Source organism: Rhizobium sp. SG741, from assembly GCF_012275435.1.
In the GTDB taxonomy this organism is placed as follows: domain Bacteria; phylum Pseudomonadota; class Alphaproteobacteria; order Rhizobiales; family Rhizobiaceae; genus Rhizobium; species Rhizobium lusitanum.
The window spans coordinates 229411-284621 of sequence record NZ_JAAZQP010000005.1 but is presented as its reverse complement, the minus strand read 5'-3'; the positions used below and the strand labels follow the sequence as shown (position 1 = coordinate 284621).

Sequence of the window (55211 nt, the reverse complement as noted above, 5' to 3'; positions counted from 1 at the left end):
TTCGCGATCTCCGTGATCGGCGTGCTGATCTTCGCAGGCCTCACCGCCTACGATACGCAGCGGATCAAGGAAATGTACTACACCGCCGACGATGCGACCGTGGCCGGCCGCAAGGCCATCATGGGCGCCCTGTCGCTCTACCTGGACTTCATCAACCTGTTCATGTTCCTGCTGCAGTTCATGGGCAACCGCCGCTAATTGCACGGTTTGAACAACTCATCGGAAAGGCGGCTTCGGCCGCCTTTTTTATTTGCCTGGCTGCCGGCTCTGCGATTTGATATCGACGTTCAAAATCCCAGATCAGGCAATAGAAGCACATGTCCGTCAGCCTTCGCAGCGCAACTCCAGACGACCTCCCGCAAATCACCGCCATCTACCGCGATTCCGTCCTGAACGGCACGGCGAGCTACGAGATCACGCCGCCGAGCGATGAGGAGATGGCAGACCGCTTTCAGGCAATCCGGGAGAAGGGCTATCCCTACATCGTCGCCGAAGACGAGGGCGGCGCATTCCTCGGCTATGCCTATGCCTCGGCGTTCCGCACGCGGCCGGCCTATCGCTGGATGGTGGAGGATTCGATCTATCTTGCCCCGGAAGCCCGCGGGCGGGGCGTCGGGAGGCTGCTGCTGGACGCCTTGGTGGAGAGCTGCCAGACGCTCGGCTTCCGCCAGATGATCGCCGTCATCGGCGGAGCACATCCGGCCTCCGTCGCCGTGCATCGCGCCGCAGGCTTCACCGAGGTAGGGTTGCTGAAAGGCACCGGCTACAAGCACGGCCGATGGCTGGATACCATGCTGATGCAAAAGGCGTTGGGCGATGGTGCGGATACCGATCCGGATCCGTCGGTTTATCCTGGGACGTTGTTCGGCGGGTAGCATTACCCGTATGCCGAGCCTCTGATACCCCCTCGGTCACTTCGGGACAGAGGGGGGCCGCACTATCCTCATACCCACCGTCAATTCAGGGAAACTACTTCTCCACCAGCTTCAGCTGCTTGTCGAAAACCTTCAGCACCTGGCTCAGGTCATGCCCGCGTTTCAGGATCATGCCGCTGGTGCTGACCACCGAGAAGGCGCCCTGCTTGGCGGCCAGCTTCGGGTTCTTTTCGATACGGAAGAGCGGCATCTCGCCGGAGCGTTTGAAGACGGAGAAAACCGCCTTGTCCTTGAGATGATCGATTGCGTAGTCCCGCCACTCGCCTTCGCCGACCATGCGGCCGTAGATCCACAAAATGGCGTCGAGCTCCCGGCGATGAAAGGTCACCGGTATCGGATCCCTGCTCTGTTTGTATTCCCTGAGATCAACAACGACGGAGGTGGTGGTATCGACGGAGCGGCTTTCGCTATGTCGCAAATCCGGCTGATCAGTCATCAATCCCCCAAGGGCTATCTCATGACAGGAGAATGACAGTTTGCCTCAGCCGCTTCAAATTGCAAGACACCTGGCCGCTCACAATTTCTTTTCGGCGCGAGAAAGCATCTTGGCAGCGCCGCATTTCAGTCAAAACGACGCCCAATTTACAAGAATTATAGTCAGCCGTTTGGCGCCGCCGCGCCAAACGGCCCGGCCGGGGCGCATCGATTAAACCCCAGCCCCGAATGCGTCCTCGCCGGGCACCTCCCCTTTTTGGCGGCAGCCAAAATAGGGGCCTTTTCGGCGCTAGCCGAAACGGAGAGCTTTCAGGCTGATGTGGGAAAAGCCACTCAGCCGTCCGAGCCGATCGTCAAGACAGTTGCCCCGATGATGGCGGCCGGATCACCCGAAGGCGTCGAAGCCTGCAGGAGAACGGCAAGCCCTTTCCTACCGGCTTTATCAAGCACATTGGCGGGCAAGACGATGTTCATGGCCTTGCCATCCCACATGCCCACGGTTTCGACATCGGAGACCGCATGCATATAGGCAATCTGCTGGCCGTTGTTTTCGCCGCCCTTCGGAGCCACCATCTGTTCCTTGTCGAAATAGACGACGACCACATTGGCCTTGCCCTGGCCAGCACCGATCTTGATCTCGAGCTCGTCGCCCTTCATGGCGGCATTCACCGGCACGATCAGCCCTTCGCCTCCACGCTGGAAGTCATCAAGCTTGACATTGATTGCGCCGAGGTCGGCACCATTCATATGATCCCGGCCATTGACGACGGCCTGGGGGGTATAGACCCCGCTCCGGCCCAGCGCGCGGGCATAGGCATATTGGCGCGCCGTATTGTCCTTGGACGCCATGGTGTCGCTCCAGCCGAGATAGTTCCAGTAGTCGACATGATAGGCGAGCGCCACAACGTCGCCCTGGCGGATCAGCTTGCGGAACGCCGCATCGGCGGGCGGACAGGAGGCGCAGCCCTGCGCGGTGAAAAGCTCGACCACGCCCTTGATCTTCGCAGCCTCCTGCGCATGCAGCGAACTTGCCAGCGCGATGCCTGCCAGAAGTGGAACCGAAAATCGAAGGCGCATTCCCTTGTACCTCTTTCTCAAATTCGAGAGTGTCTGCCCGTGCAGACCTCGAAACCGCTCACGCTCCCTGGGGCAGCCAAGTCCGTATCAAGCCCGAAAAATCTGAAACAAGAGATAATAGTTTAGCGCGATGACGCAAAGTCACGATGGGGTGAGGCAAAGGCCCGACAACGCGCGTCTCGTACACATCAGCGTGAAAAAAGACGCCGCCGGGAAACTTCCCCGGCGGCATGCAATCATGGCTTCAAAGCCTATCAGGCCTATCAGGCAGCGAGATCGCGCAGAACGGTCTGCAAGATGCCGCCATTGTTGACGTAGATGATCTCATCCAGCGTATCGATACGGCAGATGATCGGGATATCGCGAACCGTGCCGTCGCCATAGGTGATCTTGGCGATCTTGCGCTCGCGCGGCTTGATATGTTCCAGGCCCTCGATCGAGACGATCTCGTCGCCCTTAAAGCCAAGGGTTGCCCAGGTGGTGCCCTCCTCGAAGACGAAGGGGATGACGCCCATGCCCACCAGGTTCGAGCGGTGGATGCGCTCGAAGGACTGGGCGATCACGGCGCGCACGCCGAGCAGGTTGGTGCCCTTGGCAGCCCAGTCGCGCGACGAGCCGTTGCCGTATTCGACGCCGGCGAAGATGACGAGCGGAACGCCCTCGGCTTTGTACTGCATGGCCGCATCGTAGATCGAGGTCTCTTCCTTGGACGGATAGTGGATGGTGTAGCCACCCTCCTTGCCGTTCGGGCCGAGCATGTGGTTGCGGATGCGGATATTGGCGAAGGTGCCGCGCATCATCACTTCATGATTGCCGCGGCGCGTGCCGTACTGGTTGAAGTCGGCAACGCCGACGCCATGGTCGATGAGGTAGGAACCGGCCGGCGAGGCAGCCTTGATCGAACCGGCCGGGGAAATATGGTCGGTGGTGATCTTGTCGCCGAACAGGCCGAGAACGCGGGCGCCCTTGATGTCGGAAATGCCGGCGCCGGTCTTGCCCATGCCGACGAAGTAAGGCGGGTTCTGCACATAGGTCGAGTTGTCGTCCCAGGCATAGGTCTGGCCCGGAGGAACCTGCACGGCCTGCCAGTTGGCATCGCCCTTGAAGACGTCGGCGTACTTGGATTCATACAGTTCGCGGGTGACGTATTTCAGGATGAATTCCTGGATCTCGTGCGAGGTCGGCCAGATGTCCTTGAGATAGACCGGCTTGCCGTTCTGGTCTTCGCCGAGCGGCTCCTTGGTCAGATCGAGCTGCACCGAGCCGGCGAGCGCATAGGCGACGACGAGCGGCGGCGAGGCCAGGTAATTTGCCTGGACATCAGGCGAAATGCGGCCTTCGAAGTTGCGATTGCCGGAGAGGACGCCTGATACGATCAGGCCCTTGTCGTTGATCGTCTTCGAGATCGGCGCCGGCAGCGGGCCGGAATTGCCGATGCAGGTGGTGCAGCCGAAGCCGACCAGATTGAAGCCGAGCTTGTCAAGATCGGCCTGCAGGCCGGACTTGGCGAGATATTCGCCGACGACCTGGCTTCCCGGTGCCAGCGAGGTCTTGACCCACGGCTTGGTCTTCAGGCCCTTGGCGACGGCGTTGCGGGCGAGAAGGCCGGCAGCGATCAGCACCGACGGGTTCGAGGTGTTGGTGCAGGACGTGATGGCGGCGATCGCAACGTCACCATGGCCGAGATCGAAGTCCGTGCCTTCCACCGCATAGCGGTTCGAAAGCTGGCCGGGCTTCTTGTATTCGGTGTCCAGCGAGGTAGCGAAGCCGGAGGCGATGTTTTCCAGCGCGATACGGCCTTCCGGGCGCTTCGGGCCGGCCATCGACGGCACGACGTCGCCGAGATCGAGCTCCAGCGTATCGGTGAAGACGAGGTCGGCGCCGTCATTGTCACGCCACATGCCCTGCGCCTTGGAATAGGCTTCGACGAGCGCGATGCGGTCCTTGGCGCGGCCGGACATGTTGAGATAGTTCAGCGTTTCCTTGTCGACCGGGAAGAAGCCGCAGGTCGCGCCGTATTCCGGACCCATGTTGCCGATGGTGGCGCGGTCGGCGAGCGGCAGCGCGTCGAGGCCGGGGCCGAAGAATTCGACGAACTTGGAAACAACGCCCTTCTTGCGCAGCATCTGCACGACGGTCAGCACGAGGTCGGTCGCGGTGACGCCTTCCTTGAGCTTGCCGGTCAGCTTGAAGCCGATGACTTCTGGCAGCAGCATGGAGACGGGCTGGCCGAGCATGGCGGCTTCAGCCTCAATGCCGCCGACGCCCCAGCCGAGAACGCCGAGACCGTTGATCATGGTCGTGTGCGAATCGGTGCCGACGCAGGTGTCGGGATAAGCGATCGTTTCGCCGTCTTCTTCCTTCGTCCAGACGGTCTGGCCGAGATATTCGAGGTTGACCTGATGACAGATGCCGGTGCCGGGGGGAACGACGCGGAAGTTCTTGAACGCCTGCTGGCCCCACTTCAGGAAGCGGTAACGCTCGCCGTTGCGCTGATATTCAAGCTCGACGTTGCGGGCGAAAGCCTGCGGCGTGCCGAATTCATCGACGATAACAGAGTGGTCGATAACGAGGTCGACCGGAACAAGCGGGTTGATCTTTTCCGGATCGCCACCGAGGGAGACCATGGCGTCGCGCATGGCGGCGAGGTCGACAACGGCCGGGACGCCGGTGAAGTCCTGCATCAGCACACGCGCCGGGCGATAGGCGATTTCATTCTCGACTGTGCCCTTGTTGGTCAGCCATTCGGCGACGGCAAGGATATGTTCCTTGGTGACCGACTGCCCGTCTTCAAAACGCAGCAGGTTTTCCAAAAGCACCTTCATGGAATAAGGCAGCTTGGAAACATCGGGCAAACCATTCGCTTCAGCCTTGGGCAGGCTGAAATAGATGTAGTCTTTCCCGTTCACGGTCAGCGTGGAACGACAATTGAAACTGTCAAGAGATTTAGACACGAGATACCCCGTTTCTGATAGCCAACACAGTCGTGCGAACGCCTATGCACTTTATGCACATCAGGATGCGGGTACGGCCATTTCCGCTGTCCGCACGTAAGGCAGAAAACCTTATGTTCGGCGCAAGGATGAAATTCACGCCGACCGCTGGCGTGGTTGCAGGTCTTATAGATAATTTCGTAAAGACTTGCCAGAGTGACAAGATGCAAATTTGGACAATTTTTTGCGCGTTGCGGCAACGAAAATAGGGAAAGCCTGAGCGAATGCATCTAAGGGCTGAAAATCTGGCGGCGAGGCGGGGCGAAGACCTGATTTTCTCGAACGTTTCCTTTGGCTTGGAGGGTGGCGACGCCCTCGTTCTGACCGGCCGCAACGGCTCCGGAAAGTCCACGCTTTTGCGCGTGGTCGCCGGTCTTCTAAGGCAGGAGAAGGGCCGCGTCACATTCACTGGTGCCGACGGCGATTCGGACCGCCTACCCGCCGAGGCCAGCCACTATCTCGGCCATCGCAATGCAATGAAATACGAGCTCACGGTAGCCGAAAACCTGACCTTCTGGAAAGCCTTCCTCGGCGATATGCCAGGCGGCGCCGGCCTCGGCATCGAGGCGGCGGCGGACGCTGTTGGACTTGCCGATATCACCCATCTCCCCTTCGGCTATCTCTCAGCCGGCCAACAACGGCGAATCGCTTTCGCCAAACTCCTGGTCGCCCATCGCCAGATCTGGATCCTCGACGAGCCGACAGCCGCGCTCGACACTTCGGCGGACCAGCTCTTCACCGATCTGATCTCGGCACATCAGAAGAAGGGCGGCATCGTCCTTGCGGCGACGCATCAGCCGCTGGGATTAAATAATGTGCGGGAAATGCGGATGACCGGATTTGCCGGGGTGAGTGAAGGGGTTTGGGGATGACGAGAACGACGATTTTCCTCTTGTCCCCTTGGGAAGACCATGCCCGAAGAGCAGATGAGGGGGGCGAGGAGCGAAGCACAGAGCATCTTGAGCGGAAGCGAAAGATCAGACTTTTATGGAGAAGAAACCCCCTCATCCGGCCCTTCGAGCAACCTTCTTCCCGAGGGGAGAAGGGGATTGGTGCCACATCATGACCGCCCTCTTCCTCCGCGATCTCAAACTCTCGGTGCGCGCCGGCGGCGGAGCCTTGATCGGCATACTCTTCTTCCTCACCGTCGTCGCCGTCATTCCCTTCGGAGTCGGGCCCGACCTGAAACTGTTGTCGCGAATCGGCCCGGCCATCGTCTGGATCGGCGCGCTGCTTGCCTGCCTGCTCGGGCTCGACCGTCTGTTTCAGGCCGAACGGGACGACGGCTCGCTCGATCTGCTCGTCATGCAGGAGACGCCGCTGGTCCTCACGGTTCTCATCAAATGCGCCGCGCATTGGATAGCAACAGGCCTTCCGCTGGTCATTGCCTCGCCGCTGCTCGGTCTCTTTATGAATATGAGTGAAACAGCGATCGCCGCCACGGCCCTGACCTTGCTCGTCGGCTCGCCGGCGATCACCTTCATCGGCGCGGTAGGCGCAGCTGTTGCCGTGGCGCTGCCGCGCGGCGGCCTGTTGGTGTCGATCCTGGTGCTGCCGCTGGCCATCCCCGTGCTGATCTTCGGCGTCAGCGCGACCTATGCTGCCGTCGAGGGGCCGCAACCCTTCCTGCCGCCTTTCCTGATCCTGATCGCCCTCACCCTGTTCTTCGCCGTGCTCGGCCCGGCGGCTGCCGCCCTTGCCTTGCGGAACACGACGGATTGATCGCGATGAGATACTGTTTCGCCCATCTGAGACAATGCTGTCGATTGCCGGAAAAGCCATATCGGGTTAAACAAGCCGCATGAGCGATATCAGCCCTGCGATCAGCCGATTTTCCGACCTCGCCAACCCCACGCGGTTCCTGGCCTTTTCGGCGCGTCTCATTCCCTGGCTGGCAGCGATCTCGGCCATACTCTTTGCGATCGGCCTTTACCTCTCCTTCTCGACCGAGGGCGATTACCAGCAGGGCGACACCGTCCGCATCATGTATATTCACGTTCCGGCCGCCTGGCTTTCGATGATGTGCTACACGATCATGAGTATGTCGGCGATCGGCACGCTGGTCTGGCGTCATCCGCTCGCTGACGTCGCCGGCAAGACCGCCGCCCCGCTCGGCGCCGCCTTCACCCTGATCGCGCTCGTCACCGGCTCGCTATGGGGCAAGCCGATGTGGGGCACCTATTGGGTCTGGGATGCGCGGCTGACCTCGGTCTTCATCCTGTTCCTGATGTATCTCGGCCTGATCGCACTGAACCGCGCCATGGACGATCCGTCCAAAGCCGCGCGCGTCGCCGCCGTGCTGACTCTGGTGGGCTTCATCAACATTCCGATCATCAAGTTCTCGGTCGACTGGTGGAACACATTGCACCAGTCGGAAAGCATCATGCGTCTGGATGGCCCGGCGATCGACACCGCATTCCTCTGGCCGCTCTTCATCATGGCGCTGGCCTTCACCCTGCTGTTCTTCACCCTGCATCTGATGGCGATCCGCAACGAGATCTGGCGCCGCCGCATTGCCGCGCAGCGCCGTATCGCCGCTCGCATGGCAAGTCGGGAGGAATAGCATGACCCATCCCTTCTACGTCTTCGGCTCCTATGGCTTTGCTGCCGTCATGATTCTCGCCATCATCGCCTGGACATGGATCGACGGACGCCTGCGTCGTCGCGAGCTGGCCGCACTCGAAGCATCAGGCATCCGCCGCCGTTCGCAGCGCGCGCCCGAAGGCGATGCGAAATGACCACCGATGCCGGCAATAAGGATCAGCCGAAATCGGGCGGCGGCACCGGGCGCTATCTGCTGGCGCTGATCCCGCTCATCGTCTTTGCCTGCATCGCACTTGCCGTCGGCAAGGTCATGTACGACCAGGAGGTTCATGGCACTGACATCTCCGCCATCCCCTCGGCGCTGATCGGCACGAAAGCGCCAAAGCTCGCTCTGCCGCCGCTCGAAGGCTCCAACCTGCCGGCGCTGACCGATGAGGCCATCAAGGGCAAGCTGACGCTTGTCAATGTCTTCGCCTCATGGTGCGTTCCGTGCCGGGACGAGCATCCGGTACTGAAGGAGCTCGCGAAAGACGGCCGGCTGAACATCGTCGCGATCAACTACAAAGACACGAGTGAGAACGCCCTGCGCTTCCTCGGTGAACTCGGCAATCCCTACAACGCCATCGGCATCGACCCCAACGGCTCCGCCGCCATAGACTGGGGCGTCTACGGCATCCCGGAATCCTACCTCGTCGCCCCCGACGGCACGATCCTTTACAAACAGGTCGGCCCGTTTACGCCGACGAGTTTGAAGGAAGGGCTCTATCCGGCCATAACGAAGGCGCAGGGGAAGCCGGTATCCTGAACTCCTTCTTCCCTCGGGGGTCCGAAGGACGGGTTGAGACCTGCGGCTCAACCCCGGTCAGGTGCCCGAAGGGCGGATGAGGGGGCCGAAAAGCAAAACAACAATGGCCTCAAGCGACAAGCGAACGGCAATTTCCCGGTAACGCCCCTCACCCGGCGCCCCTTCGATAAACTCAGGATTGCCACCCTCTCCCCGTAGGGGCGAGGGGGAACAAGCTAAATCCCGCCCTGCCAGGTCTTGATCGCTTCGACCGGCCAGACGAGCATCAGCACATTGAGCGTGAGATTGTCGCGGATCAGGTAACCCGTCAGGAGCTCGAAGAAGATGGCGATGGCGATCGTGACGATCACCGGCGCACGCCAGGCAAACAGGAAGCCAACCACCATGAACACCGCGTCCATCGCCGAATTCAGAATGCTGTCGCCAACATAATCGAGCGAGATCGTCGCGGCGCGGTAGCGGTTGATGATGATGGGCGAGTTCTCCAGCAGTTCCCAGCCGGATTCGATCAGCATGGCGACGAACAGGCGCATCGACAGCGGCTTACCGCGCATGATCAGATGCGTCAGCCCGAAAAACAGAAAGCCGTGAATGATGTGAGACGGCGTGTACCAATCGGCGATATGCTGCGAATTGCCGCTGGATTTCACGACGGGCTCGAAAAGCTTCACGTAACCGCAGGTGCAGATCGGCACGCGGCCCATCATATATTCCGCGACGATCTGCACGAGCAGGACAAGGGCGCAGGCGATGAACCAGAAGCTTTGCTGCCGGTAGCGGTTTTGCGCGTCGACTGCTTCGGTCATTTTCCGCTTTCCGCCGGCTGCTCGATCGTATGCTTCATGATCAGCGGCATTTGCGACAGCGTGAAGAGGATGGTGATCGGCATCGTTCCCCAGACCTTGAAGTTCACCCAGAGATTATCCGCGGCCTTGACGTCGGGCAGGTAATACCAGTTCGACAGGCGCCAGACGACTTCGTTGAGCACGGCAAGAACCAGGAAGAAGAGACCCCAGCGAAGCGTGAGCTTGCGCCAGCCTTCGCTATCCAGTTGAAAGGCGGCGTTGAAAACGTAGCCGAGCAACGATTTGCCGAAAGCGAGCCCGCCAAGCAGGACAACACCGAACAGAGCGTTGACGATGGTGGGCTTCATCTTGATGAAGGTTTCATTCTGCAGGTAGATGCCGAGCGCACCGAAGACGAGGACGACGATGCCTGACACGAAGGGCATCAGCGGCAGATGGCCGAGCACGACCTTCGAGACGACGAGCGAGATCACCGTTGCCGCCATGAACAGGCCGGTGGCGACGAAGAGCGGTCCGCCCAGCGCGGACAGCGCCGGGAACTGCTGCGCCAACCAGTCGCCGCGCAGATTGCCGAAGAAGAACACCAGCAAAGGCCCAAGTTCCAGAACCAGCTTCAACAGCGGATGATGCTTGTCGGCGGCACTTGGGGTGAGTTCGTTATCGCTGGTCGTCATTGCGGCACTTTCGCTATCGTCGAATTTGTTCTTATCGTTCATTGGCTGCTTCCGGCACCTGTCCCTGCGATGGCGTTGGCGAAATCCTCGGCCTCGAACGGCTCGAGATCGTCTACACCCTCGCCGACGCCGATGAAATAGACCGGCAGCTTGTGCTTGGCCGAGATCGCCACAAGGATGCCGCCGCGCGCCGTGCCGTCAAGCTTCGTCATGATCAGGCCGTTGACGCCGGCAACGTTGCGGAAGATCTCCACCTGGTTCAGCGCGTTTTGGCCGGTGGTGGCATCCAGCGTCTGCAGCACGGTATGCGGCGCGTCCGGATCGAGCTTGCCGAGGACGCGAACGATCTTTTCGAGTTCGGCCATCAGCTCCGCCTTGTTCTGCAGGCGGCCGGCGGTATCGATGATCAGCACGTCGCTCTTGTTGGCCTTGGCCTGCTGGAAAGCATCGAAGGCTAGACCGGCCGCATCCGCGCCGATCTTGGTGCCGATGAATTCCGACTTGGTGCGCTCGGCCCAGATCTTCAGCTGCTCGATGGCAGCCGCGCGGAACGTGTCGCCGGCGGCAACCATGACCTTGAGCCCGGCGCCGGATAGCTTGGCCGCCAGCTTGCCGATGGTCGTCGTCTTGCCGGTGCCATTGACGCCGACCACGAGGATGACGTGCGGCTTGTGGCTGAGATCGAGCTGCAGCGGCTTGGCGACCGGCTTCAGCACCTTGGCGATTTCCTGCGCCATGATGCGGCCGACATCCTCGCTTGTCACGTCCTTGCCATAGCGCTCGGAGGCCAGCGTATCGGTCACCCGCATCGCCGTCTCGACGCCGAGATCGGCCTGGATCAGCAGATCCTCCAGATCCTGCAGCGTCTGGTCGTCGAGCTTGCGCTTGGTAAAGAGCGCGGCGATCTGGCCTGTCAGTTGCGACGATGTGCGAGCAAGGCCGGCGCGCAGGCGCTGGAACCAGGAGAGCTTCTGCTTGAGGGCTTCGGGAGCGGGCTCGGGGATGCTGGAGGCCGTGGCGAAGCCTTTGGGGAGGATGGGGGCTGCGGCTGGGATTTCGGTAGTTTCCGGCGACTGTTCCGAGTCCGTCTGAGCTTCGGTGCTTTCCGACGAGAGCTCCGAGCTAGCCGAAACTTCCTCACCCCCCTCTGTCTTTTCGGACATCTCCCCCACAGGGGTGGAGATCGGTTCTGGAGTGGTATCCTCCGCCACAGCATCAGCCTCAGCGTTTTTGGCTTGCTCCGGCTCGACAATTTCACTCTTACCAGCCTGCTCCGGAGCAACCGGCTCATGCGAAACAACCGCCTCTGCAGCCTTTTCAGCCAACTGTTCGTGCTCGACCGGCGCGGCATCCTCCAACCGATCTCCCCCCGCGTGGGGGAGATGTCCCGGCGGGACAGAGGGGGGCGAGGTAGGTTCGGCCAACTCGGAAGCCGGCGAAACATCCGCAACAGGCGCTTCTTGCTCCGGAGCGGGCACGTCCGGTGCAATAACCTCCGCAGGCGCCTGTTCTTCCGCCGGCTTCTCACGGCCGAAGGTGAAGACTTTTTTAATGAAACCAAGCGCCATGAAGTATCCGTTGAAGCATTAGGCCGCGTTAGCGGCCAGAAGTTGCATGTCGAGGTGCTTGCCATTGTGGCCGGTGATTGCGACCTGCACAAGGTCGCGCGGGCGAAGGCCGGGGGCGGCGACAAGCGTGAAATTTTCGGTATGGGCCAGCCCGTTATTCTCCACAAGCAGCCATTGCCGTGTTCCGACCATGCTGTCGAGATGGGTCTGGTGCAGTCTTTGTCCAGCCTCGCGCAGGCGGGCGGCGCGTTCCTTGATCAGCACGCGGTCGAGCTGCGGCATGCGGGCGGCGGGCGTGCCGGGGCGCAGGCTGTAAGGGAAAACATGCAGATGCGCGATCGCGGCCTGTTCGGCAAGGCCAACGGCATTGTCGAACATCTCTTCCGTCTCTGTGGGAAAACCGGCGATCATGTCGGCGCCGAAGCTCGTCTCGGGTCGCAGGCGGCGCACGTCCTCGATGAACCGCAAGGCGTCGGCGCGCGAGTGCCGCCGCTTCATCCGCTTCAAGATCATATCGTCGCCATGCTGCAGCGACAGATGCAGATGCGGCATGAAGCGCGGTTCGTCGGCGATAAGATCCATCAGGTGCCTGTCGGCCTCAATACTGTCGATCGAGGAGAGGCGCAGGCGGCGGATATCCGGGATCTGCTTCAGCAATGTCTTGGCAAGCAGGCCGAGCGTTGGCGTTCCGGGCAAATCAGCGCCGTAACTCGTGGCATCGACGCCGGTCAGCACGATCTCGCGATAACCGCTTTCAACCAAGTTACGGGCCTGATCGACGACCGCGCCCATCGGCACAGAGCGCGAATTGCCGCGGCCATAGGGGATGATGCAGAAGGTGCAGCGATGATCACAGCCGTTCTGCACCTGGATGAAGGCGCGCACATGGCCGTCGATATGGCGGATCATCTGCGGGGCGGTCGCCCGCACGCTCATGATATCGTTGACGCGGAGCTTCTCTTCTGCCGAAACGCCGAAATCCGGCAGCGCGCGATAGGAGGCGCTCTTCAGCTTCTCCTCGTTGCCGAGCACGGCATCCACTTCGGCCATTTCGGCAAAGATCTGCTTTTCCGTCTGCGCGGCACAGCCTGTCACGATGATGCGCGCATGCGGATTGTCGCGCCGCGCGCGGCGGATCGCCTGGCGTGCCTGGCGCACGGCTTCGCCTGTTACGGCGCAGGTATTGACCAGGATGGCGTTGTTGAGCCCGGCTTTCTCCGCCTGCGACCTCATCACTTCGGATTCATAGGTGTTGAGACGACAGCCGAAGGTAATGACCTCGACCCCGCTCACCGCGCCTGAGCCCCCTGCTCCTGATCGCGCGTGAAGCTGCCCGTCACGGGATCGACCATACCGGACCACTCCCATTCGGCAGGACCGGTCATGACGACATGCTCGTCACTCTCTCGCCATTCGATGGTGAGCTGGCTCGGCGCAGGCGCGGAGGCGACGTCGATCGTCACCTTGCGGCCGGTGCGGCCGGTGCGAGCAGCGCTGACGGCGGCAGAACAGGCGGCGGAGCCGCAGGCCAGCGTCAGACCGGCGCCGCGCTCCCATGTGCGGGTCCGCACCGTCGTCCGCGAAAGCACCTGCGCCAGCGTGATGTTGGCGCGCTCGGGAAACATCGGATGGTTTTCGAGCAGCGGTCCGAAGCGGGCGAGATCGAAGGACATCGGGTCCTTGTCGACCCAGAAGATCGCATGCGGATTGCCCATCGACATCGCAGCGGGCGAATGCAGGACGGGATTGTCGATTGGCCCGATCTGCAGCTCGATATGGCGCGTGTCGGCGAATTCCTCGGCGAGCGGAATCTTGTCCCAATCGAATACCGGCTTACCCATGTCGACAGATATCGTGCCGTCCTCGTGCTCGACGGCGTTCAGGATACCGGCGACGGTCTGGAAGGTGAACACCTTCTTTCCGGTCTCGGCTGATAGCGCCTGCACGACGCAACGCGTGCCGTTGCCACAAGCCTGTGCCTTGGTGCCGTCGGAGTTGAGGATATCGATCCAGGCGTCGGTTCCCTGCGCCTTCGGATCATGGATCGCCATGATCTGATCGAACTCGGTAGCAGGATCGGCATTGAGCGCAATCGCAGCCTCAGCCGTCACCACGTCCTTGCGGCCGCGCATGTCGACGACCAGGATCTTGTTGCCAAGCCCGTTCATCCGCGCGAATTCGACCATATTGCTCATGGTGGTATGTCCGTCAGTGTTTTCGAGCTGTATATGGCGGAAATGCGGGGGAATTACCAGTGCCGTGATATTCGCTGCTCATGGCCAGGCTTAGGCCGCGCTTGACGAACACAAACGACCGCTTCAACCTCGACAGAGAAGCGACAAAGCTGTCCCGCGATCCTGCTCTATGCGACCGATGTGGTTTGCTCGCGATCCGTCATGTGATTTCTCAGGTGCATCAGCGTCAGCTCGGTTCCCGGGTGGGGCAGTTCGGTCGCCGCCGCACACCGGATTCCAAGGACGGCCGAAGCTCTCTGGTGTCGTAGACGGAGGCCGCGAAGGCGACTTCCAGCCGCCCGTGAAGCCCTGCATACAAACAGTACCCACCTTCTTGCCGGCTTCTCGCACGATGAGATCGCAACCCTCGTGGCGCAATGATAGTTTGAAATCGCGCATATCCGGACATGGCGGAACGCAGAGACTGTTTCTCCCACAACCCGTACATCCAATATCCCGCCTGCTCCCAGCGGACGGCATCGCCATGGCGGATAAGGCGGCTCTCTGCCTGATCTCGGCAAAAGACCTTGCGGCGCTGAGCCCGGCGCGATTTATTTCGACAAAAATTTGCTCCAGTGTCGGATTGCAGAAGGTTTGCTCGTCCTAGGATCGTCCACTCCGTCAATTCAGAAGGATCATGACCATGCCGAATACCATTCGCCTGCACCGCGTCCTGGCAACCAGCCCGGAAAAGGTCTATCGCGCATTCCTCGAAGCGGACGCGCTCGCCAAGTGGCTTCCCCCCAATGGCTTTACCTGCAGCGTGCATCACTTCGAACCGACAGTCGGCGGTAAGTTCAAGATGTCGTTCCGCAACTTTACGACGGGCAAAAGCCATGCCTTCGGCGGCGAATATGTCGAGCTCATTCCCGGCGAACGCCTGCGCTACACCGACAGGTTCGACGACCCCAACCTGCCCGGCGAAATGGACGTGACCGTGACCTTGAAAAAGGTCCTGGTCGGGACAGAGGTGAATATAACCCAGGCGGGCGTGCCGGACGTCATCCCGCCTGAAGCCTGCTATCTCGGCTGGCAGGAATCACTGCGAAACCTGGCAAAGCTCGTCGAGCCAGAGATCAATCAGTAAGCTCGGCACCCACAAGGCTTCTGCACGCAACTCCTTCTCCCCGAGGGGAGAAGGAGTTTTCGGTGCGAACAGGCGGCGCCCCTTCAAACAACCGGCACGTCGAACACTTCCCCCGCCCTCAGCGGTCGAAACCGGTCCGGCTCCACGCCTTCGGCCTTCAGCGCCGCATCCAACGCGTGAACGGGCTCATCGATCCCCTCGTCCGTCAGCTGGAAGGTCGCGAAATGATGCCCGGCGACATAAGCGGCGTTGCAGAGCTTCATGCCCTTGACCGCCTCTACAGGGTTCTGGTGCTGGCCCTTCATGAACCAGCGCGGCTCATAGGCGCCGAAAGGCAGAATGGCGAGGCGGAAGCCGCCATGTTTCTGCCTGACAGCCTCATAGTTGATGCCATCGTGAAAGCCTGTGTCGCCGACATGGTAGATCCTGCCAGCCGGCGTCGTCAGCACGAAAGCGGCCCAAAGGGCCATGCGCCGGTCGCCCATGCCCCGCGCCGACCAGTGATGGCAGGGCTCGACATCGATGGTCACCCCGCCATTGACAGCGATGCGATCGCCCCAATCGACCACGACGATTTCGGCGTCGGGCACGGCGCGGCGGATAATCGTATCGTTGCCGAGCGGTGTAACGATCTTCGGCCGCTGGCGGGCCTGCAGGCTCGCCAGCGTGGCGAGATCGAGGTGGTCATAGTGATTGTGCGAGACCAGCACGAGGTCGATGGGCGGCAGATCCTCGAAGCGGATGCCGGGCGGCACCACGCGCTTCGGCCCGATCGAGCGGAACGGACTGACGCGTTCGGACCAGACCGGATCCGTCAGCATGTTCAGGCCGGCGATCTGCACCAGCATCGACGCATGCCCGACCATGGTCACCCGCATTTGATCGCCGAACACATGCCGGTCTGGCTTTGCCGAGGGAAAGGCGCTGATGACCGGATTGGGCCAGCGCACCCGGCCGCCCGCGAACTGCCATTTCAGCAGATCAAGCGAACTTCCCGGCCCGACACCGCCGGGATTGAAGAAGCGCAGACCATCGAAATGGTCGGAAGCCGGGCCTTGATAATAGGGATTCTTTTTCTTGCCGGAGCCGGATGCGCTTGTCATGGCTTGTCCACTCCTTGCTCGCCCATCATTTCCCCTTCGCCAGGCAAGCCAGCCTTCGCCAGCCACTCCTCGACCTCGCGCGCCGTCAGCGTTCGCTCAAGCACGACATTGGCCGGCATAACGAAAAGCTGCGGCGTAAAGAAGCTCGTGTCCCACAGCGCAGCACCTTCGACAGGAGGCGAAAGCAGGATGACCTGCGTGCCATCGATGCGGGTGATGGTATCGACGGATGCCTCGCCCGATATCTCCACAGCGCCAGACTGATTAGGTTGCACCGTTTCATAGCGCCACCATGGCTCGTCGTTACCGTCTTCCACCACGGTTACGCAACGCGCCATGTCGATGATGAACCTGTTTGGCGAGCGGCCGCCTGGCAGGGTCTCCCCGAAAGCCGCCTGGATCAGCGTGAAGAGATGAAAGCAGTTGACGATATTCTCATAGCGCAGGCGGAAGCCTCGACGGCTCGGCACATGCAGGACAAGCAAGAGGTCGCTGCGGCTCAGAAGCATATGGCGCACCCAAGCCGCACCCGGCGTATAATCCTGCAGCTCGGCGAGCTGCGCCATCAGGCTGGTATCACCGGCGGCAAGCGCACGCTCCTTCGGCATCGCCGCGAGGTGCGAGACGACCGACTGACCGAGCAACTGGAAAGCTTCGAGCAGCTGCTGTTGCCGCGGGCTCAGCTCCTTGCGGCCGGCAAAGCCGCGATGGATCTGCGGCAGCCAGGTCGTAAAAAGCTCCCACACGGCGGGACCGCTACGCTCCACCGAACCCCCGGTCTCGACCACGGTACCCAGCATATTCGCCAGGATCGCGGCACCGGGAGGCGGCAGGCTGCGCAACTCGCGCGCTGCCCGCGTGACGATTTTCGGCTGCACCTTGGCGTCGGCATAGAAGGCCTGCGCCGCGGCGTTGAACCGCGCGTCGACCCGGCCGCCGGCATAGCTGCGGCACGCGGCAAGAAGATTGGTCAGGGCTGCATCGTTCATTCAGTTCTGTCTCGGGGAAACATGATTTGGCGGGGATCAATACAATAACTAGAGGAGCGTATTGGCGGTAAAACGACGTTCATATAGCGATATTGGGCATGCATCCCAGGCATTTCCACCGCCTCGGGTTGACTTTGGCGGCCTTTTCCTGTTTATCGCCCGCAATCTGCGACGAGCACAAGCCTCCGAGCCACCGACCGGGACCCATAAAGGTATAAAGAGATCCCGGAGGTCAACACCCGACAGCGCGACGCGCCCTCGGGTGCTTTTTGGCTTTGCGTCTTGTTTTCGTCATGGAAAAGCACGACGTTTTCGGGCGAGGATCCGCGCATCTCCCTTTCGAGGCAAAGCCGAGGAAGATAAGGAATAGGCGCAAATCTAAAGCCCAAAGCGATCGATAAGGAAGAATTGATGTTTGAAAACCTCCAGGACCGTCTTGGTTCCATTCTGAATGGACTGACAGGCCGCGGCGCGCTTTCGGAAGCTGATGTTTCCGCAGCACTCCGCGAGGTTCGCCGCGCGCTTCTCGAAGCCGACGTGGCGCTTGATGTCGTGCGCTCCTTTACCGACCGCGTCCGCGAGAAGGCCGTCGGCGCCGGGATCCTGAAGTCGATCAAGCCCGGCCAGATGGTCGTTAAGATCGTCCATGACGAGCTGATCGAAATGCTCGGCGGCGAAGGCGTGGGCATCGACCTCAACGCGCCGGCCCCGGTCGTCGTCATGATGGTCGGTCTGCAGGGCTCTGGCAAGACCACCACATCGGCGAAGATCGCCCACCGCCTGACGAGCCGCGACCGCAAGAAGGTCCTGATGGCCTCGCTCGACACGCGGCGTCCTGCAGCGCAGGAACAGCTGCGCCAGCTCGGCGTCCAGGCCAACATCGATACGCTTCCCATCATATCAGGCCAGTCGCCGACAGATATTGCCGCCCGCGCGGTGCAGGCCGCCAAGCTCGGCGGCCATGACGTCGTCATCCTCGACACCGCCGGCCGCACGCATATCGACGAACCGCTCATGGTCGAGATGGCGGATATCAAGAAGCGGTCGAACCCGCACGAAATCCTGCTGGTCGCCGACAGCTTGACCGGTCAGGACGCCGTCAATCTCGCCCGCAATTTCGACGACCGCGTCGGCATCACCGGCCTGGTGCTGACCCGCATGGACGGCGACGGCCGTGGCGGTGCCGCCCTTTCGATGCGCGCCGTGACAGGCAAGCCGATCAAGCTGATCGGCGTCGGCGAAAAGATGGGCGAGCTGGAAGAATTCCATCCCCGCCGCATCGCCGACCGCATCCTCGGCATGGGCGACATCGTCTCGCTGGTCGAGAAGGCCGCTGAGAATATCGACGCCGAAAAGGCCGCCGCCATGGCCGCCAAGATGGCCAAGGGCAAGTTCGACCTGAACGACCTTGCCGATCAGCTCAGCCAGATGCAGAAGATGGGCGGCATGGGCGGCATCATGGGCATGATGCCCGGCATGGCCGGCATGAAGGACAAGATGGCCGCCGCCGGCCTCAACGACAAGCTTTTCGGCCGCCAGCTCGCCATCATCTCCTCGATGACCAAGGCCGAGCGCGCCAATCCGGACCTCCTGAAACATTCCCGCAAGAAGCGCATCGCTAGCGGCTCCGGCACCGACGCCTCCGACATCAACAAGCTTCTGAAGATGCACCGCCAGATGGCGGACATGATGAAGATGATGGGCGGCAAGGGCAAGGGCGGCATGATGAAGCAGCTGATGGGTGGCCTCGCCGGCAAGATGGGTCTCGGCGGTGGCGGCATGGGCGGCATGCCCGACCTGTCGAACATGGACCCCAAGCAGCTCGAAGCCTTGCAGAAGCAGGCGGAAGCCGCAGGCCTCGGCCGTCCCGGCGGCATGCCCGGCCTTGGCGGTGGTGGATTGCCTGGTCTGGGCGGCGCCAAGCTGCCGGGCCTCGGCGGTGGATTCCCGGGCCTGCCCGGTTTGCCGAAGAAGAAGTGAAAAGGATCGTTGACCCCCATGATTGATCCAGACGTCAAGGCCCAATTGGGCAACTACCGCCAGTCGATCGACAATATCGATGCCGCACTGGTGCACATGCTGGCCGAACGCTTTCGCTGCACCAAAGAGGTCGGCGTGCTGAAGGCCAAGTACAATCTGCCGCCGGCCGACCCGGCGCGCGAGGAATTCCAGATCGAACGCCTGCGCCGCCTGGCAAAGGACGCCAATCTGGACCCGGATTTCGCCGAGAAGTTCCTGAACTTCGTCATCAAGGAAGTCATCCGGCATCATGAACAGATCGCCGCCGATCTCAAAGCATGATCCCGAAATGTGTGAAGCGGGTTTCGGAAGAGATCATGCGACACACAAAAACAGCAACAGCAAATAAACACGCCGCCAAAATCAAGCGGTCACAAAAAGCCTAAGGAGTAAGAAACATGGCATTGAAAATTCGTCTCGCCCGCGGTGGTTCCAAGAAGCGCCCGTACTACCACGTTGTTGTCGCCGACGCCCGTTCGCCGCGCGATGGCCGCTTCCTGGAGAAGGTCGGTTCATGGAACCCGATGCTCGCCAAGGACGACGCCAAGCGCGTTGAACTCGACGCCGACCGCATCAAGCATTGGCTCGACAACGGCGCCCAGCCGACCGACCGCGTTCTGCGCTTCCTCGCCGAAGCCGGCGTTGCCACGCGCGACGTCAAGAGCAACCCGGTAAAGGCAAAGCCGGGCAAGAAGGCTCAGGAGCGCGCTGCCGAAAAGGCACAGAAGGCTGCTGACGCCGCCGCTGCCGAATAATCGGCCCTCGTAATCATCGAAAAACGGGCGGCATGGCGACATGCCGCCCGCTTTTTATTTCCCATCGGGGAATGTTCATCCTATGAGAGAACGCAACTACAGCGCCGCGCGTCACATGTGACGCGCAAAGGTCGTTGAAGCACTCTAGATCTGCTGCATAATTCCTTAAATCGATTCCGATTTAAGGAATTATGCGGTGATCCGGCAATCGGCGAAGAGACCATGACGAAACTGCAAAACCCGGTATTGATGGCGACAATCGGCGCGGCACAGGGCCTCAAGGGCGAGGTGCGCGCGCGCGCCTATACGTCTGACCCCGCGGCGCTTGGCGACTACGGCCACCTGCACAGCATGGACGGCCGCAGCTTCGAGGTGCTGGAAATCCGTGAGGCCAAGAACGTGGTGGTAGTGCGCTTCCGCGGCGTCAATGACCGTGACGCCGCCGAGGCGCTGAACGGGTTGGAGCTCTATATCGAGCGCGACAACCTGCCGGACGACGAGCTCGACGATGACGAATTCTTCTACACCGACCTCGAAGGGCTCGAAGCCGTCGACGACAAGGGCACCGGCTACGGCACGGTCAGCGGTGTCTATGATTTCGGCGCCGGCGACCTTCTGGAGCTGAAAGGCCCGGGCAAGCGTCCGGTCCTCATCCCCTTCTCCGAAACGGCCGTGCTCGAAATCGATCTCGAAGGCGGCAAGATCCTGATCGATCCAATGGCCGCTGGCCTGATCGACAATCCGGAAGACCTTGTCGGCAAGCCGCCGAAACCGCCGAAGCCGGAAGGCAAGACGAAGAAATAATCCTCATTTGGAAGTGACTGCGCCATGAGTTTTCGGGCGACCATTCTGACGCTTTATCCGGAGATGTTTCCCGGCCATCTCGGCACGTCCCTTGCCGGCAAGGCGATGGAGCGCGGCCAATGGGCGCTCGACACGTTGCAGATTCGCGATTTCACCACCGACAAGCACCGCACCGTGGATGACACGCCCGCCGGCGGCGGCGCCGGCATGGTTTTGAAGCCGGACGTGCTTGCCCGCGCCATCGACCATGCCAGCGAAAACGACAGCCGCCCGCGCCTGCTGATGAGCCCGCGCGGCGCACCGCTGACGCAGAAGCGCGTGCGCGAGCTTGCAAGCGGCGACGGCGTCATCATCGTCTGCGGCCGCTTCGAAGGCGTCGACCAGCGGGTGATCGACGGGCGCGACCTGGAAGAAGTGTCGATCGGCGACTACATCCTGTCCGGCGGCGAGCCGGCGGCACTCATCCTGTTAGACGCCATCGTTCGCATCCTGCCCGGCGTCATGGGCAACGACCTTTCCGGCCTGCACGAAAGCTTTGAGGGGGGCCTGTTGGAACACCCTCACTATACCCGCCCGCAGATCTGGGAAGACCGCGAGATCCCCGCCGTGCTCACGTCGGGCAACCACGCCGCCATCACCAAATGGCAGAGAGAACAGGCCGAAGAGCTTACGCGGCAACGCCGGCCGGATCTGCTGGAAAAGAAGGCAAGGAAATAGCATCGGGAAACCGGGCGGCGGCAAGTTGACGAGTTAGATCAACCGCCGTTCGCCACTAAGGGGGAATCGGCCGAATGCCATTCAAGAATTCCGATGGCCTCGCCAGGATCGCTTCGGGACTTGAACAAGCAGGGATATGCTGCGCCGACGTTCGGGGCTGGGGCCGGTCCTCACAGTCTTGCGGACGACAGGATGCCGCCGTTAAGGTCGATTTCGATAGTGCCAAATGATATCCAGCGATAAAACGCAACGGGCGATGGAACGACAGCGGCGGGGAGGACGCACAGGATGGCAAAAAGCGGCGCGACGGAGGACGAGCAGGGAGCCTCTGCCTCTAATCTCATAGACGGGAGAATTAAGGAACTGGACGATTGGCGGGGCCAGACGCTCGCTCGAGTCCGAACCCTTATCAAACAGGCCGATCCCGATGTGGTCGAGGAATGGAAATGGCGGGGCGTTCCCGTCTGGTCGGACGGCGGGATCATCTGCACCGGCGAGACTTACAAGAGTGTCGTTAAATTGACCTTCGCCAAGGGCGCTTCGCTGGAGGACCCGTCAGGCCTCTTCAACTCCAGCCTCGATGGCAATACGAGACGGGCCATCGATATCCGGGAGAACGAAGATATCGATGAGGAGGCGCTGAAGGCGCTCGTTCGTGCGGCAGCGGCACTGAATATATCGACGCGGAAAAAACCGAAGAAAGCCTGAACAGAATTCGTGGCGGCGGACCACAAACCGTCATTGAAAGCCGCTTGCGCTGCAACAAATTCGCCGCCAAGGGGTGACAAAGCTGTGACAATAGGATATGTGCGCGCCGGGCATGGGAAATTTCCCATCAACCACCAAAGAAAAGCAGACGTATTCGCCCCTGCCTTCACAGGCATATATCCGAGGCGAGACCTTCAGGGTCCGACCAAGGATAGATCGCTCAGGGCGCTCTGGCTGTTGAAGCAACAACGAGGTTGATACTATGAACATCATTCAGCAGTTGGAAGCCGAACAGGCCGCCAAGATCGAAGCCAAGCGCACGCTTCCCGAATTTTCCGCCGGCGACACCGTCCGCGTCAACGTGAAGGTCACGGAAGGCAACCGTACCCGCGTTCAGGCCTATGAAGGCGTCTGCATCGCTCGCTCCGGCGGCGGCCTGCACGAAAACTTCACAGTCCGCAAGATCTCCTACGGCGAAGGCGTCGAGCGCGTATTCCCGGTTTACTCGCCGATGATCGAAAGCGTCGAAATCGTTCGCCGCGGTAAGGTCCGTCGCGCCAAGCTCTACTACCTGCGCGACCTGCGCGGCAAGGCTGCCCGTATCGTCGAGAACACCGGCACTCGCGCCCGCAAGCTCAACGACGCTGAGCGTCAGGCTTTCGCCGATGAGAAGGCTCGCATCGAAGCCGAGAAGGTTGCAGCAGCCCAGGCTCTCGCAGCCGAGAAGGCAGCAGCCGAAGCCGCTGAAGCAAAAGCAGCCGCCGAAGCAAAGGCAGCCGCCGATGCAGCTGCTGCCGCCGCAGAGCCGGCAGCCGAGTAAATTTCGATCCATCCGGATCGCTACGCTTAAAGGCGGCCTTCGGGTCGCCTTTTTGCTGCCTGCCGAAGACAGCTTGGCAGAAAGAAAATTCCGCCGCGAACCGCTTATTTTAGAGTTACTTTTCCGCTTTTGCGCTCGCGGCCATGGCAACGGCCTTGCCATCTGCTTTCCAAATATGACACTTTTCCGCGCGCTAATCGGGGAGATTTCCATGGCATTCCGTCGCTCGTTCCTTCTGGGCCTCAGCGCCCTCGTGCTTGCACCTTTCGCGTCCTTCGCCGCCGACCTGCCTGATCTCAAAGGCAAGACTGTCGTCGTCGTCACTGAGAACGCCTACCCGCCGCTGCAATTCGTCGATGCCAAATCCGGCAAGGCGATCGGCTGGGAATATGACGCGATGAACGAAATCGCCAAGCGTTTGAACTTCAAGGTCGAGTACCAGAACACCAGCTGGGACGCGATGATCCAGGCCGTCTCGGAAGGCCAGTACAACATCGGCATGACCGGCATTACCATCAAGGAAGACCGCAAGCAGAAGGTCGACTTCTCCGATCCCTACATGCGCTCCGAGCAGTTCATGCTGGTGCGTGGCGACGAGAAGCGCTTCACCGACGCCAAGAGCTTCGCCGCCCTCAAGGAAGGCCTGATCGGCGCGCAGCCGGGCACGACCCCCTTCTACACCGCAGTCTACGAAGTTCTCGACGGCAACGAGCAGAACCCGCGCATCAAGACCTTCGAAACCTTCGGCGCGACCGTACAGGCACTGAAGACCGGCGACGTCGATCTGGTGCTGACCGACGGCACCGCCGGCAAGGGCTATGTCGATGCCTCCAACGGCGGCCTGAAGCTGATCGGCGGCCCGCTCGGCTCCGAGGATTTCGGCTTCATCTTCCAGAAGGGCTCCGATCTCGTCGCTCCGGTCAATGCCGCCATTGCCAGCCTGAAGGCTGACGGCACGCTCGAGGCGCTGAACAAGAAGTGGTTCCTCGATTACAAGATGGGCCAATGAACTCCCCGGATCGACATATGGGAAGCCCGCTCTGATGGCCCTGCTCGCAGGCCCGGGCGGGCACCAAGGCAAGGATGACTTTCCCTGGTGGTTGGTCGCACTCGCCGTTCTCGGCATCGTCGTCTCCATCGCAATCGCGGCGAACGGCCTCTACGCCCAGATCTTCTCCCTTCTGCTCAATGGCGTCGGCGTCACGATCTTCGTGACGCTGGTGGCCTTCACGCTCGCCATGCTCTTCGGTCTCGGGCTCGCTTTGCTCGGCCTGTCGGACTTCATCGTGCTCAGGCAGGTCGCCCGCTTCTATATCGAGATCGTGCGCGGCATCCCGATACTGGTGCTGCTTTCCTACATCGCATTCGTCGGAACGCCGGCCTTTGTCGCCGTCTATAATTGCGTCGTCTCGCCATTGATCTCCGCCGGCTGGGCAAGCCCGCTCGTCACCCGCGACGTGCCCTTCGTCTGGCGCACGATCATCGCGCTGACCATCGCCTATTCCTCCTTCATCGCCGAAATCTTCCGCGCCGGCATCCAGGCGGTGGACCAGGGCCAGATCGAAGCGGCAAAGGCGCTCGGCCTCAGCCGCTTCCAGCGCTTCCGCCTCGTCGTCTTTCCCCAGGCGATCCGCGTCATCCTGCCGCCGCTGTCGAACGATTTCATCGCCATGGTGAAGGACAGCTCGCTGGTTTCGGTCCTCGGTGTTGCCGATATCAGCCAGCTCGCCAAGCTCTATTACTCGGCCAATTTTCGCTATTTCGAAACGCTGTCGATCCTCGCCTTCATCTACCTGCTGCTGACGATCAGCCTGTCGCTGCTGCTCAGGCAACTCGAAGCCTGGATGCGCCGGCGCTCCGGCAGCGACCGCTCCGCCTTCCCCCGTCTGGCGGCGGGCCAGCCGCCAGGAGCGCAGGTGTGATCGTTGCGATTTGATTGCCATTCACCCTTATGACCTATCCCTTGAGGATAGGTCGATGCTCAGCTATGTATTGGAGATATTCTTGCGCCCGGACGTTTCCTTGTTCCGCGGCTTTTCGATACCAGAATATCGCCAGGCTGATATCCTTTTCGATCCCGGAGCCATTATAATAGGCGCTACCAAGATTAACCTCCGCTGATGGGTTACCCTGCCCCGCCGCTTTACGATACCAATTTGCGGCACACGCAAGATCTATTGGTCTGTTCAACCCAAGAAAGCACATGATGCCGAGACCATTTTGCCCTCCTGGGTCACCTTGATCTGCAGACTTTTGAAACAGAATTGCCGCTTTGGAATAATCTTTGACCCCATCCTCTGAAATATAGATACCGCCCAAATTGGATTGAGCAGCGGGGTTACCAGCGTCGGACGCCTTTTGAAGCCAAGCGATAGCAAGGTTTATGTCGCGAGGAACGCCACGCCCGAATCGGTACATATTGCTCAAATTAACTTCTGCGCGGACATTTCCTTGCTCCGCCGCGTTGCGATACCACTCCGTGGCTTGCACATCATCCTTGGCAAACCCCCGACCAACATCGTACATAGCCCCTAATGCGTTTTGTGCGTCAGACAAGCCTTGCTCTGCCGCCTTTCGATACCATCGTTGGGCCGTATCGAAGTTTTGCGCAACGCCTTGCCCGGCTTCATAAAGCAGCCCCAAACCAAACTCGGCTTGAGGATCCCCACGCTCAGCCAAGGGCTGCCAATACGCCAGCGCGCGTTGGTAATCTCCCGCATTATATAGATCCAACCCTTCGTCGGCATATGCCTTCGTCTGAATTGTGGACGGGATAAAAACGGTCGAAACCGTGAAAAATAGAGATAAGCCAACAAGAATGCCGCAGCCTTTCATTAAGACGTACATAGCATTGTCCGCATATATATCTTTGCTTTTTTATTTCAGACGGAAATGCAATCTGATCCGCAGCTTTGAAAAATGCAAGTGAGGTTTGGTGATAGGTTTAACTGACAGATTTTAGCCTTGGCAATTCGGCTATGCAGATGTGGTTGCGGCCGCGGTAGTTTTGGCTTCTGTTAATCTGGCGCGATTAACCACCCCCCGGAACGCTCGCCATTGCCGAAGGTTTTGAAAATTGATATGAGCATGGACATGAGTAAGATCATGAGCAAAGACGGACGATACGTCACGGCTTTCGTGCTGCAGGACCATAAGCGCCTGCCGGCACGCTTCTTTGCGATGATTTCGGGCGCGCTCAACAGCCGACTTCGCTGATCACACCCGAGGCCGGCGGTCCTGATCCGTCACCCCCTTTTTCGACACTGCCAATATGGATCTGTAGCCATGAGCGCTCCACGCACACTTTACGACAAAATCTGGGATGATCATCTCGTCGACGCCCAAGACGACGGCACCTGTCTTCTCTACATCGACCGCCATCTCGTTCACGAGGTGACATCGCCACAGGCATTCGAAGGCCTGCGCATGACAGGTCGCAAGGTCCACGCGCCGCAAAAGACGCTTGCTGTCGTCGACCACAACGTTCCGACCTCGCCCGATCGCCACCTCGGCATCAAGAACGAGGAAAGCCGCATCCAGGTCGAGGCGCTTGCCAAGAACGCCGCCGAATTCGGCGTGGAATACTACTCCGAAAACGACAAGCGCCAGGGCATCGTCCACATCATCGGCCCCGAGCAGGGCTTCACTTTGCCCGGCATGACCATCGTCTGCGGCGATAGCCACACGTCGACGCATGGTGCCTTCGGCTCGCTCGCGCACGGCATCGGCACCTCCGAGGTCGAGCATGTGCTCGCCACGCAGACGCTGATCCAGAAGAAGGCCAAGAACATGCTGGTGCAGGTCGATGGCCAGCTGCCACCAGGCGTCACCGCCAAGGACATCATTCTCGCCATCATCGGCGAGATCGGCACCGCCGGCGGTACCGGCTACGTCATCGAATATGCCGGCGAAGCCATTCGCGCGCTGTCGATGGAAGGCCGCATGACCATCTGCAACATGTCGATCGAAGGCGGCGCCCGCGCCGGCCTGATCGCGCCGGACGAGATCACCTTCGAATACATCAAGGGCAAGCCGCGCGCGCCGAAGGGCGAAGCGCTGGAACAGGCGATCGCCTACTGGAAGACGCTGACATCGGATGAAGGTGCGCATTACGACCGCATCGTCACGCTTAATGCCGCTGCCCTGCCGCCGATCGTCTCCTGGGGCTCCTCGCCGGAAGACGTCGTCTCCGTCCAGGGCATCGTCCCGAACCCGGACGAGATCCAGGACGAGAACAAGCGCACCTCCAAGTGGCGCGCCCTCGACTATATGGGCCTGAAGCCGGGCACGAAGATGACCGATATCAACGTCGATCGCGTCTTCATCGGCTCCTGCACCAACGGCCGCATCGAAGACCTGCGCGCCGTCGCCAAGGTCGTCGAAGGCAAGACGGTGGCTTCCACCGTCGACGCCATGATCGTTCCGGGCTCCGGCCTCGTGAAGGAGCAGGCGGAAGCCGAAGGCCTCGACAAGATCTTCAAGGCCGCCGGCTTCGACTGGCGCGAGCCCGGCTGTTCCATGTGCCTTGCCATGAACGACGACCGCCTGAAGCCGGGCGAGCGCTGCGCATCGACGTCGAACCGCAACTTCGAAGGCCGTCAGGGCTTCAAGGGCCGCACGCACTTGGTCTCGCCGGCCATGGCCGCAGCTGCCGCGATCGCGGGCCACTTCGTCGATATCCGCGAGTGGAACTGATCCGCTTAAAGCATGAATAGCAAAGGGCGGCCCGAACGGCCGCCCTTTTTGTTTGTGGGTAAGGCAATTGCATGGGAAATGAAGTCACTGCACGAAAAACCCTTCTCTCGCTCGGGGAGAAGGGGCTTGAACCGCCGGCTGACCTTGCTGCGCCCGCTGGCTGAGCCAGACACTGCCGAGCACCACGACGATGCCGAAGATCTGCATCGGGCTCAGTTGCTGGCCGAGCACCCACCATCCCAAGATCACAGCAGTCGTCGGGCTCAAGAAGCCGAGCGGCGAAACCACCGATGGCTCAAGCCGCGAGAGGCCGCGAAACCAGAGAATATAGGTGAGTGCTGCGCCGATCAGCCCGAGATAGGCAAAGCCGATAATATTGGCCCCGGTTAGATGCGGAAGCGGTGGCTCGAGCAAGAGGGCGAACGGCAGGAGCAACGCACCGCCCGCGGTCAGCTGCCACGCCGTGAAGGTGAGCGGCGAGACATCCGGCCGCCAGCGGCGGCTGAGCACGGTTCCACCAGCCATGGAGAAGGCGCCGGCGACGCCGGCGGCAATACCGATGGGATCGAGCGTTGCCTTCGGCGTGAGGATCAGCAGGGCGACACCGCCGATGCCGGCGATCGCGGCGATGATCGAAAGGCTGCGGATCGGCGAGCCGAGCAGCAGTCGCGCCAGCACGATGACGATCAGCGGCTGGACGGCACCGACCGTAGCGGCCACGCCGCCGGGCAGCCGATAGGCCGAAATGAACAGCAGCCACCAGAAGATCGAGAAATTGAGTGCCCCGAGAACAAGGGACTTGATCCACCAGATCCCGTGCGGCAGCCGCCGCACGATAAGGAGCAGCAGCAGCCCGGCAGGCAGGGCACGCAGCGTTGCGACCGTCAGCGGATAGCCGGCAGGCAAGAGCTGCGTCGTCACCAGATAGGTGCTGCCCCAGATCGCCGGCGCGATGGCTGTCAGCAGAAGGTCGACATTGCGGCTCATGGCCTTGGCCCCAAAATTTATCTTGACCTCAAGATAAACTGAAATATCTTGACGTCAAGATAAATTGGTGGCGATATCCCGACATGGATCGCATCGATAAAATTCTTGACCAGTGGCGCCGCGAGCGGCCCGATCTCGACACGACGGCAATGGGCCTGTTCGGGCGCATGCGCAACCTCACGCTCCATCTCTCACGCGAAATGGAGAAGACCTTTGCGCGCTTCGATCTGAACGCGGCAAATTTCGATATGCTGGCAACCCTGCGCCGCTCGGGCGAGCCCTACACCCTCTCCCCCAGCGACCTGATGGATACGATGATGGTGACATCGGGCACGATGACCAACCGCATCGATCAGCTCGAAAAGGCCGGTCTCGTCGCCCGCAGCCAGAACCCGAATGATGGCCGAAGCTTCCTGATTTCCCTGACCCCGGAAGGTTTCAGGCTCATCGACGCGGCCGTGACGGCGCATGTCGAAACGCAGGCTCGGCTTGTTTCCGCCCTCTCGCAAGAGGAAAGAGCTGCCCTCGACGGCTTGCTGCGCAATTATTTAGCCAGCTTCGAATCTCGCTGACAGGTCCGCACGCCGCTCCGCGCAAACATCGCGAATGCAGCCGCGCAGCCAGCGATGCGCCGGATCGGCGTCCAGCCGCGGATGCCAGAGCAGCGAGATCGCCACATCCGACGTCGGCACCGGCAGCGCGAAACTATGCATGTCAACGCGCAGGTTGCCCGTATAGCGTTCCGGCACGCTGACGATCAGGTCGGAAGCGCGGGCCAAAGCCAGCGCCGCCGAAAAGCTGCCGACAATGGTTGCGATCTGCCGCTCCAGTCCCAGCCTTTCCAGCTCCTCATCAATCTCCCCCTTCTTCAAGCCGCGCCGGGAGACGAGGATGTGCTGGCCGGCGGCATAGCGCGCCGGCGTCATCACACCCTCGCTCAGCGAGTGGCCGCGTCGCACCACGCCGATGAAGCGATCCCGGAACAAGGCCTGCGCTCGTAGTTCCGGCCCGGTATCGTCGCCGACGACTCCGGTCTCGAGATCGATCGTACCGTCGCGCAGCGGTGTGCTGTCCTTGTCCAGCTTCTGGGTGAAGTAGAGCCGCACGCCGGGCGCCTGTTCCGCAATGCGAGCGATCAGCTCGGGGCCGAAATTCTCCACAAAGCCCTCGCGGGTGCGCAATGTGAAAATCCGGACGAGCTGTTTCAGGTTGAGTGTCTCGGATGGCCGCAAGGCCGCCTCCGCCTCCTGCACGAGCCGGCCGACGCTCTCGCGCAATTCCAGCGCCCGCGGTGTCGGCACAAGCCCGCGGCCGGCCCTGACCAGCAACGGATCGCCCGTCGTCTCTCGCAGGCGTGCCAGCGCCCGGCTCATGGCGGACGGGCTCAGCCCCAACCGGCGAGCTGCACGCGCAACACTGCCTTCCGCAAGCAGGACATCGAGAGTGACAAGCAGGTTGAGATCGGGCGTTGACATGACGCGACCATAACACGATTTCGCCGAAGCATAGCGTCAAACGCACGAATAAGATGCAAATGGTGCGCGTTCCGCCATATCAGGCAAAGAGCTACCTTTCTGCCAGGACTTCTCAAACGTCGCCAGAAACGGAGCTCATGTTGAAACCAATTATTGAAAGACCGGACAAGACCGAAGCCGGGCGGACGAAAGCCACACCTTCGATCCGATGGGCGCTCGCCAGCCTCTCGCTCTCCATGCTGATGCCCTCGCTCGATACCAGCATCGCCAATGTCGGCCTGCCGACGCTGGCAGAGGCTTTCGGCGCTTCCTTCCAGCAGGTGCAGTGGATCGTGCTTGCTTATCTGCTCGCGATTACCGCGCTGATCGTCGGCGTCGGGCGGCTGGGCGATATCGTCGGTCGCCGCCGACTGCTGCTCGCCGGAATAGGCCTCTTCACCCTCGCCTCGCTCTTCTGCGGGATAGCACCGACGCTGTGGCTGCTGATCGCTGCCAGAGCCTTGCAGGGCCTCGGCGCCGCCATGATGATGGCGCTGACGGTGGCGATGGTCGGCGAGACAGTCCCGAAGGAAAGGACCGGCAGCGCCATGGGCCTGCTCGGCACCATGTCCGCCATCGGAACCACCCTCGGCCCGTCGCTCGGCGGCGTCCTGATTGCCGGCTTCGGCTGGGAAACCCTCTTCCTGGTCAATGTGCCGCTCGGGATCGCGAATTTCCTTCTCGCCGCACGCTTCCTGCCAGTGGACCGCCCCAACCGAAAAGTCGGCCAGGGACGCCCGGATGCGATCGGCACGCTGTTGCTGGCCCTGACGCTTGCCGCCTATGCGCTCGCCATGACGATGGGGCATGGCAGCTTCGGTATGCTGAACATCGGCCTGCTGCTGGCCGCAGCCTTCGGCACCGCGCTCTTCGCCTTTACCGAGGCGAAAGTGAAATCGCCCCTGGTGCGCCTCACGATGTTCCGCGATTCGGCGCTGAGCGTCGGCCTTGCCATGAGCACCCTTGTCTCGACCGTCATGATGGCGACGCTGGTGGTCGGGCCCTTCTATCTCTCCCGCGCGCTCGGCCTCGATGCCGCCCATGTCGGCGCCGTGATGTCCGCCGGTCCGCTGGTGGCGGCACTGACGGGCGTGCCGGCCGGCCGCATCGTCGATCGCTTCGGCGCTCACCGTATGACCATCACCGGCCTCGTGGCCATGATCATCGGCCTGTTCCTGGTAGCAGCGATGCAGGGCAGGTTCGGTGTCGTCGGGTATATCGGGCCGCTTGCCCTTGTGACGGCGAACTACGCCCTGTTTCAGGCAGCCAACAACACCACGATCATGACCAATATCCGTCCGGACCAACGCGGCGTCATCTCCGGCATGCTAAGCCTGTCGCGAAACCTCGGGCTGATCACCGGCGCATCCGTGATGGGCGCGGTCTTCACGCGGGCATCGGGAACCACAGGCATCACCGCGGCCCGCCCCGAGGCCATTGCAACGGGCATGCAGGTCACCTTCGCGATCGCCGCCCTGCTGATCGTCGCAGCACTCGTCGTCGCGCTTACCGGTTTCGCCATCGCGAAGCGCACTGCACTTTCCGAGCAGGCGTCGTGACGCCGGGGCAATGCAGCCTGCTCGATACAAGGGAGGCTCGGAGCTTTCACTCCGAGCCTCCTGTACAATGCAATCCGGCGAGTTGAATCAGAACGTTGCCGTCACTGGATCCGGGCCGATACGGCCGCCGGCAGAATCGAGCTTGGCGATGTCAGCCAGATCGTCGCTGTCGAGCTTGAAGTCGAAAACCTTGAGATTTTCCTCGATGCGGCTCGGCGTGACCGATTTCGGAATGACGATCAGGCCGTTTTCGATATGCCAGCGGATAATGACCTGCGCCGGCGTGCGGCCATGCTTGGCGGCGACCTTGCCGATTGCGGCGTTGGTGAGGAGCTTGCCCTGGCCGAGCGGGCTCCAGGACTCGGTCTTGATGCCGAGCTTGTCGTGCACTTCGCGCAGCGCCTTCTGCTGGAAGGTCGGGTGCAGCTCGATCTGGTTGAGGACGGGCGTGACGCCGGTCTCGCCGATGATGCGGTCGAGGTGTTCCTTAGCGAAGTTGGAAACGCCGATCGAGCGGGCGCGGCCTTCTTCCTTGAGGCGCACGAAGGCCTTCCAGGTGTCGAGGTAGCGGTCGCGGTGCGGCGACGGCCAATGAATGAGATAGAGGTCGAGATAGTCGGTACCGAGCCGCTTCAGGCTTTCATCGAAGGCCTTGAGTGTGGAATCGAAACCCTGGGCCTCGTTCCAGAGCTTTGTGGTCAGGAAGATATCCTTGCGGGCGACGCCGGACTGGCGCATGCCTTCGCCGACACCATCTTCGTTTGCATAGATGGCTGCGGTATCGACATGGCGATAGCCGGCTTTCAAGGCTGTGCTGACCGCCATCGGGGCAACGTTTTCGGGCGTCTGCCAGACACCGAGGCCGACCTGCGGAATGGAATTGCCGTCGTTGAACGTAATTGTCGGTTGCGTGGTCACGATAAGTCTCCAGATGATGGATGGTGGGGTGAAGGCGTGATTCAAATCCGGAAAGAAAAGGTTCCGGCCTGGCTCGCGGGAAGCGCCGGTCGAAAATCTATATAGTGGAGAATATTGGGACTTTAACCCCAAGCGACATCTCAGACAACCCGAAGCACCGTACCTTTTCGGAGCACTGGAAGTATGCGCCGCATGTCGCGAAGGCTGACCGCGACACAGCCGGCCGTCGGCTCGTAGCCGGGCTTGATCAGATGGAAGAAGATCGCCGAGCCACGGTGACGCCGTCGCGGGCGGATGTTCCAATCAAGCACCAGGCATATGTCATAGAGGCCGTCGCCTCGCCGCATTTCCTCGTGGCTCGGCGTGAAGGGAGCCTTCACCAGCCTGTTGTAATTGGCATTGTCAGGCTGATCGCACCAGAGCATATCCCTGCCGATGCGCCGCATCGGCAGGGCGGTGCGAAGGAAGCGAACATGGTCGCCGCGAGTGAAGCCATAAAGCAGCTTCATATCGGCAATCGGTGTCGCGCCGTCGCCCTCGCGCTTCAAAATGCTGCGCCCGGATCGGCCGATCGCCGCCGGCACGGTTAGCGGTCCGACCCGCACCAGCGCACGCGTCTTCTTACCCGGCGCAGGACGTACGACGACCGTGGAAGCGGCCCGCTTGGCCCCTGCCCTTGTCTTTTCCATTTTCCTCACATGTTTTTGCTTTGCACGTGATTTCATTTGAAATCATAGCAGGTTCAACCAAACCACCAAGCCTGAGCCGCGTCGCGACTTGCTAAAAATGCAATTTGGCGTAGGACTTAGAAGGGATTAGAACGAGGATCCGAACGGCATGACCGCACGCACCATTCTCCTGGTGGACGATGACAACGACCTGCGCGAAATGTTGGTCGAGCAATTATCGCTTTACGAGGAATTCAACGTTCTGCAGGAGGTGAATGCCGGAAAAGGCGTGCAGACCGCGCGTACCGTGCCTGTCGATCTCCTGATCATGGATGTCGGCCTGCCCGACATGGACGGCCGCGAAGCCGTGAAGCTGCTGCGCAAGAACGGCTTCAAGGCGCCGATCATCATGCTGACGGGCCACGACACGGACTCCGACACCATCCTCGGCCTCGAAGCCGGCGCGAACGACTACGTGACCAAGCCCTTCCGCTTCGCCGTGCTGCTTGCCCGCATACGGGCGCAGCTGCGCCAGCATGAGCAGAGCGAGGATGCGACCTTCACCGTCGGCCGCTATCTGTTCAAGCCGAGCCAGAAACTTTTGACCACCGAAGACGGGCAGAAGATCCGCCTTACGGAGAAGGAAGCCGCCATCATCCGCTACCTCTATCGCGCCGACCAGAAGGTCGTAACCCGCGATATCCTTCTCGAAGAGGTATGGGGCTATAATTCCGGCGTCACCACCCATACGCTCGAAACCCACGTCTATCGCCTTCGACAGAAGATCGAACGCGATCCCTCCAACGCCGAAATCCTGGTCACGGAAAACGGCGGCTACAAGATCATCCCCTAGGGAACAGACATGGCGCTGAACGACGATATCCGCCTGCTGTCGCAACTGCCGCTGTTTCACGGCATGGGCGATGAGCCGCTGCGGCTGATTGCCTTCGGCGCCGACCGCCGCCACGTGGCCGAAGGCCAGACCCTGTTCAGGGAGAAGTCACCGGCCGAATGCGCCTATGTCGTCGCGCGCGGCAGCTTCGAACTCAGCACCATAGACAATGCCGGGGAGAAGCAGGTGGAAGCGGTGATACAGGCCGGCACCATGCTCTCGGAGCTGGCGCTGGTGACGCTGGTGGAGCGGAAATATACGGCCGTCGCGGCCGAAGAGTCCGACGTGATCCGCATCACGCGCGCTCTCTTCCACCGGCTGATCGAAGAATATCCCGATGCCGGCCTGCTGATCCAGAATAGGATCCGCGAGAACTTCGCGACACTGGCCAGGCAGGCAGCCGCGCTTCTCGGCCGGTTTTCCTGACCCCGCGCGGCGATCCGGTTTTAGCCAGATCATTCTAAAGCGCGTCGCGATCTTTCAGGTTCGCTCCTTGCGCTTTAGGCCCTTGGTTTTTCGCATGCCGTTATCGCAAAACCGCCGCACACTTTTGCGCGATATACTCTGGAGCATTTCCAGGAAAAGTGCGAAGCGGTTTTCCGTCTGGAACGCGTAAAGAAACAAAAAGATAGGGCGTTTTCGCGATTCGAAGAAAAGCGAAAACGCTCTAGAGATTGAAATGCGCTGTTACCGGCACATGGTCGGATGGGCGATCCCAGCCGCGCGCCGCCTTCAGGATCTCGATGCGCTGCAGGTGCGGGCCAAGATCGGATGACGACCAGATATGGTCGAGGCGGCGGCCGCGATCGGCAGCCTCCCAATCCTTGGCGCGGTAGCTCCACCATGTATAGAGCTTCTCATTGGCGGGCACCTGCTGGCGCATCAGGTCGAGCCAGGCGCCCCGCTTCATCACCTCGATCAGCCCATCGGTCTCGACCGGCGTGTGGCTGACGATCTTGAGCAGCTGCTTGTGCGACCAGACGTCATGCTCCAACGGCGCGATGTTGAGGTCGCCAACCAGGATCGCCGAGGTGTTGGGCTCGGCGTTTGCATGCAGCCGCTTCATTTCCTCGATGAAATCGAGCTTGTGGCCGAACTTCGGATTGATGGCGCGATCGGGCTCGTCGCCGCCGGCCGGAACATAGAAATTATGCAGCCGGATGCGCCGGCCGCCACGCTCGAAGATCGCCGAGATATGTCTGCTATCGCCGACGTTGCAATAATCTTGCCGATGATCCTCGGTCAGCGGAAAACGCGAGGCGATCGCCACCCCATGATAACCCTTCTGGCCATGGATAATGATGTGTTCGTAGCCGAGCGCCCTCAGCGGCGCATGCGGGAAAAGCTCGTTCGGAACCTTGGTCTCCTGAAGGCAGAGAATATCAGGCCGGGCCTGCATCACGAACTGCTCGACGATGGGCATGCGCAGCCGCACCGAATTGATATTCCAGGTCGCAATCGAAAATCCCATGCCCAAGCCTTTCCCTGAGAGCAATTCCAGGAAAAGTGCGCAGCGGTTTTCCGTCCGGAATTGTGTCAAAACAGACAGCTAGAGCGGTTCAGCGATTCCGTGAAACGCTCTAGTCAGGGTAAGGCTTTAGACCGGCTGCGACGGAAAGGAAAGCGCCATTCGGCGCTTCTCCCGTTGCCAGAAATGGAGACGACGATCAGCGCGTATAATCGATGCGGAAAACGCTGTCATCGAAGGCGACATTGGTCTTCACGTTGTTGATGATGACGTCGGTCGTCTTGCCTTGCGGGTCGATGACGGTCCACTGGCGCAGGTCGTAGCTCTTCGAATCGAAGATCATCGCGATTGTGGAATCGCCGAAGACGGTGCGGTTGCCGAGCGTGATCTTGGTCAGATCCGGCTGCGAATCGACATTGCGCACCATGTCGGCGGAAAGGTCGATCTTGTTGGCGAGCAACAGGCTCAGCGGCGTTTTCGACAGCTGGTACATGTTCTTCGTATTCGTCTGGTCGTTGATGACCTGGACGTTGTTGCCATCGCAGATGACGCGCATGCGTGACGGCGGATCGTAGTTGAAGCGCATCTTGCCGGGCCGCTGGATGAAAAAGGAGCCGCTCATCTGGTCGCCGCGCGGCCCGATCTGCAGGAAGCCGCCCTTCATCGTCTTGATGGACGAAAAGTGATCGGCGATGGCCTGGGCAATGTTGGGATTGAGGGCGGCAGCCTGCGCCTGCGCAAGAGCCGAAACCGGTAGAGCGCCTGCCGCACCGACCGCGACCACGGCGCCGAGGAAATGCCGGCGGGTCAGTGAAAATCGGTTCATGGGCTGCGCATCAATCTTTTTCATCGAATTCTCCTTCATGCTTTGTCCATGGCGCGCAAAATCGGCGTCTTCATGGCGCGGCGGCCCGGGTTCGGCTGCGGGCCACAATCAAATTTCCCTGAACATAGGCGGGATATGTGACACGGAAAGGCGGATTGCCTCAGCGATCCAGAATGTCCGCCTTGGTGGGAACGAGGATTTCGCGCTTGCCGGCATGGTTGGCCGGGCCGATCACGCCTTCTTCCTCCATACGTTCGATCAGCGAGGCGGCGCGGTTGTAGCCGATGCCGAGGCGGCGCTGGATATAGGAAGTCGAGGCCTTGCCGTCGCTAAGAACGATAGCGACCGCCTGATCGTAGGGATCGTCCGAATCGGCGAGATTGGAGGTCCCCGCAGGGCCATGGCCCTCATCGTCCTCATCGTCATCGGCGGTGATGGCATCGAGATATTGCGGCGAACCCTGCGTCTTCAGGTAGGCGACGATGTCCTCGACCTCGCCGTCGGCGACAAACGGGCCATGGACGCGCTGGATGCGCCCGCCACCGGCCATATAGAGCATGTCGCCCATGCCGAGCAGCTGTTCGGCACCCTGTTCGCCGAGAATGGTGCGGCTGTCGATCTTCGACGTCACCTGGAAAGAGATACGCGTCGGGAAGTTTGCCTTGATCGTGCCGGTGATGACGTCGACGGACGGACGCTGCGTCGCCATGATGACATGGATGCCGGCCGCGCGCGCCATCTGCGCCAGGCGCTGCACCGCGCCTTCGATATCCTTGCCGGCGACCATCATCAGGTCGGCCATCTCGTCGATGATGACGACGATGTAAGGCATCGGCTTCAGATCGAACTCTTCCGTCTCGTAGATCGCCTCGCCGGTCTGGCGGTCAAAACCGGTCTGGACAGTGCGGCTGATGGCCTCGCCCTTGGCGACGGCCTGCTCGACACGCATGTTGAACCCGTCGATGTTGCGCACGCCGATCTTCGACATCTTCTTGTAGCGCTCCTCCATCTCGCGGACGGTCCATTTGAGCGCGACGACGGCCTTCTTCGGGTCGGTGACTACAGGCGAGAGCAGATGCGGAATGCCGTCATAGACAGACAGTTCCAGCATCTTCGGGTCGATCATGATCAGACGGCACTGCTCCGGCGTCATGCGATAGAGCAGCGACAGGATCATGGTGTTGATGGCGACGGATTTACCCGAGCCGGTGGTGCCGGCGACGAGCAGATGCGGCATCTTGGCGAGATCGGCGATGACGGGTTCGCCACCGATCGTCTTGCCGAGCGCCATGGCAAGCTTGGCCTTGGAGGTCTCGAAATCGCGGCTGGCGACAAGTTCACGCAGATAGACGGTCTCGCGCGTGGAATTCGGCAGTTCGATGCCGATGGCGTTGCGGCCGGGAACCACGGCGACGCGGGCGGCGATCGCGCTCATCGAGCGGGCAATATCGTCGGCGAGGCCGATGACCCGCGAGGACTTGATGCCGGGTGCAGGCTCCAGTTCATAGAGCGTCACCACCGGGCCGGGTCGGACATGGATGATCTCGCCCTTGACGCCGAAATCCTCCAGCACGCCTTCGAGCATGCGGGCATTCTGCTCCAGCGCATCGGCGGAAAGCGTCGTATCCCGGGCGACGGTCTTCGGCTCGGCGAGCAAATGCACGGCTGGCAGCTGGAAGCCATAGGGCCGTATGAACGAGGTCTGTGCCTCACGCTCCGCACGCACGCCGGGCTTCGGACGCGCGGCCGGCGGAATGATGCGCTGGCCGGCTGCCGCCTTCGGCGAAGCGGGACGCAACGGCCATTCATCCTCGTCCTCATCATCGGGCAGGATATCGGCCGGGCGCCGCGGATCGCGCTCATAGGACGAATCCTCGTCCTCATCGTCGTCATCGCTGAGGCTGATGGAGGGCGCGGAAACGACACGGCGCGCAGCCGAGCCTCCGAGCGAAGGCTCGACGCGATCGCCCCGGGCCATCGGCGTCTTGGCGCGCACGGGCTCGTTCAGCGTGCCGAATTCGTCATCATTGAAATCATAGGGCGCATCGAAGGCGTGGTCGCGGCGCTTGCGCGGACCCATGCCGAACAGGCGGCGGAGACGAGCATGCGCATTATACCATGCATGCATGACCGCCCCGAAGGCCATAAAGTTGCCCAAAAAGCCGGTGCGATCGTCGTCCTCGTCTTCATCGCCTACCCGACGAGCGCGGCTGTGTGTGTTCTCATAATCGTCTTCGTCCTCGTCGTCCTCCACCAGGCTTTCACCGATCACGCCCGCGCCAAAAAGCATGAGCCAGATCGCGGGAACAGCCAGAACCGAACCGATCACGATGGCGACGACGCCGCTCGGATAGGTGCCGATGAAAAGGGCGGGAAAGCGCAGGAGAATATCGCCGACGACCCCGCCGATGCCGTTCGGGATCGGCCAGGTCGGCGGCGCGGGAAAGCAGGCGATGGAGCCGGCCGCGACGACGCAGCCGCCGAGCCACGCGCCAAGGCGCGACGGCACGCGATTGAGCTTGCGGTTGGAAATGAAAGCAAAGGCCCAGGCGGCGACAGGCAGCAGCGCGACGACGGAGGCAAGCCCGAGCGCCTGCATCATGATATCGGCAAAGGCGGCACCGGGAAAACCGAGCAGGTTGGTCGGCGCATTGCCGGTGGCGTAGGAATAGCTCGGATCCATGACGTTCCAGGTCGCCAGCGCCGCGACGGCCAGCGCCAGCAGGAACAGCAGCCCAAAGCCCGCCAGACCCTTGATCTGACGCCACACCACAGCCGAAAGCGAAAAACGGTCGGGGCGACCGCTCAACGCCGCCGAATTGCTTCTGCCCATGATATCCAGCCCCGTTCCTTGTCGAAAGCCCAAGCGAATCGGTCTATGCCCACTCGCCGGCAGGTTAGCCCTACCTAATCAGAGGAGGGTTAATGGCATGTTAACCATGCGCCCAGGCCTGGCGAATCAACAGCTTTTGCCGCCGGATATTACCGCACAAACAAAAAGGGCCCGAACCAAGGTTCGGGCCAAGAGCGGCTTATTTGCGATGAAATACGCCGCGACGGGATGTTTAGCGATGCCGGAGGCCTTGCTCCGGCATCGCAAGCTCTGATCAGGAATTGTGGTAAGCAGCTTCGCCGTGGGAAGCGAGGTCGAGACCTTCGCGCTCGGCTTCCGGGGTGACACGCAGACCGATGATGATGTCGACGACCTTGTAGAGGATCGCCGAACCGACGCCGCACCAAACGATCGTGGTGACGACTGCGGTCAGCTGAACCATGACCTGGCTGCCCATGGTGACGCCATCGGCATAGCCGACGCCGCCGAGCGATGCGCTGGCGAAGATGCCGGTTGCAATGGCGCCGAAGATGCCGCCGACGCAATGGACGCCAAAGACGTCAGCCGTATCGTCGTAGCCGAACTTGTTCTTCACGACGGACACGAAGAAGTAGCACAGCGGGGAGACGATCAGGCCCATGACGATCGCGCCCATCGGGCCGGCGATACCGGCTGCAGGCGTGATGGCGACGAGGCCAGCAACCATGCCCGAAGCGCCGCCGAGCATGGAGGCCTTGCCGCGGGTGAAGGTTTCAACCAGCGACCAGGAGATGATGGCGGCTGCAGTTGCGATGAAGGTGTTGACGGTTGCGAGCATCGCGCCGCCGGAAGCCTCGAGGTTGGAGCCGGCATTGAAGCCGAACCAGCCGACCCAGAGCATGGAGGCACCGACCATGGTCAGCGTCATGGAATGCGGAGCCATCATGTCCTTGCCGAAGCCGACGCGCTTGCCGACGAGGAGAGCGCCGACGAAGCCAGCGATACCGGCATTGATGTGAACGACGGTGCCGCCTGCGAAGTCGAGAGCGCCCATCTTGAAGAGCATGCCGTTCGAATCCCAGACCATGTGAGCGATCGGGAAGTAGACGAAGGTCGCCCACAGTGCGCAGAAGAGAACCGATGCGCCAAACTTGATGCGCTCCGCATAGGCGCCGATGATCAGGGCCGGCGTAATGGCGGCGAAGGTCATCTGGAACAGCATGAAGATGAATTCAGGAATGACGACGCCCTTGGAGAAGGTCGCAGCCGTGGTCGAGGTCGAGACGCCCGAGAGGAACATCTTGGCCGTGCCGCCCCAATAAGGGCTGGTGCCGCCGCCGAAGGCGAAAGAGTAGCCGTAGAGGACCCAGATGATCATCACGACGGCGCCGATCATCGTGCACTGCATGAGAACGGAGAGCATGTTCTTCGCGCGGACGAGACCGCCGTAGAACAGCGCCAGACCCGGCACGAGCATGAACAGCACGAGAATGGTGGAGATGAACATGAAGGCGGTGTCGCCCTTGTCCGGAACCGGCGCAGCGGCTGCCGCTGCCGGAGCGGCGGTCTGCGCAAAAGCGATCGCCGGCGCGAGCAAGGCCGCAGAAAGCGCACCCACCCGCGCGAAGGTGGAGGAAAGCTTGGTAGATGTCATTGCAAATAACTCCCTGATCAGCCGTGTCTTACAGCGCTTCTGAATCGGTTTCGCCCGTACGGATGCGCACGGCATGGTCAATCGAATAGACAAAGATCTTGCCGTCGCCGATCTGGCCGGTCTTGGCGGCCGACGCGATGGCCTCGACAGCCTTGTCGACGATTTCGGATGCGACCGCGACCTCGATCTTCAGCTTCGGCAGGAAGCTGACGGCATATTCGGTGCCGCGATAGATCTCGGTATGCCCCTTCTGGCGCCCGTAGCCTTTCACTTCGGTCACAGTCAGGCCCTGGATGCCGACAGCCGTGAGGGCCTCACGGACCTCATCGAGCTTGAACGGCTTGATAATGGCCATCACAATTTTCATCTGGTTTCCCATCCTTTGTTTACCCTCGGCATGGAGCCGACTCTCCTTGCCGCCGACGAATGTTTCAGCAGCGACTGTGGGTACACATTCAAGGGGCGTGCCAGATTCGTGACACAATTATAACATATTGAAATCTAACAGATTTATCGAATAAACCCAATAAAGCGGCAGTTCGCGGCGCGGCCTCTGCACAAATAAAGTGCATTTTTATAAATTTGCACCTTATTTAATCATTTGCCTTTTTACGAATCAGCCCCTCTTGCGCGACAGACGCAATCAAGACACCGGATCGCGTAAACAGGCTGCCGCGGGTGAACCCGCGCGCGCCGGAGGCGCTGGGGCTTTCCTGGCTGTAGAGCAGCCAGTCGTCGAGCTCGAACGGGCGGTGAAACCACATGGCATGGTCGAGGCTCGCAACCTGAATGCCCTGATCCAGAACCGATGTGCCATGCGCGTTGAGCGCGACGTCGAGCAACGTCATATCCGAAAGATAGGCGAGCACGGCGTTCCGATAGAGCCGGTCGTCCGGCACGGGGCCGGTCAGGCGCACCCAGATATTCTGCCGCTGGCTCGGCTGCGAGCGGGAGAAATAGCCCTCGATCGATACCGGCCGGATCTCGACCGCCCGCTTGCGCTCCCAATAGCGGCGCACGTTCTCGGACGCATGGGCGAGATAGCGCTCCTTGACCTGCTCCTCATCCATCAGCTCTTCCGGCATAGGGACTTGCGGCATCTCGCCCTGATGCTCGAAGCCGGGCTCGTCGAACTGGAAGGAGGCCGTCAACGCAAAGATCGCCTTGCCATGCTGCACGGCCAGCACGCGCCTTGTGTTGAAACTGGAACCGTCGCGCAGCCGATCGACCTGGTAGAGGATCGGAACCGCGGGATCGCCCGGAAGCATGAAATAGGCATGCAGGGAATGCACGAAGCGATCGTCTGCCACCGTCCTCTGCGCCGCCATCAGCGCCTGGCCTATGACCTGCCCTCCGAACACGCGCTGCCAGCCCACCTGCGGGCTGTTGCCGCGAAACAGGTTCATCTCGATCGTTTCCAGATCGAGCGTCGCAAGCACGGCTTCCATGGGGGTCGGCTTCTCGCTCTCTCGCGACATTTTGGTTGAACTCCGATGGTAGGAACCATGAACAGGATGCTCTATATAGAGCAGGAAATGACAGTGGGACACAGGGAAGCGCTATGTTGGACATGCTGGTAGTGGGTGGCGGATATGTGGGTCTTGCCGCTGCGGTGGCCGTCAAGCAGGCAGCCCCCCATCTCGACGTCATGATCGTGGAAGCCGCTCCGGAAACCGCGTGGAAGAAGGACATGCGCGCCTCGGCGGTCATCGCTGCCGCCTCGAAGATGCTTGAAGTCCTGGGCGTCTGGGACGAGATCGCGCCGGAAGCAGAACCGATCACCCGCATGATCGTCACCGATTCGCGCACCAGCGATCCCGTGCGTCCCGTCTTCCTCACCTTTGACGGCGAAGTGGCCGAAGGCCAGCCTTTTGCCCACATGGTGCCGAACCTTGCCATGGTCGCCGCGCTGCGCCGCGCGTGCGAACGCCTCGATATCACCATCAGCCACGGCCTCAGCGCCACCGGATTCGTGACCGACGATGCCAAGGTCGCGTTGACCCTTTCGGACGGCAGCGTGCTGGAAACACGCCTGCTGGTCGCCTGCGACGGGGTACGCTCCAAGCTGCGCGACATGGCAGGCATCAAGACCGTCAACTGGGACTACGGCCAGTCCGGCATCGTCGTGACCGTCGAGCATGAGCGCCCGCATGGCGGCTGCGCCGAGGAGCATTTCCTGCCGTCGGGCCCCTTTGCCATCCTGCCGCTGAAGAACAACCGCTCCTCCCTCGTCTGGACCGAGCGCACCGCCGATGCCAACCGGCTGGTCGCCTCGGACGATCTTGTCTTCGAAGAGGAGCTGGAGCGCCGCTTCGGCCACAAGCTCGGTGCGCTGCACGCCGTCGGCGAGCGTCGTGCCTTTCCGCTCGGCCTGACGCTCGCCCGTGCCTTCGTCGCGCCGCGTTTCGCGCTCGCCGGCGACGCGGCCCATGGCATCCACCCGATCTCCGGCCAGGGCCTCAATCTTGGCTTCAAGGATGTGGCAGCCCTTGCCGAAACCGTCGTCGAAGCCGACCGCCTCGGCCTCGACATCGGCTCGATCAACATCCTCGAGCGCTACCAGACCTGGCGGCGCTTCGACACCTTCCGCATGGGGGTGACCACCGACGCCCTGAACCGGCTGTTTTCCAACGACATCACGCCATTGCGCGTCGCCCGCGATTTCGGGCTTGGGATCGTCGACCGGCTGCCGAGCCTGAAGTCCTTCTTCATGGGCCAGGCCGCCGGCACGGCCGCCAAGGACAATCCACGGCTGCTCGCCGGAGAGGCCATCTGAACGGCCGAAGCCGAAATCCCCATCGGCATGCCTTCCGTCGGCCCGAAGCGGGCACCTCGAGCACTTTAAGGGTGTAAAATCGCTTCCATGGACTGGAGAAAGACAGTTTGCCTCTTATTTAAGCAGGGAATTGGGAACCCGACGAGCGAAAGGACCATGCAATGGCAAAGAACACGATCTGCGTATGGTATGACAAAGACGCCGAGGCCGCTGCCCGCTTCTACGCCGAGACCTTTCCCGACAGCGCAGTCGGTGCCATCATCCGCGCACCCGGAAACTATCCGGACGGTAAGCAGGGAGACGTATTGGTCGTTGAATTCACGGTTGCCGGTATTCCTTGCATCGGCCTCAACGGCGGCACCGCGTTTACACACAGTGAAGCCTTCTCATTTCAGATCGCAACGGACGATCAGGAAGAAACCGACCGCTACTGGAACGCCATTGTCGGCAATGGTGGCCGCGAGAGCAACTGCGGCTGGTGCAAGGACAAATGGGGTGTATCCTGGCAGATCACGCCGCGCGTCCTGACTGAAGCGCTCGCGGCAGGCGGCGATCAGGCAAAGCGTGCCTTCGATGCGATGATGACCATGAACAAGATCGACGTCGGGGTGATCGAAGCAGCTCGGCGCGGCTGAGGCGCCATGGTGCGGACGTTAATCCTCGATGCGTCGCGCTTCCGAAATCAGCATGATCGGAATACCGTCGCGGATCGGGTAGGCGAGGCGCGCCTTTTCGGAGATCAGCTCGTTCTTTTCCCGATCGTAGCTGAGCCGCCCCTTGGTGAGCGGGCAGACGAGCAGTTCAAGCAGTTTCGGATCCACCTTGCTGACCGTGATATCCATCACACCACTCCTATTGCAGCATGGAATCGGTCTCGCCCGAGCCAGCAAGTACGATCTTGACGATCGCGATGAAGGTCTCGGCCCGGGTCTTCAGGTCGGGCGCCTCCAGAAGCGCCTGTTTCTCGGCGGGATCGAAGGGCGCCATCGTCGCCAGCGAATTGACCAGCATCATGTTGCTCGCCCGCTCCACGCTTTCCCAATCCGCTTCCAGCTTGTTAGCGTCCAGATAGGCCCGGAAAACCGACAGCAGCTCGGCCCGATCGACGGTATCCTCCTCGTCGCGCGACTTGAGGTCGGAAATGAAGGGCGTGATGTGGAAGCTGCGATAGGGCTGGTGGCCGATGACTTCATCCATCAGCCGGAAGCGGCAGATCCCGGTCAACGACGCGATATAGCGGCCATCGCCGGTTTCCGCGATCGAGGTGATGCGCCCAAGGCAGCCGACATGCGATAGATTGGAAGAGTCCGCCGGCTCGCCCAGCGCCGGCTGCACCATTCCAATCAACCGGTTTCCGGCGATGGCCGAGTCGAACATGGCGAGATAGCGCGGCTCGAAAATATTAAGCGGCAGCTGCGCGCCCGGCAGCAGCAAGGCACCAGACAAAGGAAAGACGACCACAGTTTCAGGCAGATCGCTCGGCTTCAGATATCTGGCATTTCCGACTTGCATGTTTTCCATCCCGCTAGATCACTGCGCCACGCGCCGCAGTGGGCCGCGCAGGAACGACACACAGTCGCGGCCGCGCCCCATCTCACGCCGCACCAGTGAACAATGTGGCCCTATCTGCCGAAAACACAAGAGTATTTCGAGTCAAAACGGCGATACCTCCCGCTTCCCCTCCACCTACGACCACCGCCTAGCGAACTGTCGTAAGGGAGGTTTGGCGCAAGCATTGCACGCTCAGGAAAACAGGATCGATGAAAGTTTGCGGCGGGCAGCGATCGTTGCCGGATCCTTCGGGCCCCAGACGTCGAAGAACTCCAGCAACTGGCGGCGGGCGCCATCGTCGTCGAAGCTGCGGTCTCGGCGCATGATAAGAAGCAGATGTTCGGCCGCCTCCTCCCGCTTGCCTTCGACGTTACGGATCTTGGCAAGCTTGATGCGCTGCTCGTGATTGTCGGGATTGGTCGCCAGTTCATGCTCGATCGCGACGGGGTCGCCGAGCTTGCGGGCTTCGTCGATCTGGTCGAGCTTCTTCACCACGGCCTGTATGCCGGCATCGTTGGCAAGCGTCTCGGGCAGGTCCGCCAATGCTTCGCGCGCCCGCTGGCTCTGGCCGGCGGCGATCATGCATTCCGCCATGCCGGCGAGCGCCTTGGGGTTTTCCGGATCGGCCTGCAGCACCGCGCCGAACTGTTCGGCCGCCCCATTGACGTCGCCGGCTGCGAGCAGGCCGCCGGCTTCCTCGAGAACGGCCGCGATCTCGGCTGCCTGATCGTCGGCACCGCCCGCGGGACCGCCGAGACGATCGATGAACTGGCGGACCTGGCTTTCGGGAACAGCACCCATGAAACCATCGGCCGGACGGCCATCGACGAAGGCGATGACTGCCGGGATCGACTGGATGCCGAGCTGACCGGCGACGGACGGATGGTCGTCAATGTTCATCTTGACCAGCTTGACGCGGCCATTGGCCTCGTTGACGACCTTTTCGAGAACCGGCGTCAGCTGCTTGCACGGACCGCACCAGGGCGCCCAGAAATCGACGAGCACGGGCTGATTGCGCGACTCCTCGATGACATCCTTGGCGAAGGTCGCTGTCGTGGTGTCCTTGATCGGCGAAGTCCCGGATGCCGCAGGCGCAGCCCCGTAGGAAGCCGAGGCCGACATCTGTCCGCCGAAGGAAGCGTTGTAGGGATTGTTCGGACCGCTCATGAGTATCTCCCGCCTGCCGGCATCCTGAACTTTGGAAGCACGATCCTCATGCAAGCCGACCGGCTTTGCATGGCATCGCGCTCGATGAAATAGCCTAAGCGATCGGACAATTCGAAGAGAAGTCGGATCGCTCTGATCTTAGCGCTAAAATCGTACGTTAGCCCGTCACTTTCAAGACTAGCGGCACATGACCCGTTGCTTCCATGAAACGCAAGAGATCGGCGCTTGCAATCGACGTCGTCGCATCGTTCGACAAGGGATGGCAATTGACGATGTCATGCGCCATCAGATCGGCATCGAGGACGAAGGTGACATTCTTTTCGGTATCATTGATCGCGCCGAACGCCGTCACCGAGCCGGGAACAACGCCCAAATATTCCATCAGCTTTTCCGGTTTGCCGAAGGAGACCTTGCTGGCGGCGCCGATCAGCGTATGCACCGTCTTCAGATCGACCGTCGCGTTTTCCTCGACGGTCAACAGGAAGAAATTGTCCTTCTTGTCCTTCACGAACAGGTTCTTCGTATGGCCGCCGGGAATCTCGTCGCGCAGCGACACCGATTCGGCGACGGTGAAGACCGGGGCATGATCCTTGGTGCTGTGGACAATGCCGAGACTATCCAGGAAGAGGAAAAGATCGTCGCGGTCTTTCGGGCTGGTCTCGGTCATGGCGTCTCGCAGTGGAAATGGTTCCGCCCCTGATACGTCGCCCACAATTCCATTGCAATCTTCCAGACGACGAAGAGCGGCGTTTCCGGGCTTTCCGGCAGCTACCGAAAAGAACCCGCAATTTTTCTTCGCCAACTCGTCATTTCCTTGTTGCATTTGAAAAACGGTTAGGCCATATAGCGCCCGTCGCCGCAAGACGACGCCCAGCGGTCCAACACACTACCCCGGACTACTGCGGAGATGAGCGGGTGTAGCTCAGGGGTAGAGCACAACCTTGCCAAGGTTGGGGTCGAGGGTTCGAATCCCTTCGCCCGCTCCAGTTTCTCTTTTGTCTATACGAAGACATAGATAACGGTTGTCCCCCGAGACAGGGGTGACGACCTCGTGCCGAACCGGTTGTCGATGGTTTGCAAAGTCCTCCGTTCCAAATCGATATAGCCCAGATCATTAATGCCTGATCGCAGCCGCGGCTCCAAACGCTGCCGTTCGCGCGTCGAATCGACAATATCCGTAACCGCCGGCCTTCGAGCGAACGGGCCGGTTCGGCGGGTAACGGAACGATGAACTGCGCGTATAAGCCGGCAGCCGGCTGCGCGCCGAGCCTCGCGCAGCGACATCGAGACGTTCAATATGACGTCACGGCCTCGCCCGCCCCGAGACGGCTCCCTTCCCTGTCGAAGAGATGGATCGTCGGCCGGTTCGGCGAAACGTGCAGCAGGTCCCCGGGCTTCGCCTTGATCCTTTCCCGGAACACGCAACTGATGGTCTGTTCACCCAGCTTGGCCACGACGAGCGTTTCCGATCCCGTAGGCTCGACCACCACGATCGAGACAGGCACACCCGCCGGATCGAGCCGGATATCCTCGGGGCGAATCCCATACGTCACCGCCTCCGCCATCGTTCGGTCGCTTGGCAAGACCATGCCGTCTGCGGTCCGGAATCCCTCGGGCGTCATGGTTCCGTTGATGAAGTTCATCGCCGGCGAGCCGATGAAACCCGCAACGAAGAGGTTACCCGGCCGGTCGTAGAGGTCGAGCGGGGATCCGGATTGCTCGACGCGGCCATCCTTCATGACAACGATCTTGTCGGCCATCGTCATCGCCTCGATCTGGTCATGGGTGACATAGATGGTGGTGGTTCTCAGGCGCTGATGAAGCTCCTTGATTTCCGAGCGCATTTGAACCCTCAGCTTGGCATCGAGATTGGACAAGGGCTCGTCGAACAGAAACACGGCGGGATCGCGAACAATGGCGCGGCCCATCGCGACGCGCTGGCGCTGTCCGCCCGAAAGTTGCTTCGGATATCGTTCCAGGAGGCTTTCCAGCCCCAGGATCCGTGCGGCATTGCCCACACGAGCGGCAATATCGGCTCTCGGCATCCGCTTCAGCCGCAGCGAAAATCCCATGTTCTGAGCCACGGTCATATGCGGATAGAGCGCATAGTTCTGGAAGACCATGGCGATGTCCCGGTCCTTCGGCGCCAGTTCGTTGACGACGTGCTTGCCGATATGGATCTCGCCCGACGTGATACCTTCCAGGCCGGCGATCATGCGCAGGAGCGTCGACTTCCCGCAGCCGGACGGTCCGACGAGGACGACGAACTCGCCGTCCTTTATGTCGACGGACACCCCTTTGATCGCCTTGAACGCTCCATAGTCCTTACGCGCATTGTTGACCAAGACATGTGCCATTGCCATTCATCCTCCCGGGTTGCAGGCGATTAGAGAGCGCCGATCACGCCTCGCAGATAAGCGAGGCCCTGCCGCTCCCCCTCCCTGCGGGCTTCGAGATCCTTGCCCGGCCAGCCATAGGCGGCATCCTCATGTTCGATGGAGAGCGTTCCATCGAAGTTCGCGGCGCGCGCCTGACCCAGGAACCGCGGCCAGTCGAGCACGCCCTTGCCGGGCAGCTTGTATTGCCACCATCCCTTGCCATGGTAACCGACGGCCTGCCGCGCGGCCGCATCGATCGCCGTGTCCTTGGCATGCAGGATGACAACCCGATCCAGGACCTCCTCCAGGGCCTTGTATGGGTCGATCCCGATGCGGATCAGATGCGACGGATCGAATTCGAGGCCGAAGCGGCGATCAGGAATTCTGTCGAAAAGCTCCCTCCAGCCACTTGGCGTCGTGCCGACGAAATTGTCGTGCGGACCCGGCCAGTTCTCAATGGCGAATATGAGCCCGCTCGATCGCGTCGCCGCGATCAGCCCGTTGACGTGTTCGGCAAAGGCATCATAGTTTTCGGCGTCGCTTGCCGTATCGTCGCGCCCCGGAAAGATCACGAATATCGGAACGCCCGCCTCGCCGATCGCCTGTGCAAACTCCGCAGTCATGGCATGCAGCTCAGCCCGTTTCGATGGGTCGGGATCGAGCTGGTTGCCGAAATAGGCCACGGATGAGACGAAGAGATTGCGGCCGCGCGCCAGCGCGACGGCCGCGGCAACTTTCTCCGGCGATTGTATATGGCCTCTGACATCGATCTCGATCGCATCGAAGCCCGCGGCCGCCGCAAAGTCGACAACCTCCTCCAAAGGCCGATCATTGAATGTTGATGTGTAAAAGCCGATCTTCATCGAAATCCTCCCTAATGATCTTGAATGGTCCTAGGCGGTCAGACGGTCCATGAACTTGAGCGGCGAACGGGTGCGCTGCGCGGGATTTGCCGAAGCAAGCATCAGCGCTGTGGCCATTGGCATTGCCGCGGCTCCCAATGCCGACGCATCCTCCCCCAGCGAGGCGCGGTGGATCGAGGGCAGATTGGCGTCCGATCGATGCAGATGTTCGTGTACGTAACGCAGCAATTCATCGACCATGCGGATTGGCAGCCTGCCTCCGACCAGGACAGCATCCGGATCGACGATCGCGCCGATATGCTTGACGGCGACGGCAAGATGAACGCTCATCTCCATCAGCCACTGCGAGACCAGCCGCCGCCCATCGGAATCGAGGGCAACGAGATCCTGTGGCGTGCGGGCCCGCACACCATGCTTTTCCAGAAAATCGTAGAGAAAAAACAGCGAGAAAATCTGACCCAGAAGCTGCACCCGGGTAGCGCTGCTATGGGTGGAATCGACGATCGGCAACCAGCCGATCTCTCCGCTCAGACCCATCGCGCCCCGGTGGCCGTTGCCGTCCAGAACGAGGCCGCCGCCGGGGCAGGCGTTGATGGCGATGTAGAAGAAACTGCTGCTCTCCGCGCCAAGTCCGTATTCCAACTCGGCGAGCGCTGCGGCATTGGCCTCGTTTTCGATGAAAACCGGATGCGGCGTCAATCCTTCCAGCGCGGCGCGTACGTCGAACGCCGTCCATTCCTCGTATTCCGGCGGCTTTCCAAGCAGCGAGATTTCGCCGAGCCAATCGGGCATGGCCAGACCGATCCCGGCCAAGCGAGCCTCGTCGATCAGCCGGCTCCGCTGGAAATGGGAGATGGCATCGGCCGTGAGCTGCATAAATTCGCCAGGGAGGATGAAACGTTTCTCATAGTGGACGCGCGCCCGAACGTTGCCCACCGCATCGACGGCAAGGATGGTCAGATGATCACGATCGATGTTGACGCCGATCGCAAAATAGGCGTCGGGATTGATCTCCAGCTCGATGGCCGGTTGGCCCCTGAGGCCGTGCCGCCTGCGCGCCTCGATAATCAGGCCCTCATCCAGCAACCGATCGACGATCCGGGCGATGGCGGGCTTGGTGAAGCCGGTCTGGCGGGCAATTTCGGCGCGCGAAATCGGTGCCTGGCGGTGAATGCAGCGAAGCACGACGGCCCGGTTGTGCTCACCGGCGTCCCCGACATTTGCGCCAGATAGGTTGAGAAAGATGTGCCCGTCGTCGGTCTGCGTCATGTTTGAATATTCCCTCGTCCGAAATCCTTACTCAATCCGTTAGGGCAGTTCGGCTCGTCACGAAATCTCAAAACCGCTCCTTGTTGTTTCCAATCTCGCACGGAGAACCGCACAAGCGCTTTTCCTGGAATGCCTTCAGTCAGCATCATCAGCCCTTTACCGCCCCGCTGGTCATCGCCCCAAGGATCAGCCGCTGCAGTGACAGGAAGGCGATGATCGCGGGTACAACGGAGATCAGGCAGGCCGCCGCCAGCAACTGGACGGATGAATCGGTCTGCATTCCCTTGAAATTGAAGATTCCGACGCCGATCGGCATCAGATTGTTCTGCGTGAGAAGCAGAAACGGCACGAGGAATTGCGACCACCCCGCGATGACGGTGATGATGAAGACCGATGCGATCCCCGGTGCCGACAACGGCAGTATGATGCGCCAGAAAACCGAGAAACTGTTGCAGCCATCGATCATCGCCGCTTCGTCGAGGCTGCGCGGTATCCTGTCCACCGCATTCTTCAACAACCATGTCGCCACCGGCACGCCGAGCGCGACATAGACCATGACAACGGCGAAATGCGTGTCGAGCAGGCCGAGCCGGTTCATATAGCGATAGAGAGGAACCATGATCACAAGCGGCGAGATCATCTGGAACATCAACAGCCCCATCATCGACAGGCCCTTGCCGCGGAACTGGAAGCGGGAAAAGGCATAGGCAGCCGGAAGCGCGACGATCAGAACGCCGAGGCCGCTTAAGGCCGCAAGCTTCAGGCCATTCCAGAGATAAAGTTGGAAATAGCTGTTGTTCAGCACGGTCACGAAATTCTCGAAGGTCGGATTGTTCGGGATGTACCTCGCAACGCCGCGATAGATTTCCCGACGGTCTCGCATCGCCATCGACAGCAGGTAGGAAAGCGGTCCGGCAAAGAAGACGAACATCACCAGCATGAAGAGATAGCTGATGACATCGCCGAGACGGCTGCCCGTTCTGACACTCATTGCTGTTCCTCCTTGGGCAGAAACGATGCGTAGACAAGGGCGAGGCCGAGACTGATGAACAGCATCAGCACCGAAAGCACGCTGCCCCCGGACAGATCATAATTCCTGAAGACGATGTTGAAGACGTAGAGGGAGATGACTTCGGTTGCCCGTCCAGGCCCGCCGCCTGTCAGCGTGATGATGGCATCGAAGGTGTTGACCGTCATGATGGTGATGAGGATCATATTGACGAGAATGGCCGAACGCAGCTGCGGCAAGGTCACGAATATGAACCGTTGCCACCCTGTCGCGCCATCGACTTCCGCAGCCTCGTAGAGCGAGGGATCGATGGCCTTCAACGCCGCATACATGACCACCATGGAGAATGCCGTGCCGCGCCAGATGTTGGACAAGAGCGCCGACCAGGGCGCTATCGCCGGATCGGACAACCAGGCGACGGCGGGCAGATGCATGAGACGCAGGATGCTGTTGAGGGCGCCATAAGGCGCCTCGGAAAACAGCATCTGCCAGATGATGCCGCCGGCAATCCCCGGCACGACCCAGGCGACCAGCGCTGTCGTCCGCAAGATGGCGGTGCCGAACAGGCCGCGGTGTTCGCCGCGAATGACGACCACTGCGACTGCAAGGCCGAGAACCTGCTGCCCTACGACGCTGCCGCCGACAAAGACGAGGGTCGCCCAGAGAATGTCGGGAAGCTGCGGGGAGCTCAGGGTGTTGACGACGGAGTCCAGCGTGTATTGCTGGCTGTCGCCGATAAGGGTGGCATTGGTCAGCGACAGGCGGAAGACGTCGAACACCGGATAGAGATAAAACAGGCCGATGACGATGATTGCCGGCATCATCCACGGCAGCGGCGCACCGGCAAAGCGACGCGCGAACGATCTGCTGGGAGACGGACTTGCTGCCTCAATTGCAATGGGACTCATGAGCTTCTCTATCCGCGTTTTGATGGCGATTGACGACGCCCAAGGAGACATCGCCGCGGCTGGATCGGCTCAAACCATCACCGGGTCGCAGAGCCGATCCCTTCATCAAACAATCCCGGTCGGAAAGCCGCATTGCGCTTTCGTCCGAATTGCTTCGGCTAGAGACGCTTGTAAGCCTCCATTGTCGCCTTGAAGGCACCATCGAGCGCTTCTTCCGGCTGCTTGGTGCCGGAGAGGACATCCCCCATCATGATCTGGATCTGGTTGGAGATCTCGGGATAGATCGGCACACCAGGGCGCGCTTGCCCGTCGGCCAATGCCTGCGAGAAGGTCTTGTTCGCATCCGTGGCGAAGACCGGATATTTATCGAATAGCGACTTCCTGGTCGGAAGCTGTTGCTGCAATGCGTTTGCCGGGCCCATATAGACGTCACGAGCAAGATTGGCGCACATCTCCACCTTGTCCTTGTCCTTGCTGAAGGCGGCAATCGTCCATCCGCCGGTACCGGTAGAGCGGTGATCCGCGGTCGGGCCGGGGATCGGCGAGAACGTCCAGTTGTTGAAATCGGCCTCGTCCAGCGTTGCCTTTAGCTGCGCATATTGCCAGTTGCCGCCGATGAAGAGCGCAGTCGTGCCCGCAGCGGCGGCAGCGTTCAGATCATCATAGTTGGCAATGGTGGTCACCCGTTTCGGCGCAGCACCGGAAGCGACGAGATCCTTGTAGTAATTCAGAGCTTTGAGAAATTTCTGCTTGTTCTCCCCCTCGCCAAACACAGGCTTGCCGCTGTCATCCACCAGCTTGCCGCCAAGGGCCCAGTAGTTCGCAAGCCAATCGAAAGTGGCTCCCTCGTAGCGGCCGCCGTTGAAAAGGACGCCTTCCATTCCCTGCTTGACGGAGGAGAGCGCCGCTGTCTTCAGTCCGTCCCAGGTCTGTGGCGCATCGGGAACGATGGACTTGTTGCGATAGAGCACGCGAAGATCCGTATCCCACCACCAGGCGCGGATCGTGCCGTCCTTGTCGAGGATGCCGGTGCGGATGAAGGGGAAGAGGTCGGCGACTTCATCCTTTGAGAAATACGGCGTGAAATCGGCGAGGACGTGATTGACCATGAACTGCGACAGGACGAAGGAATCGACCGCGGCGCAATCCGGCGCATTCCCGGCCTTGGCCTGCTCGAGCATTTTCGCCTGCTCGGTGCCGATGTCTGTCGACATGAACTGCAGCTGCAGCTTCCAGTCCGGATGCTTCTTGATAAAATCGACGAACAGCTTCCGATAGCCGTCGGCAATCGCCGGATCGGCATTGTTCGGGCTATCGTTCGTCAGACGGACGACGAGCGTCTTGGGCGCATCGGCAAGGCCGATCCGGTCTTTCGTCGCCAATTCTTGTGCGAAGACGGCATGCACTGACAACAACGCTGAACCCAGCGCAAGCGCGCTGACGGTTGCTCTGATCATGATGGGTCTCCTCCCCATTGTGAATGGATGCAGCCTGGTGGTCGGTTGACCTCTCCTCATTTCCATGCTGCATTAAATAGATTAAGTTACTTTGATTTGATGTCAAGGATTTGATGTCGAGCCGTGGGATGGAGGATCGAAGGATGGCGGCTTTCAACACGAGCTGAAGGGACGAATGCCCTTTCCCAGATAGCGAAACACGCAACCGCGGATGCTGCGGTCGCGACGGAGATATTGTTCCTCCGGCTACGACGATAGCCGGCTGTTAGATCCAGGAGGACATTATGCGTTTGCTCATTCTCGGCACCGGCGGCATGGCCAACCAGCATGCCACAAGATTCAAGGAAATTGACGGTGTCAGCGTCGTGGGAGGTGTCGACATAGACCCCGAACGTCTCGCGGCATTTTGCTCGCAGCACGGTATTCCCAATCATTTCGGCTCGCTGGAGGAAGCCTTGGCGTGGGGAGAATTCGATGCCGTCGCCAACGTGACGCCGGACCGCATTCACCATCCGACGACCCTGCAGGCGATCGCCGCCGGCAAGCACGTCTTCTGCGAAAAGCCGCTGGCAACGGATGCCGTCAAAGCCATGGAGATGGCCGACGCGATGGAGCGTTCGGGCAAGGTCGGCATGGTCAACTTCACCTACCGCAATTCACCGGCCCTTCAGAAGGGACGCCAGATGGTACTGGCGGGAGAAATCGGCGAAGTCCGGCATGTCGAAGCCTCGCATCTGCAAAGCTGGCTGGTCGGCCGGCACTGGGGC

58 protein-coding genes and 1 tRNA gene (2 of these 59 only partly in view) are annotated in these 55211 nt (G+C 60.9%); 28 read left to right on the top strand and 31 right to left on the bottom strand.

Annotated elements, in window-relative coordinates; translation table 11 throughout:
- Positions 1 to 198, top strand: the end of a protein-coding gene (locus FHT29_RS15505) for a Bax inhibitor-1/YccA family protein (protein WP_037196856.1). It extends 543 nt beyond the left edge of the window; the window shows 198 of its 741 coding nt (coding positions 544-741); the start codon falls outside the window, past its left edge; the stop codon is at positions 196 to 198.
- A 119-nt stretch (positions 199 to 317) separates the two neighbouring features.
- Positions 318 to 875, top strand: coding sequence for a GNAT family N-acetyltransferase (locus FHT29_RS15500; protein WP_047553674.1), 558 nt, complete (start codon positions 318 to 320; stop codon positions 873 to 875).
- Positions 876 to 969: 94 nt separating this feature from the next.
- Here FHT29_RS15500 and FHT29_RS15495 read toward each other — a convergent pair whose 3' ends face one another.
- The 3 genes from FHT29_RS15495 to acnA form a co-directional block, all read right to left on the bottom strand.
- Complete coding sequence (locus FHT29_RS15495) at positions 970 to 1371, bottom strand: DUF2794 domain-containing protein (protein WP_037196858.1); 402 nt, start codon at positions 1369 to 1371, stop codon at positions 970 to 972.
- A 332-nt stretch (positions 1372 to 1703) separates the two neighbouring features.
- Positions 1704 to 2447 carry a thioredoxin family protein gene (locus tag FHT29_RS15490; protein WP_047553677.1) on the bottom strand — a complete coding sequence of 248 codons (744 nt, stop codon included), beginning with the start codon at positions 2445 to 2447 and terminating at the stop codon, positions 1704 to 1706.
- Positions 2448 to 2710: 263 nt separating this feature from the next.
- Positions 2711 to 5401, bottom strand: coding sequence for an aconitate hydratase AcnA (gene acnA / locus FHT29_RS15485; protein ID WP_168599826.1), 2691 nt, complete (start codon positions 5399 to 5401; stop codon positions 2711 to 2713).
- A 263-nt stretch (positions 5402 to 5664) separates the two neighbouring features.
- Here acnA and ccmA point away from each other — a divergent pair, with 263 nt between their 5' ends.
- The 5 genes from ccmA to FHT29_RS15460 all read left to right on the top strand — a co-directional run bounded on the left by ccmA (position 5665) and on the right by FHT29_RS15460 (position 8789).
- Positions 5665 to 6312 (top strand): heme ABC exporter ATP-binding protein CcmA, encoded by a 648-nt coding sequence (gene ccmA, locus FHT29_RS15480; protein ID WP_168599825.1) that lies wholly within the window; start codon positions 5665 to 5667, stop codon positions 6310 to 6312.
- A gap of 190 nt (positions 6313 to 6502) precedes the next feature.
- The gene (ccmB, locus tag FHT29_RS15475; protein ID WP_047637786.1) at positions 6503 to 7162 is read left to right on the top strand and encodes a heme exporter protein CcmB; all 660 of its coding nucleotides are present in this window, start codon (positions 6503 to 6505) and stop codon (positions 7160 to 7162) included.
- A gap of 79 nt (positions 7163 to 7241) precedes the next feature.
- On the top strand, positions 7242 to 8003 hold the full coding sequence (locus FHT29_RS15470) for a heme ABC transporter permease (RefSeq protein ID WP_037196864.1): 762 nt from the start codon (positions 7242 to 7244) through the stop codon (positions 8001 to 8003).
- Position 8004: 1 nt separating this feature from the next.
- Positions 8005 to 8178: a heme exporter protein CcmD gene (gene ccmD, locus FHT29_RS15465; protein WP_037196865.1), complete on the top strand. Its 174-nt coding sequence runs from the start codon at positions 8005 to 8007 to the stop codon at positions 8176 to 8178.
- Positions 8175 to 8789, top strand: coding sequence for a DsbE family thiol:disulfide interchange protein (locus FHT29_RS15460; RefSeq protein ID WP_047637784.1), 615 nt, complete (start codon positions 8175 to 8177; stop codon positions 8787 to 8789). Before ccmD ends, FHT29_RS15460 begins: the two co-directional genes overlap by 4 nt.
- Before the next feature lie 215 nt (positions 8790 to 9004).
- Here the strand turns inward: FHT29_RS15460 and FHT29_RS15455 are convergent, their stop codons facing one another.
- Genes FHT29_RS15455 through dapF form a run of 5 tightly spaced genes read right to left on the bottom strand, consistent with a single transcriptional unit; the run spans position 9005 to position 14032 of the window.
- Positions 9005 to 9595 carry a DUF2585 domain-containing protein gene (locus tag FHT29_RS15455; RefSeq protein WP_047553686.1) on the bottom strand — a complete coding sequence of 197 codons (591 nt, stop codon included), beginning with the start codon at positions 9593 to 9595 and terminating at the stop codon, positions 9005 to 9007.
- On the bottom strand, positions 9592 to 10311 hold the full coding sequence (locus FHT29_RS15450) for a septation protein A (protein WP_037196871.1): 720 nt from the start codon (positions 10309 to 10311) through the stop codon (positions 9592 to 9594). The genes FHT29_RS15455 and FHT29_RS15450 overlap by 4 nt, the downstream gene beginning before the upstream one ends.
- A complete protein-coding gene (gene ftsY, locus FHT29_RS15445; protein ID WP_168599824.1) occupies positions 10308 to 11837 on the bottom strand; it encodes a signal recognition particle-docking protein FtsY in 1530 nt (509 codons plus the stop codon). Before ftsY ends, FHT29_RS15450 begins: the two co-directional genes overlap by 4 nt.
- Before the next feature lie 18 nt (positions 11838 to 11855).
- Positions 11856 to 13130, bottom strand: coding sequence for a tRNA (N(6)-L-threonylcarbamoyladenosine(37)-C(2))-methylthiotransferase MtaB (mtaB, locus tag FHT29_RS15440; RefSeq protein WP_168599823.1), 1275 nt, complete (start codon positions 13128 to 13130; stop codon positions 11856 to 11858).
- Complete coding sequence (gene dapF, locus FHT29_RS15435) at positions 13127 to 14032, bottom strand: diaminopimelate epimerase (RefSeq protein WP_047553694.1); 906 nt, start codon at positions 14030 to 14032, stop codon at positions 13127 to 13129. The genes mtaB and dapF overlap by 4 nt, the downstream gene beginning before the upstream one ends.
- Before the next feature lie 682 nt (positions 14033 to 14714).
- Between dapF and FHT29_RS15430 the strand changes: the two genes are divergently transcribed.
- A complete protein-coding gene (locus FHT29_RS15430) occupies positions 14715 to 15158 on the top strand; it encodes an SRPBCC family protein (protein ID WP_047554367.1) in 444 nt (147 codons plus the stop codon).
- Positions 15159 to 15241: 83 nt separating this feature from the next.
- Here the strand turns inward: FHT29_RS15430 and FHT29_RS15425 are convergent, their stop codons facing one another.
- Both FHT29_RS15425 and FHT29_RS15420 read right to left on the bottom strand, forming a co-directional pair.
- The gene (locus FHT29_RS15425) at positions 15242 to 16261 is read right to left on the bottom strand and encodes an MBL fold metallo-hydrolase (protein WP_047553697.1); all 1020 of its coding nucleotides are present in this window, start codon (positions 16259 to 16261) and stop codon (positions 15242 to 15244) included.
- A complete protein-coding gene (locus FHT29_RS15420; RefSeq protein ID WP_047553700.1) occupies positions 16258 to 17250 on the bottom strand; it encodes a hypothetical protein in 993 nt (330 codons plus the stop codon). The genes FHT29_RS15425 and FHT29_RS15420 overlap by 4 nt, the downstream gene beginning before the upstream one ends.
- Before the next feature lie 411 nt (positions 17251 to 17661).
- Between FHT29_RS15420 and ffh the strand changes: the two genes are divergently transcribed.
- The 9 genes from ffh to FHT29_RS15375 all read left to right on the top strand — a co-directional run bounded on the left by ffh (position 17662) and on the right by FHT29_RS15375 (position 24995).
- Complete coding sequence (ffh, locus tag FHT29_RS15415; protein WP_047553704.1) at positions 17662 to 19230, top strand: signal recognition particle protein; 1569 nt, start codon at positions 17662 to 17664, stop codon at positions 19228 to 19230.
- A gap of 18 nt (positions 19231 to 19248) precedes the next feature.
- Positions 19249 to 19551 carry a chorismate mutase gene (locus tag FHT29_RS15410; protein ID WP_034509068.1) on the top strand — a complete coding sequence of 101 codons (303 nt, stop codon included), beginning with the start codon at positions 19249 to 19251 and terminating at the stop codon, positions 19549 to 19551.
- Positions 19552 to 19667: 116 nt separating this feature from the next.
- A complete protein-coding gene (gene rpsP, locus FHT29_RS15405; protein ID WP_037196883.1) occupies positions 19668 to 20024 on the top strand; it encodes a 30S ribosomal protein S16 in 357 nt (118 codons plus the stop codon).
- Between the two features lie 222 nt (positions 20025 to 20246).
- Complete coding sequence (gene rimM / locus FHT29_RS15400) at positions 20247 to 20828, top strand: ribosome maturation factor RimM (protein ID WP_037196884.1); 582 nt, start codon at positions 20247 to 20249, stop codon at positions 20826 to 20828.
- Positions 20829 to 20852: 24 nt separating this feature from the next.
- Positions 20853 to 21545 (top strand): tRNA (guanosine(37)-N1)-methyltransferase TrmD, encoded by a 693-nt coding sequence (gene trmD, locus FHT29_RS15395; protein ID WP_168599822.1) that lies wholly within the window; start codon positions 20853 to 20855, stop codon positions 21543 to 21545.
- 288 nt (positions 21546 to 21833) lie between these two features.
- The gene (locus tag FHT29_RS15390) at positions 21834 to 22253 is read left to right on the top strand and encodes a DUF1801 domain-containing protein (protein ID WP_037196886.1); all 420 of its coding nucleotides are present in this window, start codon (positions 21834 to 21836) and stop codon (positions 22251 to 22253) included.
- Between the two features lie 262 nt (positions 22254 to 22515).
- Positions 22516 to 23073 (top strand): 50S ribosomal protein L19, encoded by a 558-nt coding sequence (rplS, locus tag FHT29_RS15385; RefSeq protein WP_047637772.1) that lies wholly within the window; start codon positions 22516 to 22518, stop codon positions 23071 to 23073.
- A gap of 211 nt (positions 23074 to 23284) precedes the next feature.
- Positions 23285 to 24082 (top strand): basic amino acid ABC transporter substrate-binding protein, encoded by a 798-nt coding sequence (locus tag FHT29_RS15380; protein ID WP_047637951.1) that lies wholly within the window; start codon positions 23285 to 23287, stop codon positions 24080 to 24082.
- A 34-nt stretch (positions 24083 to 24116) separates the two neighbouring features.
- Positions 24117 to 24995, top strand: a complete 879-nt coding sequence (locus tag FHT29_RS15375) for an amino acid ABC transporter permease (protein WP_037196889.1) — start codon at positions 24117 to 24119, stop codon at positions 24993 to 24995.
- Positions 24996 to 25029: 34 nt separating this feature from the next.
- Here the strand turns inward: FHT29_RS15375 and FHT29_RS15370 are convergent, their stop codons facing one another.
- Entirely contained in the window at positions 25030 to 25920 is an 891-nt protein-coding gene (locus FHT29_RS15370) for an SEL1-like repeat protein (protein ID WP_168599821.1), read from the bottom strand.
- Between the two features lie 246 nt (positions 25921 to 26166).
- Here FHT29_RS15370 and FHT29_RS34925 point away from each other — a divergent pair, with 246 nt between their 5' ends.
- The gene (locus FHT29_RS34925; protein WP_280117190.1) at positions 26167 to 26289 is read left to right on the top strand and encodes a hypothetical protein; all 123 of its coding nucleotides are present in this window, start codon (positions 26167 to 26169) and stop codon (positions 26287 to 26289) included.
- Positions 26290 to 26358: 69 nt separating this feature from the next.
- Entirely contained in the window at positions 26359 to 27768 is a 1410-nt protein-coding gene (gene leuC, locus FHT29_RS15365) for a 3-isopropylmalate dehydratase large subunit (RefSeq protein ID WP_037196890.1), read from the top strand.
- Positions 27769 to 27852: 84 nt separating this feature from the next.
- Here leuC and FHT29_RS15360 read toward each other — a convergent pair whose 3' ends face one another.
- Complete coding sequence (locus FHT29_RS15360) at positions 27853 to 28755, bottom strand: EamA family transporter (RefSeq protein ID WP_092573169.1); 903 nt, start codon at positions 28753 to 28755, stop codon at positions 27853 to 27855.
- Positions 28756 to 28838: 83 nt separating this feature from the next.
- Here FHT29_RS15360 and FHT29_RS15355 point away from each other — a divergent pair, with 83 nt between their 5' ends.
- A complete protein-coding gene (locus FHT29_RS15355; RefSeq protein ID WP_092573168.1) occupies positions 28839 to 29327 on the top strand; it encodes a MarR family transcriptional regulator in 489 nt (162 codons plus the stop codon).
- Here FHT29_RS15355 and FHT29_RS15350 read toward each other — a convergent pair.
- Positions 29304 to 30230, bottom strand: a complete 927-nt coding sequence (locus FHT29_RS15350) for a LysR family transcriptional regulator (protein WP_092573167.1) — start codon at positions 30228 to 30230, stop codon at positions 29304 to 29306. The two genes, FHT29_RS15355 and FHT29_RS15350, sit on opposite strands and share 24 nt — an antisense overlap.
- Positions 30231 to 30367: 137 nt before the next feature.
- Between FHT29_RS15350 and FHT29_RS15345 the strand changes: the two genes are divergently transcribed.
- Positions 30368 to 31828, top strand: coding sequence for an MFS transporter (locus FHT29_RS15345; RefSeq protein ID WP_210255462.1), 1461 nt, complete (start codon positions 30368 to 30370; stop codon positions 31826 to 31828).
- A gap of 87 nt (positions 31829 to 31915) precedes the next feature.
- Here the strand turns inward: FHT29_RS15345 and FHT29_RS15340 are convergent, their stop codons facing one another.
- Both FHT29_RS15340 and FHT29_RS15335 read right to left on the bottom strand, forming a co-directional pair.
- The gene (locus FHT29_RS15340; RefSeq protein ID WP_037196894.1) at positions 31916 to 32746 is read right to left on the bottom strand and encodes an aldo/keto reductase; all 831 of its coding nucleotides are present in this window, start codon (positions 32744 to 32746) and stop codon (positions 31916 to 31918) included.
- A gap of 140 nt (positions 32747 to 32886) precedes the next feature.
- On the bottom strand, positions 32887 to 33435 hold the full coding sequence (locus FHT29_RS15335) for a L,D-transpeptidase family protein (RefSeq protein ID WP_037196895.1): 549 nt from the start codon (positions 33433 to 33435) through the stop codon (positions 32887 to 32889).
- A gap of 148 nt (positions 33436 to 33583) precedes the next feature.
- Between FHT29_RS15335 and FHT29_RS15330 the strand changes: the two genes are divergently transcribed.
- Positions 33584 to 34267 carry a response regulator transcription factor gene (locus tag FHT29_RS15330; protein ID WP_034509100.1) on the top strand — a complete coding sequence of 228 codons (684 nt, stop codon included), beginning with the start codon at positions 33584 to 33586 and terminating at the stop codon, positions 34265 to 34267.
- A 9-nt stretch (positions 34268 to 34276) separates the two neighbouring features.
- Positions 34277 to 34732, top strand: coding sequence for a cyclic nucleotide-binding domain-containing protein (locus tag FHT29_RS15325; RefSeq protein WP_047553727.1), 456 nt, complete (start codon positions 34277 to 34279; stop codon positions 34730 to 34732).
- Between the two features lie 241 nt (positions 34733 to 34973).
- Here FHT29_RS15325 and FHT29_RS15320 read toward each other — a convergent pair whose 3' ends face one another.
- From FHT29_RS15320 to FHT29_RS15310, 3 genes are all read right to left on the bottom strand, one after another.
- Positions 34974 to 35777 carry an exodeoxyribonuclease III gene (locus FHT29_RS15320; protein ID WP_037196897.1) on the bottom strand — a complete coding sequence of 268 codons (804 nt, stop codon included), beginning with the start codon at positions 35775 to 35777 and terminating at the stop codon, positions 34974 to 34976.
- 196 nt (positions 35778 to 35973) lie between these two features.
- Complete coding sequence (locus tag FHT29_RS15315) at positions 35974 to 36624, bottom strand: outer membrane lipoprotein carrier protein LolA (RefSeq protein ID WP_047554372.1); 651 nt, start codon at positions 36622 to 36624, stop codon at positions 35974 to 35976.
- A 136-nt stretch (positions 36625 to 36760) separates the two neighbouring features.
- Positions 36761 to 39433, bottom strand: a complete 2673-nt coding sequence (locus tag FHT29_RS15310) for a DNA translocase FtsK (RefSeq protein WP_047553730.1) — start codon at positions 39431 to 39433, stop codon at positions 36761 to 36763.
- Between the two features lie 97 nt (positions 39434 to 39530).
- Between FHT29_RS15310 and FHT29_RS15305 the strand changes: the two genes are divergently transcribed.
- Positions 39531 to 39707 carry a hypothetical protein gene (locus tag FHT29_RS15305; RefSeq protein ID WP_168599819.1) on the top strand — a complete coding sequence of 59 codons (177 nt, stop codon included), beginning with the start codon at positions 39531 to 39533 and terminating at the stop codon, positions 39705 to 39707.
- On the opposite strand, the gene FHT29_RS15300 is transcribed toward FHT29_RS15305, so the two are convergent.
- The 3 genes from FHT29_RS15300 to tesB form a co-directional block, all read right to left on the bottom strand.
- Positions 39708 to 41066 carry an ammonium transporter gene (locus FHT29_RS15300; RefSeq protein ID WP_037196900.1) on the bottom strand — a complete coding sequence of 453 codons (1359 nt, stop codon included), beginning with the start codon at positions 41064 to 41066 and terminating at the stop codon, positions 39708 to 39710.
- Between the two features lie 28 nt (positions 41067 to 41094).
- Positions 41095 to 41445, bottom strand: coding sequence for a P-II family nitrogen regulator (locus FHT29_RS15295; RefSeq protein WP_034509110.1), 351 nt, complete (start codon positions 41443 to 41445; stop codon positions 41095 to 41097).
- Positions 41446 to 41659: 214 nt separating this feature from the next.
- On the bottom strand, positions 41660 to 42544 hold the full coding sequence (tesB, locus tag FHT29_RS15290) for an acyl-CoA thioesterase II (protein ID WP_047553733.1): 885 nt from the start codon (positions 42542 to 42544) through the stop codon (positions 41660 to 41662).
- 83 nt (positions 42545 to 42627) lie between these two features.
- On the opposite strand from tesB, the gene FHT29_RS15285 reads away from it, so the two are divergent.
- Positions 42628 to 43842: a ubiquinone biosynthesis hydroxylase gene (locus FHT29_RS15285; protein ID WP_047637755.1), complete on the top strand. Its 1215-nt coding sequence runs from the start codon at positions 42628 to 42630 to the stop codon at positions 43840 to 43842.
- A gap of 161 nt (positions 43843 to 44003) precedes the next feature.
- Entirely contained in the window at positions 44004 to 44477 is a 474-nt protein-coding gene (locus FHT29_RS15280; RefSeq protein WP_037196903.1) for a VOC family protein, read from the top strand.
- Between the two features lie 18 nt (positions 44478 to 44495).
- Here FHT29_RS15280 and FHT29_RS15275 read toward each other — a convergent pair whose 3' ends face one another.
- From FHT29_RS15275 to FHT29_RS15260, 4 genes are all read right to left on the bottom strand, one after another.
- A complete protein-coding gene (locus tag FHT29_RS15275) occupies positions 44496 to 44684 on the bottom strand; it encodes a Trm112 family protein (RefSeq protein WP_037196904.1) in 189 nt (62 codons plus the stop codon).
- Positions 44685 to 44694: 10 nt separating this feature from the next.
- Positions 44695 to 45363: an LON peptidase substrate-binding domain-containing protein gene (locus tag FHT29_RS15270; protein WP_210166054.1), complete on the bottom strand. Its 669-nt coding sequence runs from the start codon at positions 45361 to 45363 to the stop codon at positions 44695 to 44697.
- 222 nt (positions 45364 to 45585) lie between these two features.
- Positions 45586 to 46560 (bottom strand): thioredoxin, encoded by a 975-nt coding sequence (gene trxA, locus FHT29_RS15265; RefSeq protein WP_047554376.1) that lies wholly within the window; start codon positions 46558 to 46560, stop codon positions 45586 to 45588.
- 157 nt (positions 46561 to 46717) lie between these two features.
- A complete protein-coding gene (locus FHT29_RS15260; RefSeq protein ID WP_037196908.1) occupies positions 46718 to 47227 on the bottom strand; it encodes a prolyl-tRNA synthetase associated domain-containing protein in 510 nt (169 codons plus the stop codon).
- A gap of 244 nt (positions 47228 to 47471) precedes the next feature.
- Here FHT29_RS15260 and FHT29_RS15255 point away from each other — a divergent pair.
- Positions 47472 to 47546: transfer RNA gene (locus FHT29_RS15255), tRNA-Gly, on the top strand.
- Positions 47547 to 47852: 306 nt separating this feature from the next.
- Here the strand turns inward: FHT29_RS15255 and ugpC are convergent.
- From ugpC to FHT29_RS15225, 6 genes are all read right to left on the bottom strand, one after another.
- Positions 47853 to 48917 (bottom strand): sn-glycerol-3-phosphate ABC transporter ATP-binding protein UgpC, encoded by a 1065-nt coding sequence (gene ugpC / locus FHT29_RS15250; RefSeq protein ID WP_037196126.1) that lies wholly within the window; start codon positions 48915 to 48917, stop codon positions 47853 to 47855.
- A 29-nt stretch (positions 48918 to 48946) separates the two neighbouring features.
- A complete protein-coding gene (locus tag FHT29_RS15245) occupies positions 48947 to 49801 on the bottom strand; it encodes a sugar phosphate isomerase/epimerase (RefSeq protein ID WP_168599818.1) in 855 nt (284 codons plus the stop codon).
- A gap of 30 nt (positions 49802 to 49831) precedes the next feature.
- A complete protein-coding gene (locus tag FHT29_RS15240) occupies positions 49832 to 51070 on the bottom strand; it encodes an ROK family transcriptional regulator (RefSeq protein WP_047553748.1) in 1239 nt (412 codons plus the stop codon).
- Positions 51071 to 51218: 148 nt separating this feature from the next.
- Positions 51219 to 52061 (bottom strand): carbohydrate ABC transporter permease, encoded by an 843-nt coding sequence (locus tag FHT29_RS15235; RefSeq protein ID WP_047553751.1) that lies wholly within the window; start codon positions 52059 to 52061, stop codon positions 51219 to 51221.
- Entirely contained in the window at positions 52058 to 52987 is a 930-nt protein-coding gene (locus tag FHT29_RS15230; protein ID WP_047553754.1) for a sugar ABC transporter permease, read from the bottom strand. The genes FHT29_RS15235 and FHT29_RS15230 overlap by 4 nt, the downstream gene beginning before the upstream one ends.
- Positions 52988 to 53145: 158 nt before the next feature.
- Complete coding sequence (locus FHT29_RS15225; protein WP_047553757.1) at positions 53146 to 54444, bottom strand: extracellular solute-binding protein; 1299 nt, start codon at positions 54442 to 54444, stop codon at positions 53146 to 53148.
- A gap of 284 nt (positions 54445 to 54728) precedes the next feature.
- On the opposite strand from FHT29_RS15225, the gene FHT29_RS15220 reads away from it, so the two are divergent.
- On the top strand, positions 54729 to 55211 hold the 5' end (the start) of the coding sequence (locus tag FHT29_RS15220; RefSeq protein WP_168599817.1) for a Gfo/Idh/MocA family oxidoreductase. It continues 564 nt past the right edge of the window; only the first 483 of its 1047 coding nucleotides appear in the window; it begins with the start codon at positions 54729 to 54731; its stop codon lies beyond the right edge, outside the window.

Bases quoted from the DNA above. Each gene is read 5' to 3' on its own strand.
- FHT29_RS15500 (WP_047553674.1), top strand. From the start codon at position 318: ATGTCCGTCAGCCTTCGCAGCGCAACTCCAGACGACCTCCCGCAAATC.
- FHT29_RS15495 (WP_037196858.1), bottom strand. From the start codon at position 1,371: ATGACTGATCAGCCGGATTTGCGACATAGCGAAAGCCGCTCCGTCGAT.
- FHT29_RS15490 (WP_047553677.1), bottom strand. From the start codon at position 2,447: ATGCGCCTTCGATTTTCGGTTCCACTTCTGGCAGGCATCGCGCTGGCA.
- ccmA (WP_168599825.1), top strand. From the start codon at position 5,665: ATGCATCTAAGGGCTGAAAATCTGGCGGCGAGGCGGGGCGAAGACCTG.
- ccmB (WP_047637786.1), top strand. From the start codon at position 6,503: ATGACCGCCCTCTTCCTCCGCGATCTCAAACTCTCGGTGCGCGCCGGC.
- FHT29_RS15470 (WP_037196864.1), top strand. From the start codon at position 7,242: ATGAGCGATATCAGCCCTGCGATCAGCCGATTTTCCGACCTCGCCAAC.
- ccmD (WP_037196865.1), top strand. From the start codon at position 8,005: ATGACCCATCCCTTCTACGTCTTCGGCTCCTATGGCTTTGCTGCCGTC.
- FHT29_RS15460 (WP_047637784.1), top strand. From the start codon at position 8,175: ATGACCACCGATGCCGGCAATAAGGATCAGCCGAAATCGGGCGGCGGC.
- FHT29_RS15455 (WP_047553686.1), bottom strand. From the start codon at position 9,595: ATGACCGAAGCAGTCGACGCGCAAAACCGCTACCGGCAGCAAAGCTTC.
- FHT29_RS15450 (WP_037196871.1), bottom strand. From the start codon at position 10,311: ATGAACGATAAGAACAAATTCGACGATAGCGAAAGTGCCGCAATGACG.
- ftsY (WP_168599824.1), bottom strand. From the start codon at position 11,837: ATGGCGCTTGGTTTCATTAAAAAAGTCTTCACCTTCGGCCGTGAGAAG.
- dapF (WP_047553694.1), bottom strand. From the start codon at position 14,032: ATGAGCAATATGGTCGAATTCGCGCGGATGAACGGGCTTGGCAACAAG.
- FHT29_RS15430 (WP_047554367.1), top strand. From the start codon at position 14,715: ATGCCGAATACCATTCGCCTGCACCGCGTCCTGGCAACCAGCCCGGAA.
- FHT29_RS15425 (WP_047553697.1), bottom strand. From the start codon at position 16,261: ATGACAAGCGCATCCGGCTCCGGCAAGAAAAAGAATCCCTATTATCAA.
- FHT29_RS15420 (WP_047553700.1), bottom strand. From the start codon at position 17,250: ATGAACGATGCAGCCCTGACCAATCTTCTTGCCGCGTGCCGCAGCTAT.
- ffh (WP_047553704.1), top strand. From the start codon at position 17,662: ATGTTTGAAAACCTCCAGGACCGTCTTGGTTCCATTCTGAATGGACTG.
- FHT29_RS15410 (WP_034509068.1), top strand. From the start codon at position 19,249: ATGATTGATCCAGACGTCAAGGCCCAATTGGGCAACTACCGCCAGTCG.
- rpsP (WP_037196883.1), top strand. From the start codon at position 19,668: ATGGCATTGAAAATTCGTCTCGCCCGCGGTGGTTCCAAGAAGCGCCCG.
- rimM (WP_037196884.1), top strand. From the start codon at position 20,247: ATGACGAAACTGCAAAACCCGGTATTGATGGCGACAATCGGCGCGGCA.
- trmD (WP_168599822.1), top strand. From the start codon at position 20,853: ATGAGTTTTCGGGCGACCATTCTGACGCTTTATCCGGAGATGTTTCCC.
- FHT29_RS15390 (WP_037196886.1), top strand. From the start codon at position 21,834: ATGGCAAAAAGCGGCGCGACGGAGGACGAGCAGGGAGCCTCTGCCTCT.
- rplS (WP_047637772.1), top strand. From the start codon at position 22,516: ATGAACATCATTCAGCAGTTGGAAGCCGAACAGGCCGCCAAGATCGAA.
- FHT29_RS15380 (WP_047637951.1), top strand. From the start codon at position 23,285: ATGGCATTCCGTCGCTCGTTCCTTCTGGGCCTCAGCGCCCTCGTGCTT.
- FHT29_RS15375 (WP_037196889.1), top strand. From the start codon at position 24,117: ATGGCCCTGCTCGCAGGCCCGGGCGGGCACCAAGGCAAGGATGACTTT.
- FHT29_RS15370 (WP_168599821.1), bottom strand. From the start codon at position 25,920: ATGTACGTCTTAATGAAAGGCTGCGGCATTCTTGTTGGCTTATCTCTA.
- FHT29_RS34925 (WP_280117190.1), top strand. From the start codon at position 26,167: ATGAGTAAGATCATGAGCAAAGACGGACGATACGTCACGGCTTTCGTG.
- leuC (WP_037196890.1), top strand. From the start codon at position 26,359: ATGAGCGCTCCACGCACACTTTACGACAAAATCTGGGATGATCATCTC.
- FHT29_RS15360 (WP_092573169.1), bottom strand. From the start codon at position 28,755: ATGAGCCGCAATGTCGACCTTCTGCTGACAGCCATCGCGCCGGCGATC.
- FHT29_RS15355 (WP_092573168.1), top strand. From the start codon at position 28,839: ATGGATCGCATCGATAAAATTCTTGACCAGTGGCGCCGCGAGCGGCCC.
- FHT29_RS15350 (WP_092573167.1), bottom strand. From the start codon at position 30,230: ATGTCAACGCCCGATCTCAACCTGCTTGTCACTCTCGATGTCCTGCTT.
- FHT29_RS15345 (WP_210255462.1), top strand. From the start codon at position 30,368: ATGTTGAAACCAATTATTGAAAGACCGGACAAGACCGAAGCCGGGCGG.
- FHT29_RS15335 (WP_037196895.1), bottom strand. From the start codon at position 33,435: ATGGAAAAGACAAGGGCAGGGGCCAAGCGGGCCGCTTCCACGGTCGTC.
- FHT29_RS15330 (WP_034509100.1), top strand. From the start codon at position 33,584: ATGACCGCACGCACCATTCTCCTGGTGGACGATGACAACGACCTGCGC.
- FHT29_RS15325 (WP_047553727.1), top strand. From the start codon at position 34,277: ATGGCGCTGAACGACGATATCCGCCTGCTGTCGCAACTGCCGCTGTTT.
- FHT29_RS15320 (WP_037196897.1), bottom strand. From the start codon at position 35,777: ATGGGATTTTCGATTGCGACCTGGAATATCAATTCGGTGCGGCTGCGC.
- FHT29_RS15315 (WP_047554372.1), bottom strand. From the start codon at position 36,624: ATGAAAAAGATTGATGCGCAGCCCATGAACCGATTTTCACTGACCCGC.
- FHT29_RS15310 (WP_047553730.1), bottom strand. From the start codon at position 39,433: ATGGGCAGAAGCAATTCGGCGGCGTTGAGCGGTCGCCCCGACCGTTTT.
- FHT29_RS15305 (WP_168599819.1), top strand. From the start codon at position 39,531: ATGTTAACCATGCGCCCAGGCCTGGCGAATCAACAGCTTTTGCCGCCG.
- FHT29_RS15300 (WP_037196900.1), bottom strand. From the start codon at position 41,066: ATGACATCTACCAAGCTTTCCTCCACCTTCGCGCGGGTGGGTGCGCTT.
- FHT29_RS15295 (WP_034509110.1), bottom strand. From the start codon at position 41,445: ATGGGAAACCAGATGAAAATTGTGATGGCCATTATCAAGCCGTTCAAG.
- tesB (WP_047553733.1), bottom strand. From the start codon at position 42,544: ATGTCGCGAGAGAGCGAGAAGCCGACCCCCATGGAAGCCGTGCTTGCG.
- FHT29_RS15285 (WP_047637755.1), top strand. From the start codon at position 42,628: ATGTTGGACATGCTGGTAGTGGGTGGCGGATATGTGGGTCTTGCCGCT.
- FHT29_RS15280 (WP_037196903.1), top strand. From the start codon at position 44,004: ATGGCAAAGAACACGATCTGCGTATGGTATGACAAAGACGCCGAGGCC.
- FHT29_RS15275 (WP_037196904.1), bottom strand. From the start codon at position 44,684: ATGGATATCACGGTCAGCAAGGTGGATCCGAAACTGCTTGAACTGCTC.
- FHT29_RS15270 (WP_210166054.1), bottom strand. From the start codon at position 45,363: ATGGAAAACATGCAAGTCGGAAATGCCAGATATCTGAAGCCGAGCGAT.
- trxA (WP_047554376.1), bottom strand. From the start codon at position 46,560: ATGAGCGGTCCGAACAATCCCTACAACGCTTCCTTCGGCGGACAGATG.
- FHT29_RS15260 (WP_037196908.1), bottom strand. From the start codon at position 47,227: ATGACCGAGACCAGCCCGAAAGACCGCGACGATCTTTTCCTCTTCCTG.
- ugpC (WP_037196126.1), bottom strand. From the start codon at position 48,917: ATGGCACATGTCTTGGTCAACAATGCGCGTAAGGACTATGGAGCGTTC.
- FHT29_RS15245 (WP_168599818.1), bottom strand. From the start codon at position 49,801: ATGAAGATCGGCTTTTACACATCAACATTCAATGATCGGCCTTTGGAG.
- FHT29_RS15240 (WP_047553748.1), bottom strand. From the start codon at position 51,070: ATGACGCAGACCGACGACGGGCACATCTTTCTCAACCTATCTGGCGCA.
- FHT29_RS15235 (WP_047553751.1), bottom strand. From the start codon at position 52,061: ATGAGTGTCAGAACGGGCAGCCGTCTCGGCGATGTCATCAGCTATCTC.
- FHT29_RS15230 (WP_047553754.1), bottom strand. From the start codon at position 52,987: ATGAGTCCCATTGCAATTGAGGCAGCAAGTCCGTCTCCCAGCAGATCG.
- FHT29_RS15225 (WP_047553757.1), bottom strand. From the start codon at position 54,444: ATGATCAGAGCAACCGTCAGCGCGCTTGCGCTGGGTTCAGCGTTGTTG.